The sequence below is a fragment of the Pseudomonas sp. GOM7 genome, from assembly GCF_026723825.1.
In the GTDB taxonomy this organism is placed as follows: domain Bacteria; phylum Pseudomonadota; class Gammaproteobacteria; order Pseudomonadales; family Pseudomonadaceae; genus Aquipseudomonas.
Map to the genome: position 1 here is coordinate 228,392 of NZ_CP113519.1, position 57,671 is coordinate 286,062.

Genomic DNA, 57,671 nt, shown 5'->3' on the forward strand with positions numbered 1-57,671 from the left:
ATGTCGCGCAATTTGAACTGCGCCAGGCCGCCTTCCGTGCTGTAGAGAATCGGGTCGCTATTGGCCATGTCAACCACTCACCTCCGGGTCATCCGTAAACGATGCTTGTTGCCAAGGGGGGGGCGGCGTGTAGCCGCATTCATTGCCACCCCAACGTTATAAGAAGCTCATATTCCCGGGCAACAGAAACGAAGAAGCCCGCACGATGGCGGGCTTCTGAAATGGCGCATCCGGCGGGATTCGAACCCACGACCCCTCCTTCGGAGGGCAATGCGGTACAGATATTTAGGTTGGCGGCAAAGGTTCAAAAATGCCTCTAAGTACTGTCCTGCATGGCTTTGGCCTTATCTCGCTGCCTGCAGTTTATAGCTCTTAGCGGTATCTAAGGGTGGTTATCTAGGGCACAAAAAACGAAATGGGCCCCAGCGATTTTGACACCTAGCCAGCCCCTAGCTCGTCCTGCCGCCTTCTCACCGAACCTGAATTTTGACAAGCGCCTGGCGGCCTACGGGCAGCGACTTAGCCCAGCATGGTCATAGGTATTAACACTATCACTAAGGCCTGCCGCTTTGGGCTTCCTCGCGTCCACACAAACCCGTTTTGTTGCCCTCTGCTGTTGCTTTACATATAGGCAACCCAGGAGTGCGCAGGCCCCAACGTTAGCGATACTTTTCTGGTGGAAGACTCTACCCTCGCAGGGGCCAAGGCCGTGCAAGATGCGTCGAGGTTAGTGCGGCAGCTAGCTCACTCGTCCTTGGCGTTTGTCTCGGCGGAGACCTTGTCAAACGACTCCCAGTGGCCAACCAGCTCATCTACGCGATCAGGGATGCGTGGAGTTTTACTGAGCACCAGGCAACGGGTAGTGCCTACGTACTCTTCAAGCAGATAGAGCGTGTCCCCAACGTCGACGCCCATCTCCTGCAGAACGTCGTCGGGTAGGCGAATAGCACCGTCGCCGTCCCAGTCCTCAATCACTACATGATTCCGCATCTCGACCTCAGGCAGCGGCTGAATGAAGCGTCCGCAGGGGGAGGCAACGGCGAGCCGATGCCAACGAAGTCCCGCGGCGCAGGTCGACAGAATAGCAAAAAGCTCTGGGGCTCAGAGCGTTGTAACGACGCCCCCTCACCTCAGCCGCAGCTTCTGACATTTGAACTCGCTCCGGGCCTGCCAGGCACCATCGCCCTTAATGGGCAGAAAGTCCCGCAATACCACCGGGGAAATTCACTATCCCCATGCCGCACCCAGCTAATCCACCAGCAGCTCACTGATAGGTCATCGAGACTTCGCTCTATAGCCACCGTGGCTGCGCTGGCTTGCCGCAGGATGCCAGTGGCAGTCCCGCAAAAACCACTGAGCTGCCACATACTCTCACAGGGATCTCTTCGCCGAACTAGCCAAATACACCCTCGTGACGACAGATCCCTCCGCCAAATCGCCAATATCCAGCGTGCGCCCCCGGAATAAATCGTTAAACCTCGACTGGCCTGGCCTTTCACTCAGTTTATTTCGAATGACGCAGCTCCTGCGGACCATTAAACGGAGCCCACCCGCCAGGACAAATACGTATCATGAGGCAGCGGGTTAGCTTGGTAAGCTCGCTCTCAGACAACCTTTGTCAATGTGGCCGTCATGGAAGAAAGCGCGCAACAGCTTTCAGAACGCTATGTATCCGCCCGCAGCCAGCACCCAGCGTGGCTTTTGCTCGCCTCGCGGCGTGCTCCGCTCGTATTGGGCTGCCTGCGCACGCTATTCGAGCGGGCGCATGATGGGATCCCCATGGAGGATGCGCTGCAAGCGCTGTCCGAAATGCTGGCTGCTTATGCCAGCCAGGAGCTTTACGAAATCGACCCGGATGCAACGCATCTCCAAGCAGGTCGTGAACTTCGTGAATGGATCAAGCGGCGCCTCGTCGTAGAGCGGGAGGGCCGTATCTATGCAACCGACGCGCTGGAGTCAGCCATCCAGTTCGTAGATTCGCTGGATAGTCGGATCATGACTTCCACAGCATCTCGCCTTTCGGTGGTTCAGCGCGAGATCGAAAACCTGGAAACGGGTCTGAACCCCAGCCCAACTGGCCGTATTGCCAGCCTGCGCCGCCGAATCCAGGATTTGGAGCACGAGCTAGCGCAGGTAGAAGCTGGCAACGTCATCGTGCTTGATGAAGCGCAGGCGATAGAGGGCATACGCGAGGTATATAACCTGGCCACCAGCCTACGCGCGGACTTTCGACGAGTTGAAGACTCTTGGCGCGAGGCGGATCGCGCCCTTCGACACTCGATCATCAGCGAGCAGTCTCACCGTGGAGAAATCGTTGATCGGTTGTTGGACGGGCAAGATGCTCTACTCAACACTCCCGAGGGGCGTGTCTTCGAAAGCTTTCAGCAGCAACTGAGGCAGTCCGCTGAGCTGGAAACCATGCGTGAGCGTTTGCGCACCATCCTTCGTCATCCCTCGGTTCCAAAGGCGTTGAATCGTCCCCAACAACGTGAGCTGCGTTGGCTGGCGTTACGCCTGGTTCGGGAGTCGCAGGCCGTGCTCCAAGCGCGCGCCCGAAGCGAGCGCGATGTTCGTGGCTTCATGAAGACGGGGCTGGCCGCCGAGCATCATCGCGTCGGACAGTTACTCAACGACTTCTTCAATCTAGCGCTCAGCGTCGACTGGCAACGCCAGTCAGAACGCCGTAAGCCTGCATTTTTACCACCAGTTGGCGTAGCCATTACCGGTATCCCGGCAATCGAGCGTCTCCGCTTCAAGACCCTGGATGACGATGATACGGGCGAGCTGGATCTGAGTTTGAAGCCTGCGGGGTTGGAGCAGATTGATGATGACTTCTGGGATGCCTTCGACGGGCTGGATCGTGAAGCGCTGATTCAGGACACCCTGGCTGTGCTGGCGGAGCAGGGGCGCCCTGTGAGTCTCGGGGAGCTTGCGTCTTTGCTTCCACCTGCTCACGACCTAGAAACCTTTGCGCTCTGGTTGGCGATGGCACGCGAGGCAGGTATTGAGGTGCTGAAAGAGGAGCGTCAGCTCGTGGAGCTAGTTGACGAGGATGAGCAACGCTGGCGCTTCAATCTGCCTTATGTCGGACTCGACCACGAGGCACTCAAGGACATCGATTGGGAGTTGTGAGCATGGCAGGGATCTTCGATCGAATAGCAGGCGCCTCTGGCACCGACGAAACGGAGCTGACGGTGGAGGCCATAGCGTTGGATGACGGCATGGATGATGAACAGCCTCTTATGAGCGCCGCTGTTCAGGTCGATGAGCGCCGGACGCCGCAACGGGTACGTGAGGCCGTACAGGAAATGCTCAAGTACGGGCTGCTGGAAGAAAGTCACAAGCCCAATCTGTATCGCTCGGCGCTTGCCAATATCGAGGCGGTCGACACAATCCTGGAACCCCTCGACCTGGCCATGGGGGTCGACGAGGTTCGCGGGCTGGTGTTCGTCACCGTTCGTCAGGGCGAGGTGGCCGAGCAGGATGACTGGTCGCACCCCCTTGTGCGCAGGCAAAGGCTGAACCTGGAGCAGTCCCTGCTGATCGCCATTCTGCGCCAGCAGTTCATCGCCTACGAACAGGAAAGCGGTACGGGCGCCACTCAGGCACTGGTAGCGGTTGATGAGCTGATTCCGCAATTGCAGGTTTACCTGGGCGAGCTGGGCAGTGAGGCGAAGGAGCGCAATCGCGTCATCACGCTGCTGGATCAGCTCAAGGGGCATGGTTTGGTGTCGGCTCTGGACGCCCATGACCGCGTCATCATCCGCCCCATCATTACCCACTTGGCCAACCCGGAGAACCTGCAGGCACTGGTGGTTTGGCTGCGCGAGCAGGTGGAGGGCGCGACTACCCCGGCTGCTGCTGCTGAGGAGGACGAGGCGTGAAGCAAGCACTGCTCTGGCGTGACAGCGAGACCTTCATTCTCAGCAGCATCGAACTCTATAACTGGGGCGGCTTTCAGGGCTATCACCGTGCCGAGATCGATCCCTCAGGCACCGCCGTGATCGGCCCAACGGGGAGCGGTAAAACGACGCTGGTGGATGCGCTGATGACCTTGCTGTGCGCCAACCCGCGCTACAATCTGGCTTCCACAGGTGGGCATGAAAGCGACCGTGATCTGGTGTCCTATGTGCGCGGGGTTACCGGCACTGGAGACGGAGGTGTAGAGCAATCTCATATCGCGCGCCAGGGTAAGACGGTCACCGCCATTGCCGCCACGCTCGAGCGTGACGGTGCGCAGGTGCGACTGGGCGCTGTACTCTGGTTCGAGGGCACCAGCTCCTCGGCGTCCGATCTGAAAAAACTGTGGCTGTTAAGCGAGTCCCCCGAGCAGACGCTGGAGCATTGGCTCAGCCAGCATCACGCAGGCGGCATGCGGGCGCTGCGTCAGATGGAGAAGGATGGCACGGGTATCTGGCCGTATCCCAGTAAAAAAGCCTTCCTGGCCAGGCTCAGGGATTACTTCGAGCTGGGTGAAAACGCCTTCACCTTGCTCAACCGCGCTGCCGGCCTGAAGCAGCTCAACAGCATCGATGAGATCTTTCGCGAGTTGGTACTGGATGACCGCTCCGCCTTCGTGCGGGCTGCCGAAGTCGCCAGCAGCTTCGATGATCTGACCGACATTCACCGAGAACTGGAAACCGCTAGAAAACAGCAGCGCTCATTGCTGCCGGTCGCCGATGGCTGGGAGCGTTACCGAGTCTTGCAAGCCCAGTTGCAGGACAAACAGGCGCTCGAAGGCATTCTTCCGGTCTGGTTCGCCGAGCAGGGGTATCGCCTATGGTTGGCTGAAACCAATAGGCTAGAGAAGGAGCACAAGCAGGCTGAGCTGGATCGAGAACACTGCGAGAGTCGACTTGATGCCCAGAAGGGTGTGGTTGATCAGCAGCGTCAGCGCTACTTGCGAGTAGGTGGCGCTGGAATAGATCAATTGCGCGAGCGTATCGCTGAGTGGGGCAAGGTATGCGGTAGGCGTAGTCTGCAGGCCGAGCAATACCGACGCTTGGCCAAGGGTCTTGGACTATCGGAGGAGCTATCGGCCGCCTCTCTAAAGGAGAACCAGGAGCAGATCACTGAACGCCTGGAAATCCTGACCCAGCAGCTTGATGGCGCGCGCGAACAGGTTTTCAAAGCCGGCCTCGCCCAGCAGGAGCTGAATGGTCGGTTACAGACCTTGCAGCAGGAGCGTGCTGAGGTTGAGAGACGGCCCGGCTCGAATCTGCCAGGGCTATTTCATGCCTTTCGGAGTGATCTGGCACAGGAGCTTGGACTCGATGAGTCGACCCTCCCTTTTGTTGCCGAGCTAGTTCAGGTCAAGCCCGAGGAGCTGGCCTGGCGGGGCGCTATCGAGCGGGCCATCGGCAGCCACCGACTGCGCATTCTGGTGCCGCAGGGCTTATCCCAGGCCGCATTGCGCTGGGTGAACCAGCGGCACAACCGTTTGCATGTGCGCCTGTTGGAAGTGAGAGAGCCTGCTTCGCGACCGGTGTTCTTTGATGATGGTTTTACTCGCAAACTGACCTTCAAGGAGCATCCGTACCGAGAAGCCGTAAAGGCACTACTGGCAGACAATGACCGCCACTGCGTCGAAAGCCCGGAGCAATTGCGTCATACACCTCACGCCATGACGGCCCAGGGGCTGATGTCGGGCAAAGAACGCTTCTTCGACAAGCAGGATCAGAAGCGCCTGGATGAAGACTGGCTGACCGGCTTCGATAACCGCGACCGCCTGGCTTTCTTGGCCGAGCAGATTCACGAGGTCAATGAACAGCTCGCGCCTGCCAAGCTGGCCTTGGATGCCGCGCAGGACGATGTCCGTCAGCTGGAGACTCAAGCTTCGCTGCTGAAACGCGTTGAAGAACTGCAGTTCGAGGATATTGATCTGCCGGGCGCGGAGAGTCAGCTGGAATCGCTGCGTACGCAACTGGCCACCCTGACGCGCCCCGATTCTGACCTTGCCATGGTCAGGGTCGAACTGGATGAAGCCGAGACCCTGCTGGAGTCTCTGGACCAACAGCTCCGCCAACTGATCGAGCAGTGCGTTCAGTTAAAAACACAGTTTGACCAGGCCGCATCCGCTACACGTAAGGCATATAACGGCGCGGAAAAAGGGCTGAACGATACGCAGCGTGAACTAGCGAAAGAGCACTTTCCTACTCTGGCCCCGGAAGACCTCGGCGACATTATCGAGTTGGAGCGCAAGCATACGCGTGAGCTTCAACAGCAGCTCAAATCGCTCGGCGAAAAATTGGGTCATGAGCAAACAGAGCTAGCCAAACGAATGTCCGACGCCCTGAAGGTCGATACCGGCGCGCTTGCAGAGGTCGGGCGAGAACTGGTGGACGTACCAAGGTATCTGGAGCGTCTGCGTGTGCTGACTGAGGAAGCCCTGCCCGAGAAACTCAAGCGCTTTCTGGAATACCTCAATCGTTCCTCGGATGATGGCGTCACCCAGTTGCTCAGCTATATCGACCATGAAGTCTCGATGATTGAGGAGCGCCTGGATGACCTGAACAGTACGATGCAGCGTGTCGACTTTCAGCCCGGACGCTATCTGCGCTTGGTCGCGAAAAAGGTCATTCATGAAAGCCTTCGCACCTTGCAACAGGCTCAGCGTCAACTGAACTCGGCGCGTTTCATCGATGATGAAGGCGAGAGCCACTACAAGGCATTGCAGGCGCTCGTTGGCCTGCTCAAGGATGCTTGCGAGCACAGCAGGAATCAGGGCGCCAAGGCGCTGCTGGATCCGCGCTTCCGCCTGGAGTTCGCGGTCTCGGTGATCGATCGCGAAAGCAGGAGTGTCATCGAAACCCGAACAGGTTCTCAGGGGGGTAGTGGTGGCGAGAAAGAGATCATCGCCTCCTATGTGCTGACCGCTTCCCTCAGCTATGCGCTCTGTCCCGACGGCAGCAGCCGGCCGTTGTTCGGCACCATCGTGCTCGACGAGGCGTTCTCGCGCAGCTCCCATGCGGTTGCCGGTCGGATCATCGCAGCGCTGAGGGAATTCGGCCTGCATGCTGTCTTCATCACGCCTAACAAGGAAATGCGCCTGTTGCGCCACCATACGCGTTCGGCAGTCGTCGTTCATCGGCGCGGCGTGGAATCCAGTCTGGTTTCCCTGAGCTGGGAAGCTTTGGATGAGCATCATCAACAGCGCATCAAGGCCATGCATGAAGTCGCCCACTGACATCAGTCGCAGCCTGGCCAGACAATGGCAGCGCTCCAGCGTACGCTTGGAACGCTTGCTCAATCCCGCTAGCTGGCCGCAAAGCCTCAACATCGGCAAGCCTTCGGCACGTCTATTCACTGACAACATCCAGGCGGTACTCCGGCATGTGGAGAACTGGCGGAGCGTGAACGTGGGTAAAGTCGACTGGGAGCCCGTCAGCTACCGAGCAGGGCTGTCCCCCATTTCCTTGCCGATGCGTTGGCACTTGCGTAGCCCCTCCGAATGGATTGCCGCGAGCGATGATCCAAGGGTCAGCCAGGAATACGCTCAACTCGAGTATCTGGTCGAGCAGGTAGACAGTGCCTTTCATGCGCTTCTGGTGGCACAACGGAGCTTGTGGTTGACGAAGCCGTCTGAAGAAGTCGTCGCCACGGCGCGACTCGCCACCCGGTTGTCGCCAGGCTGTGCCCGAGGCCGTCCGCTGCGCCTGTTTGCCGAGCACGGCGTAGACACCAAGTTTTTCGAGCGCAACGCCAGCTTGTTGACCTGGCTCCTCGACGAGCGCTTCGGAGGCGCGGCGTCCGAGCAAGGCCTGACGACTTTTCTGGATGCCTTTGAAGAAAGCAGCCACTGGGTTCTGGTCGTTCCCCTTCAGCCTGAGCTGTTGCCCTTCAAGCGGCTCAGACTCACCACTGCGGAACTGGCCGAAACCCCACTTCCCGGTTCGCGATTGCTCGTGGTGGAAAATGAGCAATGCATTCACTTGCTGCCTGAGAACTTACCGGACACCCTGGCTGTGCTGGGCTCAGGACTCGATTTGCAGTGGCTAGCGTCCGCGCACCTGGCCGGGAAACAGATCGCATACTGGGGCGATATGGATACCTGGGGCTTGCTGATGCTGGCGCGAGCGAGACTCCATCAACCAGCAGTCGAAGCACTATTGATGGAGCAAGAGCTGTTTGTACAGCACTCACCGGTGAGCGCAGTCGTTGAGCCGACCAAAGCTCTGGATTCGGCCCCACCTGGTTTGCTGGCTGACGAAGCGGACTTCTATCGGTATCTGCTGGTGCAAGAACGAGGACGTCTTGAGCAGGAGTACCTGCCAAAGGAACAAGTTGAGCGCGCTATCGAGCAGTGGGCTCGAAAGATCCCTGTATAGAGCGGCTGGCGGTGGGCTCAATAGCCCTGTAATCCTGAGACCGCCTACCCTTAAACCACAGCCTTCAGATATGCCTTCTCTGACATTTCCAACGTTGATCGCTTTAGGCGGCCGGTTTTCAGCGTTGGTCTGCAACGAGTCTTTCCACCTCGTCGACGATCTCAGCTGCGGTGCAGCCCAGGGGGTTAGCTAGCTTGATCAGGGTGGTGATCGTTGGCTGGTTGATGCCCCGTTCCATCAGGCTGACGTAGTTACGTTGCAATTCCGCCTCATGGGCCAATTGCTCCTGGGTGAATCCTGCCTCGACACGCCGTCTGCGCAAGACCTTTCCGAACGCCAATCCGACTTCCACAGATGACTCCCTAAAAGGGAGGACTATCTGGGCGGCGTCATCGCTGGTCTTCACAGTATATTGTGAATTTGGTAAAACGTGACCTCATGGCATGGCGTCACCCCAGCGAATTGTAGGGCTGCCTTCCTACATGCCGTCTTCGTAATCGGCTGTAATTCAGTGCAAACGATTAATTTCCGATAAATAAGCAGTTAAATAGAAGGATGTTAAAAGTATATGAGGATTATTGGCATAGCTGCTTATGTGTCATTTGCATTTTTTTTGCAATCAGGAGCCTTCGCTGGCGAAACTGGAGTTCAGCAACTTGTTAAAAGATGCGAGGCTGCTTCCAAGGCTCGCGGGTCCTCACCTGCGCTCTGTTCGTGCACGTTGGAAAGAATGCAGGAGTATGGGTTCACTGATTCGGAGATTGTTAATTTTTCTCGACGAGACTTTAAACCAAAGGATCTACATGAAACTGAACGCCATATGGACTACAGTATTAAGATTCGATTAATGGCAGGACAATGCGGCTGATTAGCTTTTCCACAGTCGTCAGTCTAGTCGTACGTCATTGATTATGTGATTTGCCGTAAAGGATTTTATGCGGAACTTTTCTGGGTTTGTTTCATTAGCTCTTGCGGGCTCTATTCTTGCTGGTTGCGGCAGTGAGGATTTCACAGGCGCGTATCGTTATAAGATACCCGGTAGCGAGCGGGTAATGGTGCTCAACGTTCACGGTGATGAGGCCGAGATATTTGGAGAGGATGTGAGCGACGGTCGCATCAGGCCGCTGGTTAAGATGAAGGTTTCAGTAAAAGATAAAAAGCTTCTCCTTGACGATGTTAATAGTTCCGAGCGCTTGGCTCTAACGCGAAATGTAGATGAGCAGAGTGTCGATTGTCTTAACTGCAAGGTGCTTGGAATCAATGATGCGGCGGTTTGGAAATATGACCCTCAAGGACCTTATGACTTGGAGAGGATGCTGAAAGACCAAGCCCTTAAGGATGAAGAGGCACTGAATGCCGAAATGCTCAAGATGCAGGAGCAAATTTATGAGCAGGCCAAGCGAGACGAAGAAGCAACCAAGCTAGGTCCATATGAAGGCGATTGGGTTTATCAGAGAGCAACGAAACAAGATGCCTTGATCATCATGACGGTCTGGCGAAAAAGTCAGATTAAACGCTGGTCATTTCGTTTTGAAACCATGGATCGAATAGGGCAGGAAGTGCCAGGGTTCGAGGTTTCAGATGTTGGGTTGAAGATCAAAGTTGGCTCTGAGAGCCTCCTATACAGTCTCAGCCCTGATAATCAGGTATTGACCTGCACGAACTGCAACAGACCTGAGCGCTGGGTAAAAGCTGACCCCAAGAAAGACCTCAGCGATCGCCATTACGCTCGACAGATGGCTGGCAATCCATAGTCCCTCTTGGGGCTCCCCTGTACGTTGGTGACCAGTAGTGAGCGATGAGCATTGTGGATGCTCATCGCCGTCCCCTCCTCTGCGAGCAGCGGAGCAAGGAGGTGTCATTCAGCCATGCTCACGCTGTTCCCAAGTGGCCAGATTTTACGGCAGTAGGACGGCTGCGTCGGAAATCCATAAATATTTCTCATTTCCTAATCTAGGAACTGACGAAATTTGCGGCATCTGCGTTAGTGCAGCGGAACATCGAGTTACCGTGTGTCTCGTATGTAATCGGGAGCGCACGTTGATGAGATGGTTTTTCGTGGTGATGCTTTGCGGTGGCGCAGGCCTCTTTCTAAGCGCCCAATATCAAATCCCGCAATTGTTGCTCTGGCCTTTGCTGGCGCTGGGAACCACGATGTGGGGCTTGGCCAAGTGGATGGAACGGCAGGAGGCCGAGACGAAGCGCAATCATGATCGCAGGTGATTGGGCCGTAAGGGATTTCCCAATGCTCGCAACGCTGAACTGCGCGCTGTGGGGTAGGCGCTGGCGAGCCAGCCGTCCGGAACTTTGAGCTCATGACCAGGAGATAGCGAGATTGACCCTTCCCTATGAAAGAACACGCGCCATCGTCAAAACCGAGGAGTTCCTGCGTGAACTCTCCCGTCATTCGGGGTTACCGCAGGATATCCGCAGCTATGCGAAAAGCCTGCTCAGGCACTATCCATCTGCCGATCAAATTTTCTCGCTGGGGCGCCTTGCGGAATGCCTGGTAAGCGATGGGCCTGAAGATGAGTATCGACGTCGGGTAATCGCTTTCCATCAGCCGTTGCTCTGCTCGTCGCTGGAGTCGACACGATAGCAATGTCCCGCCCTCATTCTGAGCCGCCGGTGTCTCACCTCGTCACGCAGCGGGTTAAGTTTCTGCGCAAGGGGAGGCCTTTCAGCATCAGGTGTCTTGCAGAGCTTGGTTCGAGCTCGGCCATCTCCAAGGCAGTCGCCCAACTGGTTCGTCGCGGTGAGCTTGAGCGTGTGTACCGTGGCATCTACATGCGGCCGAAATACAGTCAATACACCGGCCGGGTTCGTCGTCCTGGGCCTTGGGACTTGGTGAATCTGATTGCCAGGCAGAACCGTTGGACACTGCAGATCCATGGCGCTGATGCCGTGAGACGTTTCGGGCTGAGTACACAGATGCCGGTCATCCCGATCTATTACACGAGCGGCTCCAGTCGATCTCTATTTGTGGGGAAAGCCGAGATCAGGCTCGTGCATGCCGCCCCAATGCTGATGCAGCATGCAGGGACCAGGGTGGGGGTGGCCATCAGCGCACTGTTTTATCTCGGCAAAGGTGGTACTACTCCGGAACATGTTGCTGTAATCAAAAAAGCTCTCAGCCCCGAAGACCTGAGCAAATTAGTGGCCTGCAGAATGCCAAAATGGATGCGCGCAGCACTGGAGACAACATGAGCCGGTAAGAGGCAGCCAGACACTCCGTTTGGCTGCCTATCCCTCTATCAGTGTCGGACCTGCATCTATTGCTGGCTGCCCTTCTCCATATTTATCCGCGCCCTGCGGATATAGCTCGCCGACACGCCGAGCTGGCGGGCGATCTCGGCGTCGGAAAGGCCCCCGAGCTCCAAGATAATTTCGGGTGTCATTTCGGGCAACGGTCGCTTGTACGCTTGTATTCCAAGCTCCCTACGCATTTTTTTGACCGGAAAATTACTGACGCCTAAACGGTCAGCGACTTCTGTATCCGGCATCATCCCCAGTAGAGCTATGGCTTCGCTGGTCCAAATGTCCTCCAGTGGTTTGAAACGCTCACGACTGATCTTTGACTCTGGGATCTTCAGCTCCGCTCTCGCACGCTTGATTCGGTTGATGGAAACACCAAATCTTTTTGCCAGTCGGTAATTGGTTTCCGTCGCCAGTTGCACAATCAAATCAGGTGACAGCTCGGTGTCTTCGGGGCAGAACCCAAGAATGTTATTTGATTGGCGATATCGTCGAACGGTGCTGGCGCCCAGCCCAAAGCGCCTGGCCACCTCCCGATCGCTCATTTTCCCAACGCATGCTTTCCAGTTATTCATCGTGCTTTCTCCTAATACATGAGACGACCAGGCAATTATTTGCGTGGCCTTGTATTCAGAGTGCGACTTTGAATACCCCCGGCTTACCAAGCTGCATAGCGAGGCATTGTTTGTAGCACCTTGGCCAATACGACCAATACCAAAATCCGCGCATGCGCGGATTTTTGAATGAGCGGGCCGCATGGCTCTGCTCTCAGCCGTCCAGTCAAGATCAGCTAGTAGGCCAGCAGGTCTGTCTCGTAGCGCCGCTTTAGAATGGCCTTGGGCATATTGGATGTATCGATATGACGATTTTTCCGCGCATGCGCGGAATTTTGAACAACTCAAAAATAAAATTGCCTGCGCGTAGCCCTACCCTCAAAACCAGTGGCCTTGGGAATTTCACTATCAGGTAGTAATCCAAAAAGTGAGAGCCCGTAAATGCCAGATACATCCAATCATTCGGAGAGTGTGGACCAGCCACACATCAGCCCTGACTCACGGCATGCACAGCTGCTAGCGTTGGCTGCAGATGCTGGGCGTGATGTTGGTGTGATAGTGGAGATGCTGAGGTTTCTGGATGTTCATTCGCAGCTAATTGATTTCCCCCGAGTCATGCAGGGGTTTGTGAATGCGCTTGATGCCATGGACGTAGCGCCAGAGCTCAGCCTAGGTGCGCGCGATCTCAGAGCCTGGCGGGACGAGTGCTGCTGGATTATTTCAATCCGAAACAATCCTGATTTTATTGCGGCTTTGGGCCCCATGTTTTACCAGGGAGATGAGCGGCGTACGCGCAATCCGGTCATCGGTAAGGGCGTACAGGATCACGCCTTCCCCTACGCGACGCTGTGGCATGAGCCTGCGGATTCAGAAAGCCAGCTGGATTACTACCGTCTCATTGGTCAACTTCTTGTAGCCTATCAGCAACGGGCAGATGATCTGGGACTGCGCGGGCAGAGATACAGCGCTTACCTTGAACTCCGAGCACTCTGCGCACTGCAGATACTGTCTATACCAGATGATCTTAATGTATGGTCCAGCTCTGCTGTATTTGCGCAGGGTTGCCGCCAATTCGACGCCGGCAGTTCAATCGATTACCTAGCAGAGTACTACCCGCCAATAGTTCGTCTCGTCCGCTACCTCGGTGGTGAGGAACCGCCAGAACGTCACGGTGGCGGTGGCCATCGTCAGCATGGCGGCTCAAATAGCGCAGGGCTAGGTGTACTGATTAGCCAAGGGGCAACCGAGTTCCCGCTCGAGGATCCAGACGACCCAGATTTGCTCCCTGGATATATAAGTTTCGTGGCGTCTCAACCGCTAGACGATAATTTAGATGAAGCACTGCCGCTGGGCGAAAGAACTGCTGCAAGTGAAATATGTTTGATCGATACAAGAGGTGAAGTCAGACCATATGTAGCTGAATTGCTCAGCCATGAGGGTATGCTTGCTCATATTGCTCGCAGTCGGCAGTTTTTACCGTTTGGCTACAACCTGCTCACGCAGTATGAACTAGCAAACCTACTATTTGGTGTCACTGATGAATTTTTGCTCTGTCGGGAGCGAATTCGTAATGCTCCTGCCCAAGAGCAGATAAAGAATCGGAGGCGCTTGGAGGCACTGCTGGTACTTCATCTCATGCTCTGGTTCGGTCGTTCACTTGAGGACTGCAAAAAACTACGGATAGCTGAGCGTAATGCGCGTCCGAGCTCGGTGCTGGAGTTGGTTCTGGCTGATGAGGCAGGGCCGGCGGAGTTCAGATTTTTTGCACCTACACCGGACTATGCAGCGGAAGAGCACTTGCCTCGAAAGGCCGTTCGAGCATCTCAGCCAACAATATCGGTACCGGACATGGTTGGGGCAACTGCGCTAGTTATGGCAATCAGGGACCTGTCGCCGGTGAATGGTTCTGCCGTTATCACCTGCAAGGTCAAAGACCTAGAACGTGAAATCCGCACTTTGTTGAGCGAGCTTGGGGGCGAAGATCCTCGCTACACGATGCACAAAGTGCGCTCCTACCTACATCGCCAAATCATCACAGACTCTCACGATGTGGTTGCAGCCACCATGCTATCGGGGATGCCTTGTCTATCGGCCAACACACCACTGTATTACAGCCAGTACAGCATTAACTATTTACGAGGCCTTTATCACCAGTCAGTTCAGAAGGTTTTAAATGGGGTTTATGCCACCGTGGGGCTGGAGGCTCCGAGTGCCCCAATGCCCGCCGTTCCGGAGGCGGCTGTTGGTGCCCGAAACTGCCTTAGACTGGGTACGGTAAAGGCTAATCTCGAGGCGTTGCTGGTAGTGCTGCGTAAACGCCCTCGAAAAAATCTTCAGCAGCTTGTTCATTGGCATAACTGCTTTTCGCTGTGGACGGTTCAAATGTTCTTTATGGCGACCGGATGTCGAGCTATTCGCGACCCGTTGAAGCAGGAAGACGAATTTATATCGCCTGGGGGACACGGCGCGCTGGGGGACAAAGGCTCAGATGATGGGCATATGAGTCGCCTAGTAGTGTTGACTGACCTGCTAAAACGACAGTTAAAAGCCTATAAGGCTCACTGCAGAGCAATTACCGCACAACTCGAGTTACATGCACCGGCTCCTACCAACGGATTTTTCCTGCGCTTAACCGATGATGGTTGTCTTTGCTACGAGGAAATTCGGCCGCTTCATATCAAAGCTGTAATGCGCCAGATTGAGGGTTTCACACCTCATGCAGTAAATGGGTTCCGTAAGTTCTTGAGAACTGAGCTCGCCGAGCGCGGATGTCCGCCTGAGACACTGTCGGCTCTGATGGGCCATTGGCTGAGTGGCGAAGAACCACAAGATATTTACTCGAGCTTTTGTCCGCGTACCTATGTCCAGGGCCTTGATACCTACTTGTTGTCACTCATGCGGGAGCTCGGTTGGACGGTTCGCAACAGCCACCTGGTTGTGGAGGCTGATGCATGAATAGCTCACGACTTTCGGATGAAATGCTGTCTGTTGTCTGGAGCCCGGATAAACATGATCCAGAGTGGAAAAGCGGATATCTGATAACACTCCGGGAGCGCTGCCAAAACTCCGGCAACAGCATCGGTGAATGGCTCTGCGGACAACGTTCGCTGCGTACCTTTCCCATCAAGGAAATGCAAAATCTCGAGAATCAGCTCGAAAGCTCGACATTGCGCAACACACTGCTAGATGTGACGCGTCGGGCACAGCGTTTTAATCCGAGCTTGCCGCTGGCTCGGATAGCGATCGAAACGCAGCGCCGCCCTAATCCGATTAACCCAGACCTGTACAACTCAGAGAATCTGTCGGCCAGTCAAGACTTGGTTGATTCGATGGGGCGCGCCATCAGGCGTGATCTAGATGAACTCACACCCCATGCGCGGATTGGGCTGCTTCTACTGAGTGCTGCCTATTATGGCGCTCTGATGGACATTCCCCAACTGAACGCGCTGACTCAGCTTGATCCTGGGCAGGTCATTTGGATATCCGGAATACCAGAGTTCCGGTTGCAACTCTCAATCCGAGGTCAACCTGAGGCTGAGAACCGGCAGTGGTTTCCAGACCCAATAACGCTCTCGCTTCTGTCGCGCTGCGCTGCAGATCTAGCCGAGAGCCGGTCTTACTTGGATCGAAAGGGCGGGAAGTTAAGGTGTATTCAAGCGGCGCTGGCCAAAGGAGAAATTTGCCCTGATAACCAGCCAGCCTCTCTAGAGCGGGTGTTTGAGTTGCTGCGTATTGAGCGTCAAACACAGTTGCCACAGTTGTCAATAAATTTTGCTACAAGATCAAACTTTGTGTCGCATTCTGTTTTGTCGGACTCTTGGCAGCATTTGAACAGGAATGCACCGGTACCAAGTAGCGAAGAGAAGCAGAAACGGAAAAAGCACCGGTTTCGCAGACCCCGACAAAATGTTCCCGAATGGTTGACTGTATTGTGCCGAAAAGTCCGCAAGCGGCAAATTTCACCAGTCGACAATATACCTCCACCTCAGACGCTTGAAGCTTTGATCAATGGCTGGGCGGCACTCCTGCTTCACGGCCGCTCGTTTTACGGCAACATATTACAGCCCAAAACAGTTGCCAACTATGTTCGGGATGTAGGTGTAGGTTTGGACAATCTGCTATGTGCCGACTCGATCTTGGAAGTTTCGCCGGATGCGCTTGAGGAGCTCTATGAGCTGATGCTAGAGGCTCAGCCCACCTCGTCTATGAGGAGGAATCTCGCCAAGGGATTGTTGGAGTTCCATGGTCACCTGCAGAAAACTTTTGCGTATCCACCAATCAGCCCCTATAGCACGCTGGGCATTGGGAAAACACCTCAGTTCGTCGATGCTCAGATCCTCAATGAGGACCAATATCGTCTGGTCCTCCGGGACTTAGCCACAGGCCCTTTGAGCCAGCGCTCACCACGTCTCGCCATCGTTGCTCAAGCCATGATGATCTTCGGATTTCGTCTGGGATTGCGCCGCAATGAGGCGCTGAAATTGCTGCGTCGAGACCTGCAATTGCCTTCGCTGTCTGATGCGCGAGCCGCTGCAGTAAGGCGTCGACATCAGAACCTCAAGCGGCTATCGCCTGAACGATTTACTGTTCTCGAGCGACCGATCAACTTGCTTATTCGACCACATGCTCAGCGCGCGTTAAAAACACGCAACTCGACACGGACGTTGCCACTTCACGTGTTGCTTGAGCCAGATGAGTTGCAGCTCATTGAGCGCCTGGCCCAGCTGCGCGATGACGAAGAGCTGAAGAGTCCATATTCGGAATTCTTGTTCTGTATCCCGGAATTCCAGACTCGATGGGTATCTGAGTCAACACTGATGCCAGCTATTCATGACGCACTACGCCGGGTGACTGGGTGCAGCGATATGCACTATCACCACCTGAGGCATTCGGCCGCGACTTGGCTGACGTTTAAGTTAGCCGCGTCAGCATTCGGTATTAGTCAGGAGGCTGGGTTGCTGTTCGGTGAGCATCCGCAAACCATGAAATGGCTGCTGGACACAGAACGGTTCAATCGAGCCTTTCTTCACTCCCCGGAGTCCGCCACTCGACGTGTGATCCATATCACCAGCGCTGTGCTCGGGCATGCGAGTCCCAAAACATCCTTGCTCTACTACATCCATTGCATGCCATGGTTATCGGCGCTGTGCTGGCAGTGGAATCCTGAATTTTGGCCGCCTGGCCATGTCATTGCGAAAATTGCCCAGGTCAGTTTGCCAAACAAGCCGGACGACCTACCTGCACCAGGCCTGCCTGCAGAGATTCGGCACATGCGGAGAATCATCGGTCGCATGCGGGTCTATAGGCGCAGCAACCAAGGAAAAATTAAGCGTCCGCTGATTTCCCATCAGAGGAGTGACGGTGGATGGGCACTGACGAGAATGAATGAAATCTCATCCATGCTCTCCTATGAGGCATACGCGGAGGCATCGGGGCAGTCGGTCAACATGGACTGGGTTGAGTTTACCGAGGCTGATCGATCAGCCATGTTGGAACGGGCGAGGTACATTAGCCACCTCGGCAAGCATCGCCTGCAGAGCCCAGCAATTTCTGACTCAGATAATAGAATTGAGCTTGTCCCAAGACCGCCTAAACACGGAGGTCTGGCCGGGGTGGTGGCCTATGCGGATCAGCTCTATCGCCTGCTAAGCAGCCGGCATAAAGCCAAAGCTGGTCGAGTGCTGGACGATTTCGTGGAACGCTGCTGGGCGAGCGAGACGACACTGCGCTTCTACCCCGGTAGGGATGATCAGAGTGCTCGTGAGTACCTGTGGCTGTTATCTGAGCTGGGCGTCCCTTGGGCTGATATTGAGTTCATCATTTACGATGAACGCACGCCCAGGCAAACCAAAAGTCGTTGGCGCACGGTTCTGGGAAAACCTCGTTTGAGGTTCATTGAACAAGTCCCGGAGAATCGAAGCAGCCAGAACAGTCACATAGGCATTCGAGTGATGCTGCGTTTGCCAGGTGCCAAGCCCACTGCTCAGGAGCAGAACCATCACTCCGGCGCCGCCTTGCGCTACCTGATGTTGATGGCTTCCATCGACTGGCATTTTCGTGCCTGACCATGTCCGGAGGGCATTCAGCCCTCCGGATCATCCTGCAATTCTAGCAAGTCTCCCACTTGGCAGTTCAGGTACTGGCAGATCGCTTCCAGGTCCTTGAGCTCTACCCTCTGCGCGGTCTCGTGATACAGCCGCGTGAGAGTTCCGCGGTTGATCCCGGTGTCCCTGACCACGTCACTGATCTTCAGTTTCCGCTCGCCCAGTAAGCGAGACAAATGGCACTTGACCATCCCAATCTCCAAAAATGATCTACAGAAGATCATTTTGTCCTTGCAAAGCTCAAAATGAGCGTTATATTGATCTACAGAAGATCATTATGAGTATTCAGAAGCTCATAAGAATCCGCTGTCGTTCAATTTAGCAGAGAGGGCATATCCATGTCTCACACATACCTGACTACCGAAGAGCTGGCCACGCGCATGAAGTACGACGCGCGCACCATCCGTAATCGCTTGAAAGATTCAGTCCTGCTCGAAGGGATTCACTACTTCCGTCCTTTTGGCGGCCGCAAGATTCTTTTTATCTGGGAAGCTGTCGAAGAAGACATGCAGAAATTCTCGCGGGCTTCTGGGCTGGTTCCGATGGCTGGTGGAGGCATCTGCCATGGGTAAGATTCGCGCCCGTGCCGACAACGAAAAGTTGTTCTTTGACTTCACCTACCTGGATCAGCGCTGCCGCGAGCAGACCACGTTGCCTGATACGCCTGCTAACCGGAAAAAGCTGGAGAAGATCCTTGAGCGCATAGAGGCGGAAATCACCCTCGGCTGCTTCGACTACGCCACCTACTTCCCTCAAAGCAGCAAAGTGCAAGAGATCAGTCGGCTGCAGGCTGGCTGTGCATCGCTGAAAACACCACTGTTCAAGGATTTTGCCGAACTGTGGTTTGAGGAGATGAGGGTCGAGTGGCGTGATACGCACGCCAAAACCGTGCGCCTTACCCTTGATAAGCATTTGCTGCCTGAGTTCGGCAAAAAAGAGGTCAGCGCCATCACCAAAGCAGAACTTCTGTCATTCCGCTCGGCACTCGGCAAAGTCCCCGGGCAGAAAGGTCAGAGTCTGACAGCGACGCGAATCAACCACATCATGACGCCATTGCGCATGATCCTTAGTGAGGCAGCTGACCGCTTCGAGTTTACCTCGCCATATCTCAACATCAAATCACTGAAAGTCCCCAAGACAGACGTGGAACCCTTCACCTTGGATGAGGTGCTGCAGATCCTCAACACAGTGCGTGAGGACTTCCGCAACTACTACACCGTGCGCTTTTTCACAGGCATGCGGACGGCCGAAGTTGATGGTCTGCAATGGAAGTATGTCGACTTTCAGCGGCGGCAGATTCTGATCCGTGAAACCTGGGTGGGCGGCAAGCTCGACTACACCAAGAACGACGGCTCACAGCGTGAGATCGATATGTCCGAGCCGGTTTACCAGGCGCTCCTCGGCCAGCGGGAGAAAACCGGCAGCGGACAGTTTGTCTTTAGCACCCGCGAAGGTACGCCGCACGCATACCGCAACATCAACGACCGGGTTTGGTATCCGCTGCTGCGTCACCTGGGTTTGCGTAGGCGGCGTCCCTACCAAACCCGTCATACGGCCGCGACCCTCTGGCTGGCTGCAGGCGAAAACCCGGAGTGGATCGCCAGGCAGATGGGGCACACCACCACCGAGATGCTGTTCCGAGTCTATTCGCGCTATGTCCCCAACCTGACCCGCCGTGATGGCAGTGCATTCGACAACCTGATTAAAGCCAATCTCAAGGCATGAGGAGCTTCTGCATGAAACTGATCAAATGTGACAACGTGACCCCTCTGCATTCATCGATGGAGGCCCGCGAGCATGCGTACCTCAAGCATCTGGCTTCAGCCATGAGTCACTACCTTGAGAACCCCCATGGCACCGAGCTTATTTGCATCCTCGGCTCCGGCTACGAGAAGGATAATCGGCATGCCCTCGAAACCTGGGTCGCCTACCACCGCAACGAAGTTTTCGAGAAGCGCCTGGAGGGTCGCAGTCCGCTGGACTATCTGATCGAGAAGCTTGAGAGCCTGTTGGGTAACTAAGTTCGAAAGGGGCCGAAAGGCCCCTTCATTGTTCTACCCTGGCAGTAGCGAGACTGTTCCATTCATTCGCCAATCTTCGTTTGGGTTGGGTTACCGCCCCCCCTGCCGGTCACAGTTCAACTTGAACATGTAGTCAGGCATGTAAGGACCCGGATCGACGGATTGGTTTACTATCCAGGGCGCGAACCAGAGCACATTTTTCTCCTGCCTGCTGATGGGCAAGAGGGGGCGGGAGTATAGGGACAGTGGTAAAGAAGCAGCTCGTATTGGCCAGCTGGGTGGGCGGGAATGATCTCAAAGCAGTTGCAGGTGCTGAGGCTGGCCCGATTCTGGCGACCCTGAATACTGTGGCTGTTGATAAAGTCGAGCTGCTTTGTTCATACCCCGCCGAGCGCGTTGAACCCTACCTAGCCTGGCTGCGCCAGCAGGTCGATGTATCAATCACCGCGCATTACGTTTCCCTGTCTTCCCCCGTTCATTTCGGGGAGATCTACCAGGCCGCAAGTCAACATTTAAAGCGCCTGTGTACTTCCGGAAATCAGCTTTCCATTCTGCTCAGTCCCGGCACACCGGCCATGCAAGCGGTGTGGATTCTGCTGGGCAAAACGCGCTATCCGGCGACCTTCTACCAGTCCTCACTTGAGCAAGGCGTTCAGCAGGTCGAAGTGCCTTTCGAGATCGCGGCCGAGTATGTGCCGGCCGCCAATACCATCAGCACCGACAAGCTGGTTCAACTCGCCGGGCTGGATGCCCCCGTGGATGCAGCCTTCGACAGCATCGTGACGCAGAGCGAGCGCATGCTGGCACTCAAGGCGCAGGCGCAGATACTCGCGACGAAGCAAGTCCCAGTACTGATTTACGGTGAAACCGGCACCGGCAAAGAGCTGTTTGCCCGTGCCATTCACAACGCCGGCCCACGTTCTGCAGCGCCCTTTGTTGCGGTGAACTGCGGTGCCATCGTGCCGGAGCTGATTGACTCAACCTTATTTGGCCACAAGAAGGGCGCATTCACTGGCGCTATTGCAGATCGGCCTGGGGTTTTCCAACAGGCCCATGGCGGCACGCTGTTTCTGGATGAGTTCGGTGAGCTAACGCCGGATGTGCAAGTACGCCTCCTGCGCGTACTGCAGGAAGGCACCTTCACCCCGGTAGGCTCCAGCCAGGAACTCAAGGTCGATGTGCGGCTGATCACCGCCACTCACCGCAACCTGATGCAGGAAGTTGCTCACGGGCGCTTCCGTGAAGACCTGTTCTATCGCATCGCTGTGGGTGTGCTGCACCTCCCGCCGCTCAGAGAGCGCGAAGGTGATCTGCTGTTACTGTCGGAAAAGCTGCTGGCCGGCATTGCCAGCCAGGATGCCAGCCTCGGCGATAAGAAAATTTCCGCAGAAGCAAAAAATCTTATCCTTCAGTACCCCTGGCGTGGCAACGTTCGCGAACTGCAATCCACCTTGTTGCGCGCGGCTCTCTGGTGTTCGGGCGATCTGATTGCTGCTCATGATATCGAGCAAGCGCTGTTCAAATTGCCGCACGCACAGGCCGATGTACTGGCCATGGATGTTTCGCAAGGCATTGATCTACAACAGGTAATCGCCGAAGTAGCCGGGCATTATCTGCGCAAGGCGCTGACGCTTACCGGCAACAACAAGACCCGTGCGGCCAGTCTGCTAGGCCTCAAAAGCCAGCAGACGCTGAGCAACTGGATGGACAAGTACGGCATCGAATAAAACTTGGCACGGTCCTCGCTATAGGACCGTCATGGATAGAATCGCCTACATGAAATCAGTCAACTTCGAGTTCCTCCGCCCTGGCAACGAACTGCTGGCGAACCTCGCCGGCCTCGCCGAAGCGGTCCTGCATATCGATCCGGGCAGCGCGCTCACTCGTCTGCGCAGCTTCGCCGAAGAGCTGACCAAAGCCATCTATAAGGAAGAACTGCTGCCGCGCATGCCGCAGTCAACCTTCTACGACTTGGTGAAAAACTCGGTGTTCACCGATTGCGTTAGCAAGCCTCTGGTTCATCAGATCAACTTCCTGCGTATCCAGGGCAACGACACCGCTCACGGTGCGGAAGGTGACCTGCGCAACGCACAGCTGGCGCTGAAGACGGCCCATCAGTTGGCCATGTACATGGCCATCAAGTACTACGGCACCGCACAGGCCGATATTCCGCCCTTTGCCGAGGTGCAGGATCCGACCGCGACCCTTGCCCGTCTGCAGAAGACAGTTTCCAGCTACGAGAAGGAGCTAAATCAGCAGCAGGAAGAGTTGCAGCGTGTCATGGAGAAGCTGGAGCAGGAACGCACCCGCCATCTCGACAAGCTGGAACCGCCTGCCAAGCCTGACCAGCAGAAGCGTCAGCAGCAGAGCCAGAAGGTTGCCGACAGCCTGCAGTGGAACGAAGCCAAGACCCGCGCCCTGCTGATTGACGCCATGCTGGTACAGGCGGGCTGGGACGTCAGCAACCCCGCACAGGTCGGCCAGGAGGTGGACGTCGACTTTCCCGATAACGTTTCCGGCAAGGGCCGTGCGGACTACGTGCTGTGGGGCGACAACGGTCAGCCGCTGGCCGTTATCGAGGCCAAGAAATCCGGCAATGTCAGCCTGCAGGCCGGGCGCGAACAGGCCCGCATGTATGCCGACGGCTTCGAGCGCATGGGCATGCAGCGCCCGGTGATTTTCTACAGCAACGGCTACGAAACCTTCATCTGGGACGACGCGCAGTACAACACCTACCGCCCGGTCTATGGCCTCTACAGCAAGGACAGCCTCGAATACCTGATCTACCAGCGCCAATACCGCAAACCGGTTCTGGAGCGTCATAACCCTGATTTGAATATCGCTGACCGCCCCTATCAGATTGAAGCCATCAAGACGGTCGCCGCTCACTTTCAGCAGCAACGCCGCCGCGCGCTGATCATCCAGGCCACCGGCACGGGCAAGACTCGCGTGGCTATTGCGCTGGCCGAGCTGCTGCTGCGCACCGGTTGGGCCAAGCGCGTGCTGTTTCTGTGTGACCGCAAGGAGCTGCGCGTGCAGGCCGATGAGGCTTTCAAGCAGAACCTGCCCAGCGAGCCGCGCTGCGTGATCGGTGAAACCAACAAGGTTGATCAGACCGCACGCGTCTACATTGCCACCTACCCGGGCATGATGAACCGCTTCGCCCAGCTCGACGTCGGCTTCTTCGACCTGATCATTGCCGACGAAAGCCACCGCAGTATCTACAACAAGTACCGTGACCTATTCGATTACTTTGATGCCCTGCAGGTAGGCCTCACCGCCACCCCGGTGAAGTTCATCAGCCGCAACACCTTCGACATCTTCGACTGCGAGACCACTGACCCGACCTTCGAGTTTGGCCTCGATGCAGCCATCAACAATGATCCGCCTTACCTGGTGCCGTTCCGCGTTAAGGACCTCACCACCGATTTCCTGCGCGATGGCATTCACTACAACGACCTGAGTGAAGAACAGCAGCGTCAGCTCGAAGAAGACCTCGGCGAGGAGGAGGCCAAGCGCACCACCATCGCCGGCAAGGATATCGGTCGCAAGATCTTCAGCGAAGACACCGATCGCATCATCCTGGAAAACCTGATCAACAATGGCATCAAGGACGAGACAGGCTCGCTGGTTGGCAAGACCATCATCTTCGCCCAGCGTCAGGACCACGCCGAGCACCTGGAGGCGCTCTTCTGCAAGCTTTACCCGCAGTACGGCAGCAAGGTTTGCAAGGTCATCCATAACGCCATCCCGCATGTGGATACCTTGATCAAGGAATTCAAAAAGCCGGGCAACGACTTCCGCATCGCTATTTCGGTGGACATGCTTGATACCGGCATCGACGTGCCCGAAGTGGTCAACCTGGTCTTCGCCAAGCCAGTCAAATCCTGGGTGAAGTTCTGGCAGATGATCGGACGCGGCACACGCCTGCGCCCCAATCTGTTTGGTCAGGGCAAGCACAAGACCGAGTTCCTCATCTTCGATCACTATGGCAACTTTGACTTCTTCGAGCAGGAGTACGAAGAGCCCGAAGACCAGGGCGGCAAGTCGCTGCTGCAGACCACCTTCGAAGCGCGGCTGGAGCTGGCGCAGGCCGCCCTCAAGCACAACCATGCCGCCGCCTTCGATACCGCCATCGAGCTGCTGCGTGCCGACATCAACGACCTGCCGGAGAGCAGCGTTGCCGTTAAGCGCGAGCTGCGTGCCGTGGATCAGTTACGGCAAAGCGAGCAGCTACAAAAGTTCGACGCCAAGACCCAGCACCTGCTGGCAACCACCATCGCCCCGCTAATGTCGGCTCGTGTCCTACGCGACAAACATGCCACCGCGCTCGACAAACTCATCGCTGGTATCGAGCGCTGCCTGGTGGAACAAGCCAGCTGCTTCGAGGATGGCAAGATCACCCTGCTGGAAGAGATCGACAAGCTCGCCATCAATATCCAGGCCGTGCGCCAGAAGGATGCCCTGATTGCCGAGGTACGCAGCGCAGACTTTTGGCTCAACGCCAACGTGGGCAAGCTGGAGCGCGCGCGGCAGGAACTGCGCGGCATCATGAAATACCGCAAGTCTGGCGAAGGCCCAACCTATACCACGCCGGGCACCCGCACCGCCGATGGCGGCGTGCAGGAGGCTGAGCGTCAGATCAAGATTGCCGGGGCCAACGAAGCGATGATCTACCGGCGCCGCCTCAAGGACATCCTCGACGGCATGCTGGCTGCCAACCCGACCCTGCAGAAGATCCACAAGGGTGAGCCGATTGCCGAGCAGGAACTCAGCTCGCTCACCTCGACCATCCTCACCACCCACCCCGGCGTCAGCCTGCAGGTGCTCAACGAGTTCTATGGGCGCACCGCCAGTGAGCTGCAGTTGACCGTGCGCGAGCTAATTGGCTTGGATGTGCAGGCCATCGAGCAGCATTTCGCCCAGTTCCTGCATACCCACCCCAGCCTCACGGCCCAGCAGGTGCGCTTTATGAATCTGCTGAAAAGCTACATCGCCCAGCACGGCAGCATCGTCATCGAAAAGCTCTACGACGCTCCGTTCTCCAGCATTTCCCACGAAGGCATCGACGGTGTGTTTACCCCAGCCGACGTGGGTGAGCTGGTGGCCGTGCTCAAGCCCTTCTTGCGCGGGGAAACCCCGCCCACCAGTCACTAGGAGTCAACATGCAAGCTAGTCAGTGGACGCCCGAGATCATCGTGATCTGCGCAGTGCTCGCCCTCGCCGCGGCCGTCATAGGCTTTGTGCTCGCAACCTTGCGCCAAAGCCGGCAAATCAACCAACTCGGTGCACAGCTTGAACAAGTGGCAGAGGCCAAGACTTCGACAGAAGCACAGTCGCAAATACTTCAGAGCCAGCTTCGCGAGTCAGAGGGCCGTAGCCAGGCGCTTCAAGTGGAGGAGGGCAAGCTCAAGGTGCAGCTCCAGGCATCGGTCGAAACCAACGCTCGCCTGATGCAAGAACTACAGGATCACAAAGTTGTGGCAAGTGATCTGCAGGTGAAGCTCGACCAAGCTAACCGGCAACATCACGAAGCTGCCAAGCGCTTGGAAGCAGCACAGACCAGTATTCAAGGTCAGCAAGAGCAGATGAGGGAGTTACGCGAACGTCTCGATACAACGAGCACGGCCAAAACCGCGTTGCAAGAGGAGCGTGATCGCCTGAAGGATGCATTGGCGAACGAGGAAACTCGCGCCAAGGTGGCGGAAACCTCCGAGCGCGATGCCCGCGCGCAGTTGGCTGAAACCAAGCAGCAACTGCATGAGCAGGTAAAGGCGTTCGGCGAGCTCCAGGGGCGTTTCAATACCCTGTCATCGGAGCACACCAAGCTCAAAACCACCCTGAGTCAGCGCGAGGAGCACTTCCAGGAGCAGATGACGCAGCTGGCTGATGCGCGCAAGTCGCTGACCCAGGAGTTCGAGAACCTGGCCAACAAGATTTTCGAGGAGAAGGGCAAGACCTTCACCCAAACCAGCCAAACCAGCATCGACGGTATGCTCAAGCCATTCCGCGAGCAGATCGAAGGTTTCCAGAAGCGCATCAACGAAGTTCACGATGCGTCCCTGCAGGGCAACACCAGTCTCAACTCTGAAATCAAAAAGGTGCTGGAAATCGGCCTGCAGATGAGCAAAGAGGCCAACAACCTCACCTCCGCGCTCAAGGGAGACTCCCAGCAACGTGGGGCCTGGGGTGAGGCGCAACTGCGTCGCACGCTGGAAATGAGCGGGCTGATCGAAGAGGCACACTACGAAGTGCAGGCAGCCTTCAAAGATGCCGAGGGCCGCTCCAAGCAAACCGACTACCTGATCAAACTGCCTGACGGCAAACACATCATCATCGACAGCAAGGTCTCTCTGGTTGCTTACGACCGCGCCGTTGGCGCCGAGTCACCAGAGGAATACCAGCTGGCCATGGCTGAACATGTCAAAGCGGTGCGCAAGCACATCGATGACTTGGCCTCCAAGGACTACACCAACCTGGCCGGCATTCACAGCCCTGACTTTGTGCTCATGTTCATGCCCATTGAGCCTGCCTACATTGAGGCCATGAAGCACAACAAGGATCTGTTCGAATACGGCTACAAGAAGCACATCGTGCTGGTTTCCCACACCACCCTAATTCCCATTCTGCGCACCGTCGCCAATCTGTGGATGATCGAGCGCAGCAATGCCGAAGCGCGTGAGATCAGCGAGAAGGCTGGCGAGATCTATAACCAGGTATGCCTTGTGGCTGAGCGCATCGGCAAGCTGGGCGGCACGCTGAATACGGCGAGCAATCACTACAACAGCGCGATAACAGCATTGGCGGGACAACAGGGGCTATACGGCAAGATTGATCGCTTCAGCCAGCTGTCAGCCAAAGTCAGCAAGACCCTGCCGACGCTGGAGCCAGTTCATGTTGATTTCCAAAACGAGCGACTCTCGCTGATCGTCGAGGCCCTCGACGAATCGCCTGAGCCAAACGAGAGCCTGCCGCAGCTACCAGCCGACGACCACGAAGGCGAGCAGTCCTCTCACGCAGAAACCAGCCCTAAAAACGAATTCGAGTTCTTCTGATGCTAACTGGCAAAATCCGCAACGATATCGACAAGCTCTGGGAAAAATTCTGGACTGGCGGCATCACTAACCCGCTGACCGTAATCGAACAGATCAGCTACCTGATGTTCGCCCGCATGCTCGACATGCAGGAGGACGTGGCCGAGCGCAAAGCCAACCGCACCGGCAAGGCCTTCGATCGCCTGTTCCCCAATACCCCGGAAGGCCAGCTGCTGCGCTGGAAAAACTTCCGCAACATGAGCGGCAAGGAGCTGCACAGCCACCTCAAGCAAAAGGTCTATCCGTTCTTCGCCAAGCTGGGCAGCGCCGAAGGCGAGGGCGGTGAGCGTGAAGGCCTTGGCCATATCAGCGAGTACATGCAGGACGCCGATCTGGAGATCAAGAACGAGTCCGTGCTCACCTCCGCCGTGGAGATGGTCAACGACCTGCCGCTGACCCAGAGCGACGTAAAGGGCGATATCTACGAATACCTGCTGAGCAAGCTCACCACCGCCGGCATCAACGGCCAGTTTCGCACACCGCGCCATATCATCGACGCGATGATCGAGTTGATCGCTCCGCTACCCACCGAGGTGATCTGCGACCCGGCCTGCGGCACCGCCGGTTTCCTCGCTCGCACCATGGAATACCTCAACCGCGTGCATTCCAGTCCGGAAGGTACCTTCACTGACGAAGACGGCAACCGGCATTACTCCGGCGACCTGCTCGAACCCTACCGCCAGCACATCAACAGCCAGATGTTCTGGGGCTTTGACTTCGACACCACCATGCTGCGCGTCTCCAGCATGAACATGATGCTGCACGGCGTGAACGGCGCGAACATTCGCTACCAGGACTCCCTGAGCAAATCCATCAAGGAGCACTACCCGCGTCAGGAGCAGGACTTCTTCGACGTGGTGCTGGCCAACCCGCCATTCAAAGGCAGCTTGGACGAAACCAACACCAACCCCGACGTGCTCGGCCTGGTGAAAACCAAGAAGACCGAGCTGCTGTTCGTCGCGCACATTCTGCGCTCGCTCAAGCTCGGTGGCCGTGCCGCGGTGATCGTGCCGGACGGCGTGCTGTTCGGCTCATCCAAGGCCCACCAGCAGCTGCGTCAGGAGCTGCTCGACAACAACCAATTGGAAGGCATCGTCAGCCTGCCCAGCGGCGTGTTCAAACCCTACGCCGGTGTGAGCACTGCCATCCTGATCTTCACCAAGGGCGGCAGCACCGAGCGTGTGTGGTTCTACGACCTGCAGGCCGACGGCTACTCACTGGATGACAAGCGCACCGAACTGAAAGGCGAGGGCAGCAACGACCTGCCCGATGCTATCGTCCAGTGGCACAAATACCGGCAGATGGTCGAGGGCAACGTTAGCGCCAGCACCATCAACACCCTGTTCGGCGACAAGCGCAAAAAGGCCTTTGTCGTGCAGGCCCAAGATATCGCCGCCAACAAGTACGACCTCTCCATCAACCGTTACAAGGAAGTGGAGTACCAGCAGGAGCAGTACGAAGACCCGAAGGTGATTCTGCAACGGCTAAAAGGGCTGGAGCAGGAAATTCTGGCGGATCTGGATGAGCTGGAGGGGATGCTGTGAGCTGGCCTCTTGTTGCCATAAAAGAAGTGGCAAAGGTTGTTACCGGGAAGACGCCATCAACGGTGGATGATCAGAACTTTGGCGGTGATATTCCGTTTGTCACTCCTGCCGAGCTTGGACTGGAGACTTATGTGACGAGTGCACCAAGAACCTTGTCCGCTAAAGGCGCCTCGGCAATTAAGCTGGTACCAAAGAATGCTGTAATGGTTTGCTGTATAGGCTCGCTTGGGAAGATGGCGATTGCGGGTACGCCTGTTGCCACAAATCAACAGATCAACTCAGTGATCTTTGACGAAAGTAGAGTTGACGCAAAGTATGGCTTCTACGCTTTGCAGCTTTTAAAGCCGAAAATGGAGGCCATGGCTCCATCAACTACGGTAGCGATTGTTAATAAGGGCAATTTCGAGGCGATGCAAATCCCTCTCCCACCCCTGCCCGAACAAAAGCGCATCGCCGCCATCCTCGACAAGGCCGACGCCATCCGCCGCAAACGCCAGCAAGCCATCCAGCTCGCCGACGACTTCCTCCGCGCCGTGTTTCTGGACATGTTCGGTGAGCTTGTCACATCTTCTGGGTATGCAAGCTCGCAAAAGTACAAGCTGCTGGAGTTGGTTGATTACATTGACTACAGAGGTAAGACCCCTGAGAAGTCAGAGTCTGGGATTCCTTTGATAACGGCAAAAAACGTCAAGAGTGGTTATGTCGATGATGAACCGAGAGAGTTCATTCCCGAAGAAAACTATGACGCATGGATGACGAGAGGATTTCCCAGAAAGAACGATGTTCTTTTTACTACTGAAGCACCGCTCGGAAATGTTGCCTTGCTAGGTGAGTATGAGAAGGTTGCAATTGGTCAGCGTTTGGTAGCTCTGCGATCCAAAGGGAAGGTGACACATGAGTACCTTCTGTTCTTGTTGCTGCACCCGTTCGTTCAGGATTTAATTTTTGCTCGCTCTTCCGGTAGTACAGTAAAGGGAATTCGTACAAAAGAGCTTTATGCCATTGAACTCCCAGTGCCGGACATGCAAAGGCAAAATGCGTTTTCAGCTATCTATTGGAAAAGCAAATCGCTAACAAGCAATCAAGAGTCAGCGGATAGATTGGGTGTATTGAATTTCTCTGCTTTGTCTTATAAAGCTTTTTCCGGTCAGCTGTAGATAAGGAAATTACCATGCGGATAACGGAAATCACCCTCACCAACTTTCGCTCCTTTCAGGCGACTCAATCCATCGCACTGGCACCTGTCACACTCCTGTTCGGTCCGAACAGCGTGGGTAAAAGTTCGGTGCTGATGGCGCTGTTCTATATCCAGCAGTTGCTGGGAAAAGGGCAGTGCGATCCTCAGCGCCTTGATGCGCTGGGCGAAAAGCATATTGGTGGTTTCAAGAGCCTGGTGAATGGCCGGGACCTAGCCAAGCGCATGGTCATCAAGCTGACCCTGGATAAGTCCGGCTCAATAGGTGCCAGCTACAACCAGATCGTGGATCTGGTTGGGGACAATTTTGGCCTAACCGTCGACAGCCCTACGGTTGAAGCCAACCGTATCGCTGTGGAGTTTCATATCGCCTGGTCAAAAGCCAAGAACATGGCGTATGTGGCCTGCTACAAGGTCTGGCTGGATGACAGCCTGATCGCCGAGCTTGTCAGCGATGTCGGTCTCAAGCAGCCTGTTATTACCTGGCTCAATTACCGGCACCCGGCTTTGTTGACCGAGGCTGATCTGGAGGAATACACAGACGGGCTCTTTGTCAGCCGCCTGCACGAGCTGCTCAACGCCGACCGAAAACCCGAAACCGTGTCCAGAGATGATCTCGAGCAAAGCACTGCGGTTTCCTTTGAGCATGCAGCTATCGGCTTTGAGGGGCTCGCCGGAGCCTTGCCGGTGCCAGGTAAGCGGCTTAAGACGGTCATCAATGCGGATGATCCTATTCTGGCTGCGCGTTTGCACGAAATCCTCTCAGATGTGGTGGTCGCTCCCCTAGACAACCTGTTAGCGCTGCTCAACCAGAGCCTATGCATCGGGCCGTTACGCCTCGTCCCGGACGCCCTGCATCAGTCTAATCCCTACCCACAGCAGAAGGACTGGTATTCCGGTGCTGCCGCTTGGGATGTCACTGATCGATTGACCGCCTCCAACATGGCAGAGCTCAATCACTGGTTGAATGCGCCAGAAAACCTGAATCTCGGCTACTCCCTTCGCCTGAAGAGCGTGATTAGCCAAGCCGCATACACGAGGGGTGGTGATACCTTCAGTGAGTTGAGAGCACTACTTGAGGCCTTTGGTGATGAGCTTAGCGTGGGCTTCAGTGAGACGGATGCAGGCGGTAATTCGCTGCCTGACAAGCATTCAGTGACGCTAGATAAACTGAGGGAACTGCTTGAAGCAGAGAGAAATGCTTTAGAAGCCCAAACCCTGCCGCTGTTGACGAATGAGTTTCACCATAAGTGGGTGCTGTGGGACGACCTCAACAACATCGAGGTAGCCTTTTCCGACGTGGGTGTAGGGATTTCTCAGTTGTTCCCGCTGGTGGTCGCAGCCGTACAGGCCGGGCGGGGCGTCATCGCTTGCGAGCAGCCGGAGCTGCATGTCCACCCAAGGATCCAGGTCGGTATCGGCGATTTGCTAACGCAGGCCAACAAGACAACCACTTTCTTGATCGAAACCCACAGTGAACACCTGATTCTGCGGATCTTGCGCCGCATCCGCGAAACCTCCGAACGTGAACTGCCGAAGGGCCTGCAGCCTGTTTCTCCAGCTGATGTCTCCATCGTCTACATGGAGCCCGGTGCTGCAGGTGTGAGAACCCAGCGTATTGAAATAGACCGCACAGGCGAGTTCACCAGCCGCTGGCCCAATGGCTTCTTCGCTGAGCGTAGCGAGGAGCTGTTCTGATGCACGCCATATTTGCCATAGAGCCTGAGGCCATCAATAACTGGCAAGACTTGCGCTATGCCTTAGAGAAGTTTGGTTATAGCAAGGGGCTGCTGATCGCGCGCTATCCGAAGACATGGATGCGACTCGTGATGGAGGCTTGCCGTAGCAGAGGACTTGGCGATATCGAGTTGAAGCGTATAGAGGAAAAACTACAGAGCGCCAAGGATGATCGCTTGGTACGGATAGGCTTGCCCTATGACGGTACTAGCTGGTTGGAGAGTGTCAATGCTGAGGCTGTTTTAAGTCAACTAGCAGCGGTCTTGGTACGAAACAGAGTCGACATAGATAAGTTTCATCGCATTGATGATGCAAGCGAGAACTTATTCGATAATCGCCGAGATTTTTGTGTTAAGCGTAATGCAAATGCGCTAGCAGAAACTGCTAAGTATGTATTGGCTGCATCGGATCAAGTAGTGCTTGTAGACCCCTATTTTCAATCCAGACGCAAATACATAAAAGTGCTAAATTCTATGCTTAGCATTTGCGCGGCAAGTGGCGACCTGCCGAATCATATCTTTATCTTCTCAGACCACAGTAAAGATCCCCGGCAACTAGGGGAGGTGAAACTTGAGTATGAGAATCAACTTAACGCCTGGGTGCAGCGCGGAGTCAGATTCAGTATTTTCAGGATGGCGGGTGAACAGTTGGATCAAGACATCCATGCGCGCTATCTATTTAATCAAAAGGCAGGTCTTCGCTTTGATCGGGGCTTTGTTGAGCCCGAAGCTCATAATGAACGGGAACATCAAACTGATATTGTCTGTATGGATACAGATCTCGTCAATAGATTGTATGCGCGCTTCATTGAGGCACGCGCAACGATCGATGTGGTAGATGAAATTTTGCTGTAGGGCTCCCAATCAAGCCTTCAGAGCGCGTTTAAATCTCATGTTTTTTAAGCTCTTCGAGTTGTTGCGTGCATTTCCCCCATAACCGCTAGGCGTAGCGGCTGGAGCTAGATACCAGCAATCAGCCGCAAAATCGGACACGCATTGCGATCAACCACCCGATCAGACGCCTGGCTAATATTGCTCCTCTTCAGTTTGGCTGGTGAAGATTGTGCCATGCAGGAACGTGTTTCGCTCTTGAGGACTCGTCAGCGGAAATCTGGCGATATGTGAATGAGCCATTTCTTCCAACTGTTCCTTCCATTTCTCCTTTAATTCTTGGTCTTTAATATTGCGTCCATCCAGAACCTCTGTTGGAAATATTTCTGTTAGGTCCACGGGTAAGGCATGAACCGTGCCGATGCGAGAGCGTAAATTGGCTGAGCAAAGCTCTACCACTAGCCCAGTGATCCCCTTCCCCATAAGTTGCTTTAAAACCTTGAGCTTATTCTTCGCCGTAAAATTCGTCCCTTTGAGCAGAGAGTTGTAATACGGCTTGAAGTAGTTGATCAGTCCCGCCTCCGCCAGCGATACGACTTCCTTACGACTCATCTTAATCCTTCTAAGTCGATCGAAATGAGCCGAATCCTGCGCCATGGAGGCTTGGGCATCAACATTGAAATCGCCTCCATTGCTAATAATCGTTTTGCCGTGCTCGAATCGATACAGCAAAAGAAGCACCTCACGCTCAGGGAAATGCGTGGAGGTTTCGGCAAGGATTTGCTGAAATTTGCTATGCGAAAGCAAGCGATCTAGAGCAGTCCGCGACCCGGTTCGTCCAATACTCTGTCCCACGTAGAGTACCTCCAGATCGGTATCGTGCATCTCCAGCTCACTTTTAGCGTCCGCGATAATGACGTTTACCGCAATAAAGTGCTTGCCCTTTGGAGTCAGCACAATCAACGATGTACCGTTGAGAGCTACTGCGACATCCTGAATACTTATGCCATCTGGCACTGATGATGGGCTAATTTCATACACGAAGGGGACTGCACTCATCCCCTGTTCTCGCATCACCAAAAACTCTCCGGTGATAATCCGGCCATTTAAGGTGAACCCGTCGGGTTTCAAATAAATACGTTGGCGGCGGACGATGAGATAGATATTGCAGTCTAAAAGGGCTGCCTTGTGCGTCGGATTGTCTTTGAGACGATAGAGATCCGCCGGCGTAAGCATTGCTGGGGGGCTTGAGTAGAGATGGGTAGCCCCTTCCATAGAAAACTGGCGGTTGATCTCGCCGAAACCGGTCATGCATTGCTCCAATAAGTCACAAGTTTAAAATTACTAGTTGTTTTGAGTAAATCCACAGCCAGAAACAGGCATTCTCTCAAATCTGTTTTGTCCCGTTGGCGGCGGTGGAGCTTCATCAGTCAAGATCGGCGGTCAAAGGCTGAGCCAGGCCTTAAGCCGAGTCCAGATGCTACGGGAGTGCGCAGTCGAACTCTGGCCACCAGTAGTGGAACCGGGTAACTCACGGCGCACTTCATGCAGCGAGCCATAATGCTCAGCTTTGGCCTTCTTATCGCGTAGACGCTCCGCCTCTATCTGGCCTTGCGACCATGGCCCCGCCTCCAAGACTCGACCCCGCTGGATCACGTAGTGCGACCGGCACTTCTGATTCCAGTTGCCTACGGAGGGGTGAAGCGAGATGGACTCACCATCGAACGTCATCCGCCAGTCGGTCGGCGTGAATGGGGTCACCACTCGATCCCCGCAACCGCAGCAGCACGAGTGCACTGCGGTTGCGTAGTCCATCGAGATGTACAAGATGCCAGGCTCCAACTCGCGTGGAACGTTTCGCACAAAACGATGTTCCAGACTCGGATGGCGCATCATGATTGGTCTCCGTTGAGCAACATACTCCCATCGGTTGTGTACGTGCTGTGATGCTCGCTCTCTAGGTCGCGGTAGAAGCCGCGAAGCTTTTTCCACTTCACTACTGCGAGGCAAGCATTCAACGCGTTCAGGTCGGCCACCTGGATATTGGATGCGTACACGTCCTGGCCTCCGCCACCAGCGAAAGAGATACGCCCTGCGTGGACATGCCCGCGTTTCGCCGGCGTGCTCGTCGTCACCCGCAGAATGCCGCCCAAGCTACCGTTGCTAAGTTCAAGCCCCATCCCGACGTCGATGAATGGCACACCAAGTGCTTCGAGCTTCGCCACCACGGCGCGCTTTTCCTCACCAGCGTCCATGCTGATGAACGCAAATGTGATGCCGTCAAGCAGCCCCAGCGTCTCCGTTTTCATCTTCACGGGGTGAGCCACGATCCCGCGATGCATCCGTTCATAGATGCCCTTCAGGTAGTGCACTTTTTTTGGAGCATCCCGCAACTCCTCGAGCGATGGTGCCCCAGGCGCGCGGAACGCGTTGTGGGAAAGAAAGTCGTCATCGTCGAAGAGTCGGATTTCCTTCACAGGCGTTTTCGCGACCAGATCGAGGATGTACCCACCGGTACCACCTGCGCCGAGGATGCCCACCACCTCACCTTCCAGCCTGCTAGCTAGCGCGCCCAGGCCCACCCGGCTGGATGCTGTATCGAGATAGTTGAAGACGCTGGGCTCATTCTCATCATCAGCGCCACGGATCAGCCGTGGGCTGATACCGGGCTGCAAGACGGCCGCCGGGCCGGCCAAGATGGTCGCGTAGGTAGCCATCTTGGCGTAGTAGTCCGGGTAGCCATCCGGGTTGGGTTTACTGGAAAAGCTGTGCCTTGCGGTGAGCCCGTAACCGAGGTCGGTGTTGGGCGACGCATGGGAGATGCCTGGCAAGGGAGTCCCATTCGCGCTGCAGGGGAAGTCGCCGTCCCAGTGGATTACGTGTGTCTCTGGCTTGCGCGTCCGGTCCCCAGCCAAGTCAAGGCTGGACACCAGCGTGCCGGTGCGCACACGACATTGAGCGTCGACATAGGGCACTTCCAGCATCACTAGGAGACTCCCCTGAATGCGAACGAAGTAGCCCTCCGTGCGCAACCGGGCCAGGTCGGCATTAAGACTGAACAGTTCGTGTGACATTGAAAATTGTCCCCTGTTTTTTGACTTCAACGGAGCCACCCTCAGCGAGTTCACCAGCGCGGGGGTGCGAGGCAGCATTGCGGTATGTCATCGAGAACTTGACGTTGGTCTCTGCCGGCGCGTTCGGATGGGACAACTTGACCACCTGTTCGAAGGTGACATGCTTGTCCGGCACAATCTCCTCGACAGCATTGACCACGATGACGTAGCCCTTTTGCGGCTTTAGGGCGGTGATAAACCGCTCAATGCCAGGGTTGTCGAGATTGATCCTGTCATCCGGCTCGATGAGGATGTCTTCGCCGCCTCGTACTTCCAGGAAGATGGCCTCTTCGGGCGAGGCGTCGGCTAGGTCATACAAAACGCTGCCCAGCAGCTCCGGGTGCCCCCAGGCCATCTGGCGATCGTTCAAGGAGAACTTGAAGGCGCGGTCGGACTTGAACGCAATGAAGCGCTCAGCACCCTTGCCTCGCAGATCCACTGTCTCGTCGAGACGAACGTCCTCAAAATCGCCCGAGGCGAGAAGTGCATAGAGTTGATAGTCGCTTCGGCGATCGAGCCCCGCGCTATCCAGGATTTGCCGGCCGGTGGGTACCGGGTCAGGCACGTCGATGTTGCGGAAGGTCAGTCCTTCTAAGCCGAAGCGGATGCGATAGGCGCCGGCCTCTCGCAGTGGACGATCCTCACGGATCGCGTCACCAACGTCGTCAAACGGAGAGTTTTTCATATGGTCCTCTAAAGTGTTGCGACAGAGTTTTTTCTGCCTTCAACTCTTTAATCGGACCCAGCGACTGCCGCCGGTAAACTTTTTTCAGAATTGTTTTGAGAGGGTTCCAGGGGGGACTGCACCACACACGAAAAAGGCCGGGCAGTTCGGGCAAGTGGCGTCCGAAGTATTTGTTCGGAACTGGCCGCCTCGGATGCCGCGGAAAATCTCGCCCAATTTTTCTTGGCGATTGCTCAACTCTTTGGGACTGAGTTTCAACGGCTTGCTTTCAGCATCAGCTAGGTAGACCAGTTCCAGCTCGGCACCCGGGAACTCCGCCTGGGCCGCTAGTACAAATGCAGCTGTACCGACGTCCTTGCTGTCACGGCTGGGCGCATGGCCAGTTCTCACCCGGCGTATGGCCCGCTTTCCGTCTTTCACGAGGACATCATCCGGTGTTACTTCGATTTCATGGCCGTCTAGCACAATTCGCAGCGGGGTCGGAGCTTCAACCTGCGCGCCAGCCCTCGATGCCAGGAAGTATTGGAGCATGGTGGAGGCTATCGCACGGTAGTCATCGAAATAGCCATGCTCATGAAGCCCCTGAGCCGCGAAGGCCTGAGAAAGCAGATCCTCCCACTCAGCACTAGAGCTGCCCTGCGCGACGATCTTCCGGTAGACCTCACGAATCGCTTCATGCATATGCATAAATGAACTCATGCCGCGCCGGCCACCCACCTGAAGCAAGTGTGTGTAGAGGAATCGCCGTGCACACGATTCGTAAAGCGCGACCGCATCTGAGCTGAACCGCGGGGTTCCCGAGAAGACGATGGGTATTTGCGTATCGTCCGGGGCAGGAGGTAATACAGTAGTAGGCGTGACGGCGCGCCGTTGAGCTGGACCAATGCGATCTAGGAACTGCGATAGCGGCCTGGCACGCCCATTTGATGTTGAGGTCGCTCCGTAAAACGCAAGACGTGTCTTCGCCCGGGACATTGCGACGTAGAACAAGCACTCCTGCTCTTCGTTGTGGGCCGCCCGTGCAATGTCCTCTGCGCTACCTTGACCACCTGCGACCATGCCTGCGGGTGGGGGACACTTTGATGTCCGAAGCGCCCCTGGGATGGAGTCCTTATTGACGCCGGCAATGTGAACCGCTGGAAATTCCAACCCTTTCGAGCCATGGATAGTCATCAGGCGAACCGCATCAATTCCCTGGGCTGCCGTGGGTAGCTGCCTCAAATCTCTATCGTCCCGAAGGCGCAGCAGTCTCCTCACGCGATCAGAAAGCCGCTGGATCGGGAGACCCTGGCCGTTCGGCTGCGCCCGAACGAAGTTCATGAACTGCCAGATTGCGATGCCCTGAGCCTGGTCCGAGACGCTGGCTGAAGAAGCGATGCGGGCTGCCTGTCTAGTCCGGTCGAGCAGAAGGGTTGCCAGCACGGTCCAAGGTTGGGAGGTCGCGTCGAAGCCTGCAAGAGCTGCATTGAGGGAAGACAGAGCAGTCTGACCAGCAGGTGTCAGGTCAGCTGGAGTGCTAAGTCGCCAAGCGCCAGGTTCCGCGTCGGTACCTCGTAGATGCTCGAAGACACTAACAGCGTCCTCCAAGCTCATGGCGAATTCTGGCCAGCAAGCCGTCCGGATCATCCCCATCGCGCGCCGATCCACGAGTAGCGATAGCACCGCGACGAGGTCTTTTACTTCCGGACGCTCAAACAGGCTGCCCAGGAAAAGCACTGGAATACCGGCACGCTCGAGCTCACGTCCGACTTCCGAAAGTCGATCGTTGCCTCGGCAAAGGACTGCCTGGTCCCGATACCGATAACCTGACTTACGAAGCTCTTGAATTCCATCAGCGATAGCCGAGGTCAGCAGGGAGGCATTGTCCACTGTGATGATTTCGGGCAGATTTCCGCTTGGACCTCTATCCGCCTCAAGGGCCTCTTCTCCATCAGCTGCGGACATACCTGCAGCAAAAGCAGAAAAGGCATGGACAACTTCAGGGGTGGAACGGTAGTTGATTTTCAGGCTGTCCCGTACCGCGCCAGGGAAATCTTGGCAACCGAAGCGGGCCATGTTGAACGAAGAGGCGCCGCGGAACCGATAGATCGACTGCTTGGCGTCCCCCACCACCCAGAGGTTATTGCCTGACGGCTTCAGTGTTGCAAGAAGCCGAACGCTACTGTGGTTCACGTCCTGATACTCGTCGACCAGAATATGGTCATAGTCGCTCTGCAACTGCCTTCGAACGGCTTCATCGCTCTCCAGTAGTTGAACCGGGCGCATAACCAGGTCGCCAAAGTCGACACACTGAGCGAGTGTTTTGAGCTCTTCATAGCGAGCGTAGACCTTGGCAACTTCTGCCGCTTTCTCCGCAGCCTCCACCTCGCTCGGGTTACTCGCCGCGTTAGCCATTGCATTGGCTAGTGCAAGATAGCCCGCCGCATCAACAACTTCATCCTTGGCGCGTGAGACCGCGGTCAGGATTTCAGCAGCCGTCTGAGATGGATCATAAAGGTTGCGATAGTGGGTCAGGCCTAGCCGAGGAAATTCGTTTTCAAGCAGTTCTACTGCTTCGGTTCGGTCCATCAGGCGGGGATCGACCGGAAGGCCACATCGGTCGTTGAATCGTCTGAGGATGTCCAGTCCAAAGCTATGGAACGTCCCAATGCAGAGCGCTGCGGCTTCCGCTGGCCGCTTCAGCGCGATCCGCTCGGACATCTCCGCAGCGGCCTTGTTAGAGAAGGTCAAGAGAAGGATACGTCTTGGATCTACCCCCTCATCCAACAAGCTCTCAACTCGCGCCACCAGCGTGCGGGTCTTCCCGGTGCCTGGTCCAGCTTGGAGAAGGAACGCGTCCCCGCGATGGTTGGCTGCCGTTTTTTGCTTCTCGTTAAGTGGAATTTCGACAGGCGCTTCTACTGCAACTACTGGCACAGGGGGGAGCAAAAGCGCATCAAGCATCTGCTGTGCGACGACCTCGAAGGGTGCACCCAATCGGTTTGCAATCTCCGAGCAGGTCTGGCCTTGAGTGACGTGCAAATCGAAGACTCGCGACCGTGGCAGCAGCAGCTCTCTCGCGAAGAGGTCCATCTGGACTTCTCGGCGCTGCCGTCGGCTGTAATCGACTACGCGCTCCATGCCAACTGGCGCAGCCTCAGAGGTTCGCGCTGGATCGATCTGAAATGCTGACTCCTTCTCTTTCTCACCATCGCCTAGCTCGGCGTGCCCGATTTCATGGGCGACGAGAAAGGCTTGCTCGAACGATGTCCCTAAGTCCTCATGAACAATCAGCTGCAAGGCGGCATCAAACGTTGCGCGCGCCCCGTCCAGGATTGAAGCGCCAGGGACGCACCTTTCAACCGTGATGCCCAGCTTCTCCGCTATGTATTCGGCGAACTGATAAGGAGACCATGGATCGCTGCCGTGTTCGACTGCTTCATGATGCAAGCGCTTCGCGTGCTGGCGAGCGAGTTCTAGTTGGTCCATGGTCAGTCATCGTCGTGGAGCAGTCGTGAAATGCGTTCCTCATCCATCCCCGCCTCTCTTAAAAGGCGTTCAAGCGGGACTTTCTCGGCCGGGGCTGGCTTGTCATCCGACTTGTTTGCACGAAGCGCTGATGCCTGCGCAGGCAAGAGGAGAAACGACTGAACAACAGAGACTGATGTTTGTAGCGCGTTAGCTAAGCGCCCGAGGAACCGGCTTGGCAACGTCGCAACATCTATTCGTCGCTCGCGAATGGCGACGCCGACCTGCATGGGTAATCCGAGAGCTTTGGCTGCTGCAGCGAAGGTCTTTGGCGAGGCGGCCTGCAGGATTTCCACCGTGACTACGGACTCGCGGAGCCGGCCCATTTTAGCGCTCACGGCGGCGAGCTCTTGTGCGCTGAGCGGAAGGTCCTCGTCGACTTGCCGGGAAAGCTCTCTGGCGAGATCGACAAGGTCGGCAGCGAACTGGGGATAGTCGGCAAGATACTTTTTGAGCACCTCGGACCCTGGCTCGAAATCCATCGCGAAAGCGTTCATGACGTCTTCGCTAGAAGTTGGTGAACGCTTAATCATCACAGTTTTCCCTTGCGTTCAAGGCGCAGTCGCAGAGTCGCAAAGGCCTTGTCGCGGTGTGTACGGATGGTTTTCTCGCTCTTGCCTAGTGCTTTGCTTATGGTGACAGCAGAGGGGTCTTGCGAGTCGATGGGAATCTCTTGGCGCCACATTTCGACGATTCTTCTTTGGAGTTCAGGCAGACTATCAATCTCTTCGTCGAGCCGTAGCCGGTAAAATTTTTCGTCGAGCTCGCGGGGGTCAAAAGGGTCGTAGCCACCAATCGCCTCGTCCAGGGCGCTGTAAGCACCATCCTCATCCGTGCCCAGCTCTTCACTCTGGCTATCACGCTTCCAATGACGATCACTCGCATCCTTACGGTCTTTGGCGATGGCCGAGTTAAAGTTTATCTCGTAGTAATCCAGGCGATTGTCATACGCTGCCCGGTCGCTAAGCAGCAGATCAACGAAATGGTCGACGACATCATCTCGGATGTTTGCCTTGGTAAGTGAGGCTGTGGCCTCGCCTGCATTCTCGGCGCGAGGCAGGAGAAGGTAAACGCGCTGGAGTAGGAGCTCAGTTAGCCTTTCGCGATGCATCCCGGCTCCCACGTTCCGCACAAAGTGCACCAACACCTCCGGTGAGACAAAGCCGGGGGAGGTGCGAGAGCAAATGGACGCTCTGCGCTCAAGTTCGGAGGGGCTAACGGCCGTCAAATCATGAATTTCGGCTTCGACGGCCGGACGCCGCTGATACAGCGTTCCATCAAGTTTGATCTTGCGAAGGGGACGCGCCACGGCTACTCCTTTGTCTGCTAAAGCCTTCCGTGAGGTACTCCACAAAATGTAACACCAGAGCACTGCTTGATGCTGCTGCCAGCCGCTGCATAGACAGGTTTTTTGGTTAGTTGGCGATGACCGATGCTGCTATGCGGCTGGTGGGCGGCGAGCTAGTACTCGCGCAGCCGCAGAGGCGCGGGAAGTGAACAGGCCGTGTGGCACGGTTTAGGCACAGAATCGGCACAGCCCGAAAACCAACCTCAAAAGGGCCGTTTGGGCAGTACTCATTGCCTGTTGCGAACGTCGCCAGAATTAGCTTCGGCGCTAGGATTGGTTGGTGCGGAGTGAAGAATCGGGCCTCTGTAAAGAAAGCCCAATAAATCAAATAGATATGGCGCACCAGGCGGGATTCGAACCCACGACCCCCGCCTTCGGAGGGCGGTACTCTATCCAGCTGAGCTACTGGTGCATATGTGTTGCGGAGGTCTATTTGACCATTAGCTGACACCCTTCTCAACTCGACGAGTATTGCCTTCGGAGGGCAGTACTCTATCCAGCTGAGCTACGGATGCGTTGCGGGGCGCAATCATACGCATCTAGGCGCTTAGCGTCCATCGTGCACGAGTGTGCGTTATTCCGAACGCACTTTACACTTTTCACCCTGCTCCAGGCCCTTTTTCCAAGTTTTTTGTCATTATTTAGCGGTTTCAGCCCTTCCGGGTCTTGCCCTTTACCCTTGCCGCTCCTAGGATTCGTTTGAGATTTCAAACGCAGTGTTCGCTCATCCCGAACCCTTCGCCAATCAGCGGCTCTTAACTTTTTACCAGGCCCATGCAGCGCTCTTCGCGCGGCGTGGTTCGTGTCCATGACTCCACCCCCCGACGCCTGGGCGTCGGAATCCGAAGGAGACTGCCATGCAACTGAAAGACGCCCAACTGTTCCGCCAACAGGCCTACATCGATGGCCAGTGGCTGGACGCCGACAGCGGCCAGACCATCGCCGTGAACAACCCGGCGACCGGCGAGATCATCGGCCAGGTACCGAAGATGGGCCGCGCGGAAACCCGCCGCGCCATCGAGGCCGCCGAGAAGGCGCTGCCGGCCTGGCGTGCGCTGACCGCCAAGGAGCGTGCGAACAAGCTGCGTCGCTGGTTCGAGCTGCTGATGGAAAACCAGGATGACCTGGGCCGCCTGATGACTCTGGAGCAGGGCAAGCCGCTGGCCGAAGCCAAGGGCGAGATTGCCTACGCCGCCTCCTTCATCGAGTGGTTCGCCGAGGAAGCCAAGCGCGTCTACGGTGACGTGATTCCGGGTCACCAGCCGGACAAGCGCCTTATCGTGATCAAGCAGCCGATCGGCGTGACTGCCGCCATCACTCCGTGGAACTTCCCTGCCGCGATGATCACCCGCAAGGCCGGCCCAGCCCTGGCCGCCGGTTGCACCATGGTGATCAAGCCGGCTTCGCAGACGCCGTTCTCCGCCCTGGCCCTGGTCGAGCTGGCCGAGCGCGCCGGCATCCCCAAAGGTGTGCTGAGCGTGGTCACCGGCAGCGCCGGCGAAGTGGGTGGCGAGCTGACCAGCAACCCCGTCGTGCGCAAGCTGAGCTTCACCGGCTCGACCGAGATCGGTCGCCAGTTGATGGCCGAATGCGCGCAGGACATCAAGAAGGTGTCGCTGGAGCTGGGTGGCAACGCGCCGTTCATCGTCTTCGATGACGCCGACCTGGATGCCGCCGTGGAAGGCGCGCTGATTTCCAAGTATCGCAACAACGGCCAGACCTGCGTCTGCGCCAACCGCATCTACGTGCAGGACGGTGTCTACGAGGCCTTCGCCGAGAAGCTGGTCGCTGCCGTATCCAAGCTGAAGATCGGTAACGGTCTGGAAGAGGGCACCACCACCGGCCCGCTGATCGACGGCAAGGCCGTGGCCAAGGTGCAGGAGCACATCGAGGACGCCGTGGGTAAAGGCGCCAAGCTGGCCCTGGGCGGCAAGCCGCATGCCCTGGGTGGCACCTTCTTCGAGCCGACCATTCTGCTCGACGTGCCGAAAACCGCCGCCGTGGCCAAGGAAGAGACCTTCGGCCCGCTGGCGCCGCTGTTCCGCTTCAAGGACGAGGCCGAGGTGATCGCCATGGCCAACGATACCGAGTTCGGCCTGGCCTCCTACTTCTATGCCCGCGACCTGGGCCGCGTGTTCCGCGTGGCCGAGGCGCTGGAGTACGGCATGGTGGGTATCAACACCGGGCTGATCTCCAACGAAGTGGCGCCGTTTGGCGGCGTGAAGGCCTCTGGCCTGGGCCGCGAAGGTTCCAAGTACGGGATCGAGGACTATCTCGAGATCAAGTACATGTGCCTGGGCGGTATCTGATTCGCTGGCGAGAGCGCGGGGTAATCGGCTCCGCGCCTCGCTTGAAATACCCTGGTGGTGCGCACGGCGCACCCTACGGGCTCGCGACGCGCTTGGTGCGGTTGTAACGAGCCAGAATTTCCCCCGCCTCCGGCGGCCCGACGCAGTCGATCATCGTATGCTGCGGCGATCCCCCTCCAGAGGCATTTCCTTGAACCGAGCCGCCCGATGACGGCCATGAGGACACCATGAGCAAGACCAACGAATCCCTGCTGCAACGCCGCCAGGCCGCCGTACCGCGTGGCGTCGGCCAGATCCACCCGATCGTCGCCGAGCGCGCCGAGAACGCCACCGTGTGGGACGTGGAAGGCCGTGAGTACATCGACTTCGCCGGCGGCATCGCCGTACTCAACACCGGCCACCTGCATCCGAAGGTGGTAGCCGCCGTGCAGGAGCAACTGACCAAGCTCAGCCACACCTGCTTCCAGGTGCTGGCCTACGAGCCCTACATCGAGCTGTGCGAAGAAATCGCCAAGCGTGTGCCGGGTGACTTCGCCAAGAAGACCCTGCTGGTCACCTCCGGCTCCGAGGCTGTCGAGAACGCGGTGAAGATCGCCCGTGCTGCCACTGGCCGCGCCGGCGTGATCGCCTTCACCGGCGCCTATCACGGCCGCACCATGATGACCCTGTCGCTGACCGGCAAGGTGGTGCCTTACTCCGCCGGCATGGGCCTGATGCCCGCTGGCGTGTACCGTGCCCAGGCGCCGTGCCCGCTGCATGGCGTGAGCGAAGACGAGTCCATCGCCAGCATCGAGCGCATCTTCAAGAACGACGCGCAGCCGCAGGACATCGCCGCCATCATCATCGAGCCGGTGCAGGGCGAGGGTGGTTTCTACGTCAACTCGCCGGCCTTCATGCAGCGCCTGCGCGCCCTGTGCGACCAGCACGGCATCCTCCTGATCGCTGACGAAGTGCAGACCGGCGCCGGCCGTACCGGCACCTTCTTCGCCACCGAGCAACTGGGCGTGGTGCCGGATCTGACCACCTTCGCCAAGTCCGTTGGCGGCGGCTTCCCGATCTCCGGCGTGTGCGGCAAGGCCGAGATCATGGACAAGATCGCCCCCGGTGGCCTGGGCGGCACCTATGCCGGCAGCCCGATCGCCTGCGCCGCGGCCCTGGCTGTGCTCAAGGTGTTCGACGAGGAGAACCTGCTGGCGCGCTCCAACGCCGTGGGTGAGAAGCTCAAGGCGGGCCTCAAGGCCATCGCCGAGAAGCACAAGGTGATCGGCGACGTGCGTGGCCTGGGTTCGATGGTGGCCATCGAGCTGTTCGAGGGCGGTGACGTGCACAAGCCGGCTGCCGAGCTGGTGGGCAAGATCGTCGCCCGTGCGCGCGAGAAGGGCCTGATCCTGCTGTCGTGTGGCACCTACTACAACGTCATCCGCTTCCTGATGCCCGTCACCATTCCTGATGCGCAACTGGAAAAAGGCATCGCCATCGTCGCCGAGTGCTTCGACGAACTGGCCTGAGTCGTTTCTGTTGTATCTGCGCCCGTGGCTCACCAGGCCGGGCGCACCTGAGACCCGCCGCGTGCGGGTCTTTTTTTGCCTGGAGCAAGTAAGCCGTAGCCCGGATGAAATCCGGGGCTTGGGTTGCGGAGGGCAGCGTCTACGCCTGCTGCTGCAGCGCCGCTGAATCCCCTCGCGCGGGCATGAGGTCGGTGGCCGTGCGTGTGCCGAAGAGCTCCCGGATTGCATCCGGGCTACGGTTTGGCATTACCCCTGGGCTCAGTGTGCGCGGCTCAACGCGTCGAGCTGCTGGTTGACCTCGTGGCTGGCCCGTTCCATTTGCGCCACGGCCTGCAGGGTACGTTCCCAATCCTCTGCCTGGGCGGCGTGCAGCGCTTCCTGGGCAGCTCCGTGCACCTGGCGGTGCGGTGCCTCCAGTTGCTGGTAGGCGCGTGTATTGCCGTAGCGGGAAATGGTCTCGGCATTCTGGTACCAGTGGCCGAGGCGACAGTGCTGATGATCGACCAGTTCGGTATTGGCGTGTTGGTGCTGCAGGCGCTGGTAGACGTCGAACTTGAATAGCAGGTGGTCGAGCTTGACCGCCTCGCAGAAGGAGCTGAGCGCGATGCGCTCGATCAGCCCATTCATGTGCGCGCCGAGTTCGACCATTGTGTCCAGGGTGCTGGCCGACTGCGAGACTTCCGTCGATAGCCGCGAGGCTTCGTTGGAGAGCAGGCCGATGGCGCCGCTGGCGCGCTCGGTGTCCTGGTTGATGCCGGTAACGAGCTGGCTGATTTCCTGCGTGGCCTGATGGGTGCGCTGGGCCAGGGCGCGCACTTCGTCGGCGACCACGGCGAAACCACGGCCCTGTTCGCCGGCACGAGCCGCTTCGATGGCGGCATTGAGTGCCAGCAGGTTGGTCTGGTCGGAGATCGCCTTGATCAATTCGACGATACGGCTGATGTCGCCAACCCGCCCTTGCAGTTGCTCGACGCTTTGCACGCTCTGTACGCCCTGCTCGGACATGCTGCCGAGCGCGGCGGAAAAGCCGGCGAGCAGGGTGGCGGTCTGGTGGAACACGTCCTGATGCTCGCGCTGTTTGTCGACATCGACGCGCAACTGTTCGGCTTGCACCACCACACCATCGCGAGTGGCCGAGAGCGATTCTTGAAAATGGCCCAGCTCCTGCTGGAGCTGTTCATGAAAGCGGCTCATGGCATTGAGCTGGTTCTGTTCTTGTTGCGTCTGGCGCAAGAGTTCGCGGGCATCTTCCAGTTCGCGCTGCATTGCCTGTCTTTCGGCCTCCAGGCGCTCGATCTGGCGTTGCTGATCATGGCATTGCTGGCGCAGTTTACGGTTGAACATTCGGGGCAACTCCCATGGGGCATAAGCGTCTGCATGGTGTCAGTGTGCTATGCGGTTTTCTGCCCGATATTGACGCCGAGCAGGCGTATGGGCAGAAAAAGGCCCGCGCATGGCGCAATGCATGTTCACATGAGGTCGTGTGCGCTTTGCTCCCCTCTCCCATTTATGGGAGAGGGGCTGGGGGAGAGGGCTGAAAACGCCGCAAGTCTGCCGGCCCCCTCTCCGAACGCGGCCCGCCCTAACCCGCTCCCCTGAGGGGCGAGGGGACTGCTCGAGCCCGACCGCAGCTTAAGCGAACAGCATTACGCGCATGGCGGGCCAAAGGGTGACAAGCAACAGGAGTCGGGAACTTACTTGGGCTCGAAGATCACATACACCTTGCGGCATGTTTCCAGCACTTCCCAGGTACCGGAGAAACCGGCGGGGATGACGAAGCGGTCGCCGGCGCGCACCGTCTTGGCGTTGCCCTCGGCGTCGCGCAGCACGGAAACGCCCTGGAGGATCTCGCAGTACTCGTGCTCGGTGTAGTTCACCGTCCACTGGCCCACGGCGCCTTCCCAGATGCCCGTACTGAACTGGCCGCAAGGGCTGCTGTAGTGGTTGCGCACGCTCTGCTCCGGGTCACCCTTGAGCACCTTTTCCGGGGCGGGGCGGTAGTGCTCTGCGGCGCTGCCGGCCTGGGCGAAGTCGACGATCTGCTCGATGTTCATCTGGCGCTTCCGTAGTGACGAGATGGTTGGCTGGAATACTGTCGCAGGGCTGGATTCGCAGCAGTCTATGTGTGGAAAAACGAACATGACAAGGGATTATTCGTTGTTTTTGTCAAAAATATTGAAAACCCCTGTGCCGCTGGTTTAGTGTGGCGAACAGCTTCGGCCAGCGCGCTGGCCTGACCCGATTTTTGCCGGTGCCTGCCCTCGCGGGCGCACCCAGGCCCACAAGAGAGGATGCCGGAATGACTGATCTGACCCGTGCCGACTGGGAACAGCGCGCCAAGACCCTGAACATCGAAACCCGTGCCTTCGTGCATGGGCAGTACCGTACCGCCGAGTCCGGCGCCACCTTCGAGTGCATCAGCCCGGTCGACGGCCGCGTGCTTGGCCTGGTGGCGAGCTGCGACCAGGCCGACGCCGAGCTGGCGGTCAAGGACGCCCGCGCCACCTTCGACTCTGGCGTGTGGTCGCGCCTGGCGCCGGTCAAGCGCAAGCAGGTGATGATTCGCTTCGCCGATCTGCTCGAGGCTCACGCCGAAGAGCTGGCCCTGCTGGAAACCCTCGACATGGGCAAGCCCATCGGTGACTCGTTGGGCATCGACGTGCCGGCCGCCGCCCGCGCCATCCGCTGGAGCGGCGAGGCCATCGACAAGATCTACGACGAAGTGGCCGCCACCCCGCACGATGAGCTGGGCCTGGTCACCCGCGAGCCGGTGGGCGTGGTCGCCGCCATCGTGCCGTGGAACTTCCCGCTGCTGATGACCTGCTGGAAGCTCGGCCCGGCGCTGTCCACTGGCAACTCGGTGATCCTCAAACCTTCCGAGAAGTCGCCGCTGACCGGCATCCGCATCGCCCAACTGGCCATCGAGGCTGGCATTCCGGCTGGTGTGTTCAACGTGCTGCCGGGCTTCGGCCACACCGTGGGCAAGGCCCTGGCCCTGCACATGGACGTCGACACCCTGGTGTTCACCGGCTCGACCAAGATCGCCAAGCAATTGATGATCTACGCCGGCGAGTCGAACATGAAGCGTGTGTGGCTGGAGGCCGGCGGCAAGAGCCCGAACATCGTCTTTGCTGACGCCCCGGATCTGCAGGCCGCTGCCGCTGCCGCCGCCAGCGCCATCGCCTTCAACCAGGGCGAGGTGTGCACCGCCGGCTCGCGCCTGCTGGTGGAAAACTCCATCAAGGACAAGTTCGTGCCCATGGTGGTCGAGGCCATCAAGGCCTGGAAACCGGGCCATCCGCTGGACCCGGCGACCAATGTCGGCGCGTTGGTCGACACCACGCAGATGAACAACGTGCTGAGCTACATCCAGGCCGGCCATGAAGACGGCGCCAAGCTGGTGGCCGGTGGTAATCGCGTGCTGGAGGAGACCGGCGGCACCTATGTCGAGCCGACCGTCTTCGACGGCGTGAACAACGCCATGCGCATCGCCAAGGAAGAGATCTTCGGCCCAGTGCTGTCGGTGATCGGTTTCGCTGACGAGGCCGAAGCCGTGGCCATCGCCAACGATACCGTCTATGGCCTGGCGGCAGGCATCTGGACCAGCAACCTGTCCCGTGCCCACCGCGTCGGTCGCGCCGTGCGTGCCGGCAGCGTGTGGATCAACCAGTACGACGGCGGTGACATGACCGCGCCATTCGGCGGCTTCAAGCAGTCCGGCAATGGCCGCGACAAGTCGCTGCATGCCTTCGACAAGTACACCGAGATCAAGGCCACCTGGATCAAGCTCTGAGAAGCAGCCGCAAGCTGCAAGCCATAAGCTGCAAGTGAAAGCGGCTGGGCTTCCTGGGGAAGTCCAGCCGTTTTGCATTCCCGCCACGACAAAGAAGGAATCTGGCCATGCGTTGGGGCACTTATTTCGCCGTCTGCGCGGCGGTCATCAGCATCGGCCTGGCGCTGGGCGTGACCATGCCGCTGGTGTCGTTGCGCCTGGAGAGCTGGGGCTACGATTCCTTCGCCATCGGTGTGATGGCGGCCACGCCGGCCGTGGGCGTGCTGCTTGGCGCCTCGCTGGCCGGGCGTCTGGCGGCGCGCTTCGGCACCACCTTGCTGATGCAACTGTGCCTGCTGCTCGGCGCGCTGTCGGTGGCCGGGCTGGCGCTGGTGCAGAACTATGCCGTGTGGGTTGCCTTGCGCCTGTTCATCGGTGTGGCGCTTACCGTGGTGTTCGTGCTCGGTGAGAGCTGGATCAACCAGCTTGCCGTGGAGAAGTGGCGCGGGCGTCTGGTGGCGCTGTATGGCACCGGCTATGCGCTGAGCCAGCTCAGCGGCCCCTTGTTGCTCACCGCCTTGGGCACGGACAGCGACCGGGGCTTCTGGACGGGCGTGTGGCTACTGATCGGCGGTTCGCTGATCCTCCTTGGCCGCAGCGGCGCCCCCAGCGTCGATGCGCACAGCGCCTCGGGCCGGGGCCTGCCGGTGTTCTGCCGCAAGCTGCCGGCGATTGCCTGGGCGGTGATGCTGTTCGCCGCCTTCGAGGCGATGATGCTGACCCTGCTGCCGATCTACGGCTTGCGCCAGGGCTTCACCCAGGAGGTGGCGCTGCTGATGGTCAGCGTGGTGGTGATCGGCGATGCCGTACTGCAACTGCCCATCGGCTGGCTGGCCGACCGCATGTCGCGACGTACCCTGTTCCGTGGCTGTGGTCTGGTGCTGCTGCTGTCCAGCCTGGCGATTCCGCTGCTCTTGCACACGCCACTGATCTGGCCGGTGTTCGTCGCCTTCGGTGCCAGTGCCGGCGGCCTGTTCACCCTGTCGCTGATCCTGATTGGCGAGCGCTACCGCGATGACGAGCTGGTGCGCGCCAATGCCCATGTCGCCCAGCTCTGGGGCTTGGGCTGTCTGATCGGGCCGCTGCTCACCGGCGCGGTGAGCCAGTGGCTGAGCGGCCATGCCCTGCCGCTGATGATGGCCGCTGGCGCCCTGGTATTCATCGTGCTGGCCAGCCAGCGCAGTGCCTTTGCCGAATTCGACGGGGCGTCTGCTGCGCGTTCCTGATTCAGCGCCACTGGCTTAGCAGGCTGTTGAAAAACTACCTGCGTTGCCATTGCTGCGTTAAAAACAGGCTCAAAATGCTCATTTACAACTCGTAAACTCCGCTTTTTCACCTGTTTTTGCCTTGCACTGGCTGCCTCGCCTACGTTTTTCAACGGCCTGTTAGCGCTTGTGACTGCTCCAGCTCGCTGTCTTCGAGCAGTTCGGCGATGGTCGCGCCGATCTGCCGCACGGCGGCTTCGAGTGCCGCGCTGGGCGGCTCGGCGTAGTTCAGGCGGATGCAGTTGCGGTACTTGCCCGCCGCCGAGAAGATGCTGCCCGGTGCCACCTGAATCCTGTGTGGCAGCAGGGCGCGATTGAGCTTCTGGCTGTCGAAGCCCTGGGGCATCTCCACCCAGAGCATGAAACTGCCCTGTGGCTGGCTGACTCGCGTGCCTGGCGGGAAGTAACGGCTGACCCAGTCCACCATCAGATCACGGCCACGCAGATACTGGGCGCGCATGCGCCGCAGGTGCGGTTCGTAATGGCCATCGGCGAGGTAGTCGGCCAGCGCCAGTTGCGGCAGTTGCGCGGTGCTGCCAGTGCCCAGGTACTTCATGTGCACCACCTGCTCCAGATAGCGCCCCGGTGCTATCCAGCCCACGCGCAGACCGGGGGCCAGGGTCTTGGAGAAGGAGCTGCAGAACAGCACGCGGCCGTCTTCGTCATAGGACTTGATGCTGCGCGGGCGCGGGTAGCTGTAGGCCAGGTCGGCGTAGACGTCGTCCTCGATGATGGCCACGTCGAAGCGCTGCGCCAGCGCCAGCAGGGCGCGCTTGTTGGCCTCGGGCATGATGTAGCCGAGCGGGTTGTTGCAGGTCGGCGTGAGCTGGATGGCCTTGATCGGCCATTGCTCCAGGGCCATCTCCAGGGCGTCGAGGTTGATCCCGGTGAGCGGGTCGGTGGGCAACTCCAGGGCCTTCATGCCGAAGCCCTTGAGCGCCTGCATCACGCCATGGAAGCTGGGCGAGTCCACCGCGACTATGTCCCCTGGTTGGCAGATGGCGCGGATCGCCGCCGACAGCGCTTCATGGCAGCCGGTGGTGATGACCAGGTCTTCGGCGGCCAGGCGGCAGCCGGAGTCGAGCATCAGCCGGGCGATCTGCTGGCGCAGGCGAAGCTCGCCGCGTATGTCGCCATAGGTGAGCACCTCTGGCTCCTGGCGCCGCGCCTGGCGCGAGAGATTGCGCAGCAGCGGCTTGAGGGTGGCACCGCTGATGTCCGGACGGCCCCGGCCTAGCTGTAGAACGTGCGGCTGGGCGGTGCTGCTGATCAGCTCCAGCACGTGATCCCACTGCGAGACTTCCACCGGCCTTTGCGCCGGCCGGCTGATCTGCGGCAGCGCTGGTGCCTGGCGCGGCGCGCAGACGAAGTAGCCCGACTTGGGGCGCGGCGTGGCCAGGCCCTGGTCTTCCAGCAGGCGGTAGGCCTGCTGCACCGTGCTCAGGCTGACGCCGTGCTCCTGGCTCAGGTTGCGCACCGAGGGCAGACGATCACCCGGCCGGTAAAGCCCCTGCTTGATGCGTATGCCGATCTCTTCGGCCAGGTTCAGGTACAGCGTCATGGCAACCTCGTCCGCCAAACCAGTACAGATTGGCCGTTATTCCGCCATGCAGATGGAATTGGAGCCGTTCTGTATGGAGTTAATAGAGGTTTTTTGAATCTGTCATGGTTTTTCTGCCCGGTGCATGCTGGTTTCCCATGAACGCACCAGGAGGATGGAGCCATGCGTGTGATCGACGAGGTAGCCAGAGGAGCGGGCAGCATCGGCCTGCGTGAGGCGCCAGCCCAGCCTGAGCAGGGGTGGAGTTGGACGAACGTCTGGCGCCGTTTCCACACCAGCCGTGAGCTGCGCCACCTGAGCGACGAGGCCCTGGCCGACATCGGTCTGACCCGCGCCGAAGCCAATCGCGAAGCGTACTTGCCGCTGTGGAAGATGTTGGGGCATTGACATCGTAGGGTGGGTTAGCAGCGCCGTGCACCGCTCTGACAGCCACGGCCAGGTTCGTGCGCTGCGTAACCCACCAGGCGGCCTATCAGGCGCTTGCCAAACCTCGCTTACAGCACTTCCTTCAACCGATGCCAGAGCATGCCCAGCGCCAGCAAGGGCGAGCGCAGGTAGCGGCCGCCGGGGAAGGTCATGTGCGGCACCTTGGCGAACAGCTCGAAACCGCCGCCAACCTGGCCGGCGATGGCCTCGCCGAGCAACTTGCCGGCCAGGTGCGTGGCGTTCACGCCATGGCCGGAATAGGCCTGAGCGTAGAACACGTTGGGCTGATCCTTGAGCCTGCCGATCTGCGGCAGGCGGTTGGCACCAATGCCGATCATGCCGCCCCACTGGTAGTCGATGCGCACGTTGGCCAGTTGCGGGAACACCTTGAGCATCTTCGGCCGCATGTAGCCGGCGATATCCGCCGGGTCGCGCCCGGAGTAGTGGCAGGCGCCGCCGAACAGCAGGCGGCGGTCGGCGGAGAGGCGGTAGTAATCCACCGTCACGCGCTGGTCGCACAGCGCCATGTTCTGCGGGATCAGTCGCCGCGCCTGCTCTTCGGGCAGCGGCTCGGTGGCGATGATGTAGCTGCCGGCGGGCAGCACCTTGCCGCTCAGCTGCGAGTTCAGGCCATTGAGGTAGGCATTGCAGGCCAGCACCAGGGTGCTGGCGCGCACCTGGCCGTTGGCGGTGTGCACGCGCACTTCGTTGCCGTAGTCGATGCGGGTGACGGCCGAATCCTCGAACAGTTGCACGCCCAGCGACTGCGCCGCCGCCGCTTCGCCGAGCGCCAGATTGAGCGGGTGCAGGTGGCCGGAGCCCGTATCGATCATGGCGCCGTGGTAGTTGTCCGAGCCGACCACCTCGTGCACGCGCTCCTTGGGGATCAGGCGCAGTTCGTGGCGGTAGCCGAGGCTTTCCAGCTCGGCCTTGTCGGCGGCGAAGTCATCGAGGTGGGCGGGCTTGTTGGCCAGGTCGCAGTAGCCCCAGGTCAGATCGCAGTCGATCTGGAACTGTGCCACTCGCTCGCGCACGATCTCCACCGCTTCCAGGCCCATCAGCTTGAACTGGCGCACGCCTTCTGTGCCGACCACCGACTCGAACTGCTCGACGCCATGGCCGACGCCGCGGATCAGTTGCCCGCCGTTGCGCCCGCTGGCGCCCCAGCCGATCTTGTGGGCCTCCAGCAGAGCCACGCTGAAACCCTTCTGCGCCAGTTCGATGGCCGTGTTCAGGCCGCTGAAGCCGCCACCGACCACGCACACGTCCACCTTCACCTCGCCTTGCAGCGGCGGGTAGGCCAACTGGCGATTGACGCTGGCGGCATAGTAGGACGCGGCATGCTGAGGCTGGTGAACGCGGGCGTTCATGTGCGAAATCCTGAATGGTTGTGTGGAAAATTCAACGCAGAATAAGCGCGGTAGCGGCAGTGCGCCAAGAGGTTAGTGGAAAATGCCTGTGGTTTCGTCCGTCGCCGCGCAGACAGGGTTCGGCAATGAGCGGCCCCGGATTGCATCCGGGCTACGCTAGACTGTCGGTTCCGTTTCAGGATCACCGAACATGAGCTGCACCGACCGCAAGATCGACCACCTGCGCCGGCAGATTCCGCGCTTCGACTGCGTGCCAGGCTGCCATGACTGCTGTGGGCCGGTCACGGCTTCGTCCGAGGAGCTGGCGCGCCTGCCGGTCAAGAGCGATGCCGAACACGACGCGGCGCTGGCCGAGTACAACTGCGTGCACCTGGGGCCGAACGGCTGCGAGGTGTATGACCAGCGCCCGCTGATCTGCCGCCTGTTTGGCACCACGCCGAACCTGCCGTGCCCGCATGGACGTGGGCCGGAGCAGCCCATCGAGCCGGCGGTGGAGCGCCAGGTGCACCGCCTGATCGCCACCACCCGGCAGCGCTTGGTGTAAACCCCCTACGGGGCTAGCCACTTTTCAACTTGAGGCTTGTCGCTTGCAGCTTGCCGCTGCTTCACTCCGGCACGGGCAAGGCCAGGCTCTCCTTCACCTCTTCCATGACGATATAACTCTTCGACTCGCGCACGTGCGGCAGCTTGAGCAGGATGTCGCCGAGCAGCTTGCGGTAGCTGGCCATCTCGTTGATGCGCGCTTTCACCAGGTAATCGAAGTCGCCGGACACCAGATGGCATTCCAGCACGTGCGGTAGCTTGAGCACGGCGCGGCGGAATTCCTCGAAGGTGTCGCCGGACTTGTAGTCCAGGCTGATCTCGACGAACACCAGCAGGCTGGCCTTGAGGTGCTGCGGGTTGAGACGGGCGTGGTAGCCCATGATGATCCCTTCGCGCTCCAGGCGGCGTACGCGCTCGGTGCAGGGCGTGGTCGACAGGCCCACGCGCTCGCCCAGTTCGGTGAAGCTGATGCGCCCGTCCTCCTGCAGAATGCGCAGGATATTGCGGTCGATCTTGTCCAGTTCACGACGGCTTTGATGCTGGGTTCTCATGGGGAATCCGCCTCTGTAAAACGGCTTTTTGCCGAGAATTCTCGCCAAATATAGCTGTGTATATGGTGAAAAGCACTGCACGGCTCTTCCTATACTGCGCCCATCGACAACAATGGCCTGTAACGTACGCGCCTTGGGCGCGGCGGGGAGAAAAACATGCGTGTTCTGGTTCTCGGCAGCGGTGTGATTGGTACCGCCAGTGCTTACTACCTGGCCCGCCAGGGCTTCGAGGTGGTGGTGGTCGACCGCCAGGATGGCCCGGCCTTGGAAACCAGCTTTGCCAACGCCGGCCAGGTCTCCCCCGGCTACGCTTCGCCCTGGGCCGCCCCGGGCGTGCCGCTGAAGGCCATCAAGTGGCTGCTGCAGAAGCACGCGCCGCTGGCGATCAAGGCCACCGGTGACGTCGACCAGTACCTGTGGATGGCGCAGATGCTGCGCAACTGCACCGCCAGCCGCTATGCGATCAACAAGGAGCGCATGGTGCGTCTGTCCGAGTACAGCCGCGATTGCCTCGACGAGCTGCGCGCCGAGACCGGCATCGCTTACGAAGGCCGCCAGCTCGGTACCACCCAACTGTTCCGCACCCAGGCCCAGGTCGATGCCGCTGCCAAGGACATCGCCGTGCTGGAAGCCTCCGGCGTGCCCTTCGAGCTGCTCGACCGTGACGCCATCGCCCGCGTCGAACCGGCGCTGGCTGGCGTCAAACACAAGCTGGCCGGTGCCCTGCGCCTGCCCAACGATCAGACCGGCGACTGCCAGATGTTCACCACCAAGCTGGCGGACATGGCCAAGGCGCTCGGCGTCGAGTTCCGTTTCGGCCAGAACATCCAGCGCCTGGACGCCGTGGGCGAGCGCATCAACGGCGTGTGGATCGACGGCAAGCTGGAAACCGCCGACCGCTACGTGCTCGCCCTCGGCAGCTACAGCCCGCAACTGCTCAAGCCGCTGGGCATCCGCGCCCCGGTGTACCCGCTCAAGGGCTATTCGCTGACCGTGCCCATCGTCGATGCGGACATGGCGCCCAAGTCGACCATCCTCGACGAGACCTACAAGGTGGCCATCACCCGTTTCGACAATCGCATCCGTGTGGGCGGCATGGCCGAGATCGCCGGTTTCGACCTGTCGCTCAACCCGCGTCGCCGCGAAACCCTGGAAATGATCACCGCCGACCTGTACCCGCAAGGCGGCGACCTGCAGCGCGCCGACTTCTGGACCGGCTTGCGTCCGGCCACCCCCGATGGCACCCCCATCGTCGGCGCCACCGCCTACCGCAACCTGTTCCTCAACACCGGCCACGGCACCCTGGGCTGGACCATGGCCTGCGGCTCCGGTCGCCTGCTCGCCGATCTGATGGCCAACAAGCGCCCGCAGATCAGCGCCGACGGCCTGGATATCTCGCGTTATTCGCGCAAGGCGCGTGAAGTGCACGGCGCACCGCAGCCGTTGCGTACCTGATAGCCTGCGTGCCCCTGTAATCGAAGGAGCTTTACCCCTATGTCGATCCAGCGCCTGCATGTGGAAAAGCGCTACAGCGAAGTGGTGATCCACAACGGCACCGTTTACCTCGCCGGCCAGTTGGCCGATGACTTCGGCGGCGACATCCGCGAGCAGACCCGTCAGACCCTGGCCAACATCGACAAGATGCTGGCCGAGGCCGGCAGCGACAAGAGCAAGATTCTCTCGCTGACCATCTTCCTCAAGGACATGGCCGACTACGGCGGCCTCAACGCCGAGTACGACGCCTGGGTCGCCGAGGGCAACGCACCGGCGCGCGCCTGCGTCGAGGCGCAGATGTACAAGCCCGAAGTGCTGGTGGAGATGTGTGTGGTGGCGGCTGTCTGAGGCGGCCTCGTCCGGGCTGTCGCGGGGCGACGTCGAACATCGTCACGGACAATTTTTTGCGGCCTGCCATCCCTGGCTGCCGCCCTTACGGGCCGTCGCAGAGCGACGTCAAAAATTGTTCCAGACAATTTTTTGTGTTGGCTTCTCGCCCGGTTCCCCGCCGGGCTTTTTTTATAGTCTGTAGCCCGGATGCAATCCGGGGATGGCAATTGCAAGGCCCCGGATTGCATCCGGGCTACGAAACCAGCGAAGCAGTGAGAAATAGCGAACCATGCGCCCCGCCCGTGCCCTGATCGACCTCGATGCCCTGCGTCATAACTACCGGCTGGCCCGAGAATTGAGCGGCGCTCGTGCCCTGGCCGTGGTCAAGGCCGATGCCTACGGGCACGGTGCAGTGCGCTGTGCGCAGGCGTTGGAAGCCGAGGCCGATGGCTTCGCCGTGGCCTGCATCGAAGAGGCGTTGGCGCTGCGCGAGGCTGGTATCCGCGCGCCTATCCTGCTGCTCGAAGGCTTTTTCGAGGCCGCCGAACTGGCACTGATCGACCAGCATGACCTGTGGTGCGTGGTGCATGCCCATTGGCAGATCGAGGCCATCGAACAGGCGCGCCTGAGCAGGCCGCTGACGCTCTGGCTCAAGCTGGATTCCGGCATGCATCGAGTCGGCCTGCACCCGGCCGAATACCAGAACGCCTATCGCCGCCTGCTGGCCAGCGGCAAGGTCAGCAAGATCGTGCTGATGAGCCACTTCGCCCGCGCCGACGAGCCTGAGTGCGAGCGCACGACCGAGCAACTGGCGGTGTTCCTGCAGGCGCGCGAGGGCCTGGCTGCCGAGGTCAGCCTGCGCAACTCGCCGGCCGTGCTGGGCTGGCCACAGGTGCCGAGTGACTGGGTGCGCCCCGGTATCATGCTGTATGGCGCCACGCCGTTCGAGCAGGCGCAGGAGCAGGCGGCGCGCCTGCAGCCGGTGATGACCCTGGAATCCAAGATCATCAGCGTGCGTGAACTGCCGGCCGGCGAGCCGGTCGGCTATGGCGCGCGCTTCATCGCCGAGCGGCCGACCCGCGTCGGTGTGGTCGCCATGGGCTATGCCGATGGTTATCCACGGCATGCGCCGACCGGCACCCCGGTAGCGGTGGATGGCCAGCTCAGC

44 protein-coding genes, 1 tRNA gene and 1 pseudogene (1 of these 46 cut by a window edge) are annotated in these 57,671 nt (G+C 58.4%); 28 read left to right on the plus strand and 18 right to left on the minus strand.

Going from position 1 to position 57,671, the window contains the following annotated elements; all coding sequences use genetic code 11:
* Positions 1-744 precede the first annotated feature (744 nt).
* Positions 745-990 carry an AbrB/MazE/SpoVT family DNA-binding domain-containing protein gene (locus tag OU800_RS01020; RefSeq protein ID WP_268180488.1) on the minus strand — a complete coding sequence of 82 codons (246 nt, stop codon included), beginning with the start codon at positions 988-990 and terminating at the stop codon, positions 745-747.
* A gap of 642 nt (positions 991-1,632) precedes the next feature.
* On the opposite strand from OU800_RS01020, the gene OU800_RS01025 reads away from it, so the two are divergent.
* Genes OU800_RS01025 through OU800_RS01040 form a run of 4 tightly spaced genes read left to right on the plus strand, consistent with a single transcriptional unit; the run spans position 1,633 to position 8,327 of the window.
* Positions 1,633-3,132, plus strand: coding sequence for a DUF3375 domain-containing protein (locus OU800_RS01025; RefSeq protein WP_268180490.1), 1,500 nt, complete (start codon positions 1,633-1,635; stop codon positions 3,130-3,132).
* Positions 3,133-3,134: 2 nt separating this feature from the next.
* Complete coding sequence (locus OU800_RS01030) at positions 3,135-3,884, plus strand: DUF4194 domain-containing protein (RefSeq protein WP_268180492.1); 750 nt, start codon at positions 3,135-3,137, stop codon at positions 3,882-3,884.
* A complete protein-coding gene (locus OU800_RS01035; RefSeq protein ID WP_268180494.1) occupies positions 3,881-7,186 on the plus strand; it encodes an ATP-binding protein in 3,306 nt (1,101 codons plus the stop codon). The genes OU800_RS01030 and OU800_RS01035 overlap by 4 nt, the downstream gene beginning before the upstream one ends.
* Positions 7,137-8,327: a Wadjet anti-phage system protein JetD domain-containing protein gene (locus OU800_RS01040; protein WP_268180496.1), complete on the plus strand. Its 1,191-nt coding sequence runs from the start codon at positions 7,137-7,139 to the stop codon at positions 8,325-8,327. Before OU800_RS01035 ends, OU800_RS01040 begins: the two co-directional genes overlap by 50 nt.
* A 118-nt stretch (positions 8,328-8,445) precedes the next feature.
* Here OU800_RS01040 and OU800_RS01045 read toward each other — a convergent pair whose 3' ends face one another.
* Positions 8,446-8,679, minus strand: a complete 234-nt coding sequence (locus OU800_RS01045) for a helix-turn-helix domain-containing protein (protein WP_105446919.1) — start codon at positions 8,677-8,679, stop codon at positions 8,446-8,448.
* Between the two features lie 700 nt (positions 8,680-9,379).
* On the opposite strand from OU800_RS01045, the gene OU800_RS01050 reads away from it, so the two are divergent.
* The 3 genes from OU800_RS01050 to OU800_RS01060 all read left to right on the plus strand — a co-directional run bounded on the left by OU800_RS01050 (position 9,380) and on the right by OU800_RS01060 (position 11,534).
* Positions 9,380-10,081, plus strand: a complete 702-nt coding sequence (locus OU800_RS01050) for a hypothetical protein (RefSeq protein WP_268180499.1) — start codon at positions 9,380-9,382, stop codon at positions 10,079-10,081.
* Between the two features lie 581 nt (positions 10,082-10,662).
* Entirely contained in the window at positions 10,663-10,926 is a 264-nt protein-coding gene (locus OU800_RS01055) for a BPSL0761 family protein (protein ID WP_268180501.1), read from the plus strand.
* A gap of 2 nt (positions 10,927-10,928) precedes the next feature.
* A complete protein-coding gene (locus OU800_RS01060) occupies positions 10,929-11,534 on the plus strand; it encodes a DUF6088 family protein (protein ID WP_268180502.1) in 606 nt (201 codons plus the stop codon).
* A gap of 65 nt (positions 11,535-11,599) precedes the next feature.
* Here the strand turns inward: OU800_RS01060 and OU800_RS01065 are convergent, their stop codons facing one another.
* Positions 11,600-12,157: a hypothetical protein gene (locus OU800_RS01065; protein ID WP_268180503.1), complete on the minus strand. Its 558-nt coding sequence runs from the start codon at positions 12,155-12,157 to the stop codon at positions 11,600-11,602.
* Between the two features lie 420 nt (positions 12,158-12,577).
* Between OU800_RS01065 and OU800_RS01070 the strand changes: the two genes are divergently transcribed.
* Both OU800_RS01070 and OU800_RS01075 read left to right on the plus strand, forming a co-directional pair.
* Positions 12,578-15,091 carry a hypothetical protein gene (locus OU800_RS01070; protein ID WP_268180505.1) on the plus strand — a complete coding sequence of 838 codons (2,514 nt, stop codon included), beginning with the start codon at positions 12,578-12,580 and terminating at the stop codon, positions 15,089-15,091.
* On the plus strand, positions 15,088-18,201 hold the full coding sequence (locus tag OU800_RS01075; protein ID WP_268180507.1) for a hypothetical protein: 3,114 nt from the start codon (positions 15,088-15,090) through the stop codon (positions 18,199-18,201). Before OU800_RS01070 ends, OU800_RS01075 begins: the two co-directional genes overlap by 4 nt.
* A gap of 17 nt (positions 18,202-18,218) precedes the next feature.
* On the opposite strand, the gene OU800_RS01080 is transcribed toward OU800_RS01075, so the two are convergent.
* Positions 18,219-18,431, minus strand: coding sequence for a helix-turn-helix domain-containing protein (locus OU800_RS01080; protein WP_023123783.1), 213 nt, complete (start codon positions 18,429-18,431; stop codon positions 18,219-18,221).
* 147 nt (positions 18,432-18,578) lie between these two features.
* On the opposite strand from OU800_RS01080, the gene OU800_RS01085 reads away from it, so the two are divergent.
* The 10 genes from OU800_RS01085 to OU800_RS01130 all read left to right on the plus strand — a co-directional run bounded on the left by OU800_RS01085 (position 18,579) and on the right by OU800_RS01130 (position 32,685).
* A complete protein-coding gene (locus OU800_RS01085) occupies positions 18,579-18,812 on the plus strand; it encodes a hypothetical protein (protein ID WP_003292744.1) in 234 nt (77 codons plus the stop codon).
* Positions 18,805-19,965 (plus strand): site-specific integrase, encoded by a 1,161-nt coding sequence (locus OU800_RS01090; RefSeq protein WP_268180510.1) that lies wholly within the window; start codon positions 18,805-18,807, stop codon positions 19,963-19,965. Before OU800_RS01085 ends, OU800_RS01090 begins: the two co-directional genes overlap by 8 nt.
* Positions 19,966-19,976: 11 nt before the next feature.
* A complete protein-coding gene (locus OU800_RS01095; protein WP_268180512.1) occupies positions 19,977-20,261 on the plus strand; it encodes a hypothetical protein in 285 nt (94 codons plus the stop codon).
* 245 nt (positions 20,262-20,506) lie between these two features.
* Complete coding sequence (locus tag OU800_RS01100) at positions 20,507-21,988, plus strand: sigma-54 interaction domain-containing protein (RefSeq protein WP_268180514.1); 1,482 nt, start codon at positions 20,507-20,509, stop codon at positions 21,986-21,988.
* A 49-nt stretch (positions 21,989-22,037) separates the two neighbouring features.
* Entirely contained in the window at positions 22,038-25,418 is a 3,381-nt protein-coding gene (locus OU800_RS01105; RefSeq protein WP_268180515.1) for a DEAD/DEAH box helicase family protein, read from the plus strand.
* 8 nt (positions 25,419-25,426) lie between these two features.
* Complete coding sequence (gene rmuC / locus OU800_RS01110) at positions 25,427-27,316, plus strand: DNA recombination protein RmuC (protein WP_268180516.1); 1,890 nt, start codon at positions 25,427-25,429, stop codon at positions 27,314-27,316.
* On the plus strand, positions 27,316-28,899 hold the full coding sequence (locus OU800_RS01115; RefSeq protein ID WP_268180518.1) for a type I restriction-modification system subunit M: 1,584 nt from the start codon (positions 27,316-27,318) through the stop codon (positions 28,897-28,899). The genes rmuC and OU800_RS01115 overlap by 1 nt, the downstream gene beginning before the upstream one ends.
* Positions 28,896-30,056 (plus strand): restriction endonuclease subunit S, encoded by a 1,161-nt coding sequence (locus tag OU800_RS01120; protein WP_268180520.1) that lies wholly within the window; start codon positions 28,896-28,898, stop codon positions 30,054-30,056. The genes OU800_RS01115 and OU800_RS01120 overlap by 4 nt, the downstream gene beginning before the upstream one ends.
* A 14-nt stretch (positions 30,057-30,070) precedes the next feature.
* On the plus strand, positions 30,071-31,792 hold the full coding sequence (locus OU800_RS01125; RefSeq protein ID WP_268180522.1) for an AAA family ATPase: 1,722 nt from the start codon (positions 30,071-30,073) through the stop codon (positions 31,790-31,792).
* On the plus strand, positions 31,792-32,685 hold the full coding sequence (locus OU800_RS01130) for a hypothetical protein (protein WP_268180523.1): 894 nt from the start codon (positions 31,792-31,794) through the stop codon (positions 32,683-32,685). The genes OU800_RS01125 and OU800_RS01130 overlap by 1 nt, the downstream gene beginning before the upstream one ends.
* A gap of 171 nt (positions 32,686-32,856) precedes the next feature.
* On the opposite strand, the gene OU800_RS01135 is transcribed toward OU800_RS01130, so the two are convergent.
* The 8 genes from OU800_RS01135 to OU800_RS01165 form a co-directional block, all read right to left on the minus strand.
* Positions 32,857-33,972 (minus strand): hypothetical protein, encoded by a 1,116-nt coding sequence (locus tag OU800_RS01135; RefSeq protein ID WP_268180525.1) that lies wholly within the window; start codon positions 33,970-33,972, stop codon positions 32,857-32,859.
* Between the two features lie 132 nt (positions 33,973-34,104).
* Complete coding sequence (locus tag OU800_RS24150; protein WP_442964733.1) at positions 34,105-34,557, minus strand: DUF6527 family protein; 453 nt, start codon at positions 34,555-34,557, stop codon at positions 34,105-34,107.
* Positions 34,554-35,735 carry a ThiF family adenylyltransferase gene (locus tag OU800_RS01140; protein WP_268180527.1) on the minus strand — a complete coding sequence of 394 codons (1,182 nt, stop codon included), beginning with the start codon at positions 35,733-35,735 and terminating at the stop codon, positions 34,554-34,556. The genes OU800_RS24150 and OU800_RS01140 overlap by 4 nt, the downstream gene beginning before the upstream one ends.
* Positions 35,710-36,459, minus strand: a complete 750-nt coding sequence (locus OU800_RS01145) for a multiubiquitin domain-containing protein (RefSeq protein WP_034021828.1) — start codon at positions 36,457-36,459, stop codon at positions 35,710-35,712. The genes OU800_RS01140 and OU800_RS01145 overlap by 26 nt, the downstream gene beginning before the upstream one ends.
* An 84-nt stretch (positions 36,460-36,543) precedes the next feature.
* Positions 36,544-39,927 carry a UvrD-helicase domain-containing protein gene (locus OU800_RS01150; protein WP_268180529.1) on the minus strand — a complete coding sequence of 1,128 codons (3,384 nt, stop codon included), beginning with the start codon at positions 39,925-39,927 and terminating at the stop codon, positions 36,544-36,546.
* 2 nt (positions 39,928-39,929) lie between these two features.
* Positions 39,930-40,499 carry a hypothetical protein gene (locus OU800_RS01155; RefSeq protein ID WP_268180532.1) on the minus strand — a complete coding sequence of 190 codons (570 nt, stop codon included), beginning with the start codon at positions 40,497-40,499 and terminating at the stop codon, positions 39,930-39,932.
* Positions 40,499-41,275, minus strand: a complete 777-nt coding sequence (locus tag OU800_RS01160) for an RNA polymerase sigma factor (protein ID WP_125940335.1) — start codon at positions 41,273-41,275, stop codon at positions 40,499-40,501. The genes OU800_RS01155 and OU800_RS01160 overlap by 1 nt, the downstream gene beginning before the upstream one ends.
* 374 nt (positions 41,276-41,649) lie before the next feature.
* Positions 41,650-41,726: transfer RNA gene (locus OU800_RS01165), tRNA-Arg, on the minus strand.
* A 445-nt stretch (positions 41,727-42,171) separates the two neighbouring features.
* On the opposite strand from OU800_RS01165, the gene gabD reads away from it, so the two are divergent.
* Positions 42,172-43,623, plus strand: coding sequence for an NADP-dependent succinate-semialdehyde dehydrogenase (gene gabD / locus OU800_RS01170; RefSeq protein WP_268180535.1), 1,452 nt, complete (start codon positions 42,172-42,174; stop codon positions 43,621-43,623).
* 227 nt (positions 43,624-43,850) lie between these two features.
* On the plus strand, positions 43,851-45,131 hold the full coding sequence (gabT, locus tag OU800_RS01175; protein WP_268180536.1) for a 4-aminobutyrate--2-oxoglutarate transaminase: 1,281 nt from the start codon (positions 43,851-43,853) through the stop codon (positions 45,129-45,131).
* 258 nt (positions 45,132-45,389) lie between these two features.
* Here the strand turns inward: gabT and OU800_RS24155 are convergent, their stop codons facing one another.
* The 3 genes and pseudogenes from OU800_RS24155 to OU800_RS01190 all read right to left on the minus strand — a co-directional run bounded on the left by OU800_RS24155 (position 45,390) and on the right by OU800_RS01190 (position 47,185).
* Entirely contained in the window at positions 45,390-45,779 is a 390-nt protein-coding gene (locus OU800_RS24155; protein WP_442964800.1) for a CZB domain-containing protein, read from the minus strand.
* Positions 45,780-45,782: 3 nt separating this feature from the next.
* Positions 45,783-46,058 (minus strand): annotated as a pseudogene (locus tag OU800_RS24160) (methyl-accepting chemotaxis protein); the annotation flags it as partial.
* A 767-nt stretch (positions 46,059-46,825) separates the two neighbouring features.
* Complete coding sequence (locus OU800_RS01190; RefSeq protein WP_268180538.1) at positions 46,826-47,185, minus strand: cupin domain-containing protein; 360 nt, start codon at positions 47,183-47,185, stop codon at positions 46,826-46,828.
* Positions 47,186-47,430: 245 nt separating this feature from the next.
* Between OU800_RS01190 and OU800_RS01195 the strand changes: the two genes are divergently transcribed.
* Positions 47,431-48,924 carry an aldehyde dehydrogenase gene (locus OU800_RS01195; RefSeq protein WP_268180540.1) on the plus strand — a complete coding sequence of 498 codons (1,494 nt, stop codon included), beginning with the start codon at positions 47,431-47,433 and terminating at the stop codon, positions 48,922-48,924.
* 107 nt (positions 48,925-49,031) lie between these two features.
* A complete protein-coding gene (locus OU800_RS01200; RefSeq protein WP_268180542.1) occupies positions 49,032-50,189 on the plus strand; it encodes an MFS transporter in 1,158 nt (385 codons plus the stop codon).
* A 148-nt stretch (positions 50,190-50,337) separates the two neighbouring features.
* Here the strand turns inward: OU800_RS01200 and OU800_RS01205 are convergent, their stop codons facing one another.
* Complete coding sequence (locus OU800_RS01205; protein ID WP_268180546.1) at positions 50,338-51,789, minus strand: aminotransferase-like domain-containing protein; 1,452 nt, start codon at positions 51,787-51,789, stop codon at positions 50,338-50,340.
* A 162-nt stretch (positions 51,790-51,951) separates the two neighbouring features.
* Between OU800_RS01205 and OU800_RS01210 the strand changes: the two genes are divergently transcribed.
* A complete protein-coding gene (locus OU800_RS01210; protein WP_268180547.1) occupies positions 51,952-52,176 on the plus strand; it encodes a DUF1127 domain-containing protein in 225 nt (74 codons plus the stop codon).
* Positions 52,177-52,283: 107 nt separating this feature from the next.
* Here the strand turns inward: OU800_RS01210 and OU800_RS01215 are convergent, their stop codons facing one another.
* A complete protein-coding gene (locus OU800_RS01215; RefSeq protein WP_268180548.1) occupies positions 52,284-53,585 on the minus strand; it encodes an NAD(P)/FAD-dependent oxidoreductase in 1,302 nt (433 codons plus the stop codon).
* Positions 53,586-53,775: 190 nt separating this feature from the next.
* Between OU800_RS01215 and OU800_RS01220 the strand changes: the two genes are divergently transcribed.
* The gene (locus tag OU800_RS01220) at positions 53,776-54,129 is read left to right on the plus strand and encodes a YkgJ family cysteine cluster protein (RefSeq protein WP_074677774.1); all 354 of its coding nucleotides are present in this window, start codon (positions 53,776-53,778) and stop codon (positions 54,127-54,129) included.
* 61 nt (positions 54,130-54,190) lie between these two features.
* Here OU800_RS01220 and dadR read toward each other — a convergent pair whose 3' ends face one another.
* Complete coding sequence (gene dadR, locus OU800_RS01225; protein ID WP_197857795.1) at positions 54,191-54,679, minus strand: transcriptional regulator DadR; 489 nt, start codon at positions 54,677-54,679, stop codon at positions 54,191-54,193.
* Between the two features lie 156 nt (positions 54,680-54,835).
* On the opposite strand from dadR, the gene dadA reads away from it, so the two are divergent.
* The 3 genes from dadA to alr all read left to right on the plus strand — a co-directional run.
* Complete coding sequence (gene dadA / locus OU800_RS01230; RefSeq protein ID WP_268180549.1) at positions 54,836-56,134, plus strand: D-amino acid dehydrogenase; 1,299 nt, start codon at positions 54,836-54,838, stop codon at positions 56,132-56,134.
* A gap of 39 nt (positions 56,135-56,173) precedes the next feature.
* Entirely contained in the window at positions 56,174-56,521 is a 348-nt protein-coding gene (locus OU800_RS01235; protein ID WP_268180551.1) for a RidA family protein, read from the plus strand.
* Positions 56,522-56,792: 271 nt separating this feature from the next.
* Positions 56,793-57,671, plus strand: partial view of an alanine racemase gene (alr, locus tag OU800_RS01240; protein ID WP_268180553.1) — the 5' portion only. The gene runs 195 nt beyond the window's last position; only the first 879 of its 1,074 coding nucleotides appear in the window; its start codon is at positions 56,793-56,795; its stop codon lies beyond the right edge, outside the window.

Bases quoted from the DNA above. Each gene is read 5' to 3' on its own strand.
- OU800_RS01210 (WP_268180547.1), top strand. From the start codon at position 51,952: ATGCGTGTGATCGACGAGGTAGCCAGAGGAGCGGGCAGCATCGGCCTG.
- OU800_RS01220 (WP_074677774.1), top strand. From the start codon at position 53,776: ATGAGCTGCACCGACCGCAAGATCGACCACCTGCGCCGGCAGATTCCG.
- OU800_RS01095 (WP_268180512.1), top strand. From the start codon at position 19,977: ATGAAACTGATCAAATGTGACAACGTGACCCCTCTGCATTCATCGATG.
- rmuC (WP_268180516.1), top strand. From the start codon at position 25,427: ATGCAAGCTAGTCAGTGGACGCCCGAGATCATCGTGATCTGCGCAGTG.
- OU800_RS01140 (WP_268180527.1), bottom strand. From the start codon at position 35,735: ATGTCACACGAACTGTTCAGTCTTAATGCCGACCTGGCCCGGTTGCGC.
- OU800_RS01150 (WP_268180529.1), bottom strand. From the start codon at position 39,927: ATGGACCAACTAGAACTCGCTCGCCAGCACGCGAAGCGCTTGCATCAT.
- OU800_RS01205 (WP_268180546.1), bottom strand. From the start codon at position 51,789: ATGACGCTGTACCTGAACCTGGCCGAAGAGATCGGCATACGCATCAAG.
- OU800_RS01040 (WP_268180496.1), top strand. From the start codon at position 7,137: ATGAGCATCATCAACAGCGCATCAAGGCCATGCATGAAGTCGCCCACT.
- OU800_RS01020 (WP_268180488.1), bottom strand. From the start codon at position 990: ATGCGGAATCATGTAGTGATTGAGGACTGGGACGGCGACGGTGCTATT.
- OU800_RS01115 (WP_268180518.1), top strand. From the start codon at position 27,316: ATGCTAACTGGCAAAATCCGCAACGATATCGACAAGCTCTGGGAAAAA.
- OU800_RS01235 (WP_268180551.1), top strand. From the start codon at position 56,174: ATGTCGATCCAGCGCCTGCATGTGGAAAAGCGCTACAGCGAAGTGGTG.
- OU800_RS24150 (WP_442964733.1), bottom strand. From the start codon at position 34,557: ATGATGCGCCATCCGAGTCTGGAACATCGTTTTGTGCGAAACGTTCCA.
- OU800_RS01215 (WP_268180548.1), bottom strand. From the start codon at position 53,585: ATGAACGCCCGCGTTCACCAGCCTCAGCATGCCGCGTCCTACTATGCC.
- gabD (WP_268180535.1), top strand. From the start codon at position 42,172: ATGCAACTGAAAGACGCCCAACTGTTCCGCCAACAGGCCTACATCGAT.
- OU800_RS01155 (WP_268180532.1), bottom strand. From the start codon at position 40,499: ATGATTAAGCGTTCACCAACTTCTAGCGAAGACGTCATGAACGCTTTC.
- gabT (WP_268180536.1), top strand. From the start codon at position 43,851: ATGAGCAAGACCAACGAATCCCTGCTGCAACGCCGCCAGGCCGCCGTA.
- OU800_RS01145 (WP_034021828.1), bottom strand. From the start codon at position 36,459: ATGAAAAACTCTCCGTTTGACGACGTTGGTGACGCGATCCGTGAGGAT.
- OU800_RS24155 (WP_442964800.1), bottom strand. From the start codon at position 45,779: ATGGTCGAACTCGGCGCGCACATGAATGGGCTGATCGAGCGCATCGCG.
- OU800_RS01195 (WP_268180540.1), top strand. From the start codon at position 47,431: ATGACTGATCTGACCCGTGCCGACTGGGAACAGCGCGCCAAGACCCTG.
- OU800_RS01060 (WP_268180502.1), top strand. From the start codon at position 10,929: ATGTCCCGCCCTCATTCTGAGCCGCCGGTGTCTCACCTCGTCACGCAG.
- OU800_RS01065 (WP_268180503.1), bottom strand. From the start codon at position 12,157: ATGAATAACTGGAAAGCATGCGTTGGGAAAATGAGCGATCGGGAGGTG.
- OU800_RS01090 (WP_268180510.1), top strand. From the start codon at position 18,805: ATGGGTAAGATTCGCGCCCGTGCCGACAACGAAAAGTTGTTCTTTGAC.
- dadA (WP_268180549.1), top strand. From the start codon at position 54,836: ATGCGTGTTCTGGTTCTCGGCAGCGGTGTGATTGGTACCGCCAGTGCT.
- OU800_RS01025 (WP_268180490.1), top strand. From the start codon at position 1,633: ATGGAAGAAAGCGCGCAACAGCTTTCAGAACGCTATGTATCCGCCCGC.
- dadR (WP_197857795.1), bottom strand. From the start codon at position 54,679: ATGAGAACCCAGCATCAAAGCCGTCGTGAACTGGACAAGATCGACCGC.
- OU800_RS01200 (WP_268180542.1), top strand. From the start codon at position 49,032: ATGCGTTGGGGCACTTATTTCGCCGTCTGCGCGGCGGTCATCAGCATC.
- OU800_RS01070 (WP_268180505.1), top strand. From the start codon at position 12,578: ATGCCAGATACATCCAATCATTCGGAGAGTGTGGACCAGCCACACATC.
- OU800_RS01130 (WP_268180523.1), top strand. From the start codon at position 31,792: ATGCACGCCATATTTGCCATAGAGCCTGAGGCCATCAATAACTGGCAA.
- OU800_RS01080 (WP_023123783.1), bottom strand. From the start codon at position 18,431: ATGGTCAAGTGCCATTTGTCTCGCTTACTGGGCGAGCGGAAACTGAAG.
- OU800_RS01030 (WP_268180492.1), top strand. From the start codon at position 3,135: ATGGCAGGGATCTTCGATCGAATAGCAGGCGCCTCTGGCACCGACGAA.
- OU800_RS01050 (WP_268180499.1), top strand. From the start codon at position 9,380: ATGGTGCTCAACGTTCACGGTGATGAGGCCGAGATATTTGGAGAGGAT.
- OU800_RS01105 (WP_268180515.1), top strand. From the start codon at position 22,038: ATGAAATCAGTCAACTTCGAGTTCCTCCGCCCTGGCAACGAACTGCTG.
- OU800_RS01085 (WP_003292744.1), top strand. From the start codon at position 18,579: ATGTCTCACACATACCTGACTACCGAAGAGCTGGCCACGCGCATGAAG.
- OU800_RS01075 (WP_268180507.1), top strand. From the start codon at position 15,088: ATGAATAGCTCACGACTTTCGGATGAAATGCTGTCTGTTGTCTGGAGC.
- OU800_RS01135 (WP_268180525.1), bottom strand. From the start codon at position 33,972: ATGACCGGTTTCGGCGAGATCAACCGCCAGTTTTCTATGGAAGGGGCT.
- OU800_RS01125 (WP_268180522.1), top strand. From the start codon at position 30,071: ATGCGGATAACGGAAATCACCCTCACCAACTTTCGCTCCTTTCAGGCG.
- OU800_RS01190 (WP_268180538.1), bottom strand. From the start codon at position 47,185: ATGAACATCGAGCAGATCGTCGACTTCGCCCAGGCCGGCAGCGCCGCA.